At 70.5% G+C, this 57,323-nt stretch carries 47 protein-coding genes and 1 pseudogene (2 of these 48 running past the window's edge); 23 read left to right on the forward strand and 25 right to left on the reverse strand.

Annotated elements, in window-relative coordinates; translation table 11 throughout:
* Window positions 1-813, reverse strand: the 5' portion of a protein-coding gene (locus tag POL25_RS36440; RefSeq protein ID WP_272090967.1) for an alpha/beta fold hydrolase. 321 nt of this gene lie to the left of the window's left edge; the window shows 813 of its 1,134 coding nt (coding positions 1-813); the start codon lies at window positions 811-813; its stop codon lies off the left edge, out of view.
* A 75-nt stretch (window positions 814-888) separates the two neighbouring features.
* On the opposite strand from POL25_RS36440, the gene POL25_RS36445 reads away from it, so the two are divergent.
* A complete protein-coding gene (locus tag POL25_RS36445) occupies window positions 889-2,433 on the forward strand; it encodes a hypothetical protein (RefSeq protein WP_272090968.1) in 1,545 nt (514 codons plus the stop codon).
* 68 nt (window positions 2,434-2,501) lie between these two features.
* On the opposite strand, the gene POL25_RS36450 is transcribed toward POL25_RS36445, so the two are convergent.
* Both POL25_RS36450 and POL25_RS36455 read right to left on the reverse strand, forming a co-directional pair.
* Window positions 2,502-3,830: an ArsB/NhaD family transporter gene (locus POL25_RS36450; RefSeq protein WP_272090969.1), complete on the reverse strand. Its 1,329-nt coding sequence runs from the start codon at window positions 3,828-3,830 to the stop codon at window positions 2,502-2,504.
* 533 nt (window positions 3,831-4,363) lie between these two features.
* A complete protein-coding gene (locus POL25_RS36455) occupies window positions 4,364-4,903 on the reverse strand; it encodes a DUF1697 domain-containing protein (RefSeq protein ID WP_272090970.1) in 540 nt (179 codons plus the stop codon).
* A gap of 78 nt (window positions 4,904-4,981) precedes the next feature.
* On the opposite strand from POL25_RS36455, the gene POL25_RS36460 reads away from it, so the two are divergent.
* Together POL25_RS36460 and POL25_RS44695 are read left to right on the forward strand one after the other, a co-directional pair.
* Entirely contained in the window at window positions 4,982-5,536 is a 555-nt protein-coding gene (locus POL25_RS36460) for a hypothetical protein (protein ID WP_272090971.1), read from the forward strand.
* Between the two features lie 183 nt (window positions 5,537-5,719).
* Window positions 5,720-6,646: an AEC family transporter gene (locus tag POL25_RS44695; protein WP_373372140.1), complete on the forward strand. Its 927-nt coding sequence runs from the start codon at window positions 5,720-5,722 to the stop codon at window positions 6,644-6,646.
* Window positions 6,647-6,748: 102 nt separating this feature from the next.
* Here the strand turns inward: POL25_RS44695 and POL25_RS36470 are convergent, their stop codons facing one another.
* The gene (locus POL25_RS36470) at window positions 6,749-7,321 is read right to left on the reverse strand and encodes a hypothetical protein (RefSeq protein WP_272090973.1); all 573 of its coding nucleotides are present in this window, start codon (window positions 7,319-7,321) and stop codon (window positions 6,749-6,751) included.
* Window positions 7,322-7,364: 43 nt separating this feature from the next.
* Entirely contained in the window at window positions 7,365-7,910 is a 546-nt protein-coding gene (locus tag POL25_RS36475; protein ID WP_272090974.1) for an RNA polymerase sigma factor, read from the reverse strand.
* A 797-nt stretch (window positions 7,911-8,707) separates the two neighbouring features.
* Between POL25_RS36475 and POL25_RS36480 the strand changes: the two genes are divergently transcribed.
* On the forward strand, window positions 8,708-9,307 hold the full coding sequence (locus POL25_RS36480; RefSeq protein ID WP_272090975.1) for a hypothetical protein: 600 nt from the start codon (window positions 8,708-8,710) through the stop codon (window positions 9,305-9,307).
* A 60-nt stretch (window positions 9,308-9,367) separates the two neighbouring features.
* On the opposite strand, the gene POL25_RS36485 is transcribed toward POL25_RS36480, so the two are convergent.
* Window positions 9,368-10,471, reverse strand: coding sequence for a CE1 family esterase (locus POL25_RS36485; protein WP_272090976.1), 1,104 nt, complete (start codon window positions 10,469-10,471; stop codon window positions 9,368-9,370).
* Between the two features lie 94 nt (window positions 10,472-10,565).
* Between POL25_RS36485 and POL25_RS36490 the strand changes: the two genes are divergently transcribed.
* On the forward strand, window positions 10,566-11,396 hold the full coding sequence (locus tag POL25_RS36490) for a TIGR02452 family protein (RefSeq protein WP_272090977.1): 831 nt from the start codon (window positions 10,566-10,568) through the stop codon (window positions 11,394-11,396).
* Window positions 11,397-11,437: 41 nt separating this feature from the next.
* Here the strand turns inward: POL25_RS36490 and POL25_RS36495 are convergent, their stop codons facing one another.
* A complete protein-coding gene (locus POL25_RS36495; protein WP_272090978.1) occupies window positions 11,438-12,070 on the reverse strand; it encodes an NADAR family protein in 633 nt (210 codons plus the stop codon).
* Between the two features lie 55 nt (window positions 12,071-12,125).
* Here POL25_RS36495 and POL25_RS36500 point away from each other — a divergent pair, with 55 nt between their 5' ends.
* Window positions 12,126-13,406 carry a hypothetical protein gene (locus tag POL25_RS36500; RefSeq protein ID WP_272090979.1) on the forward strand — a complete coding sequence of 427 codons (1,281 nt, stop codon included), beginning with the start codon at window positions 12,126-12,128 and terminating at the stop codon, window positions 13,404-13,406.
* A 57-nt stretch (window positions 13,407-13,463) separates the two neighbouring features.
* On the opposite strand, the gene POL25_RS36505 is transcribed toward POL25_RS36500, so the two are convergent.
* The 6 genes from POL25_RS36505 to POL25_RS36530 form a co-directional block, all read right to left on the reverse strand.
* Window positions 13,464-13,964, reverse strand: coding sequence for a TspO/MBR family protein (locus tag POL25_RS36505; RefSeq protein ID WP_272090980.1), 501 nt, complete (start codon window positions 13,962-13,964; stop codon window positions 13,464-13,466).
* A 73-nt stretch (window positions 13,965-14,037) separates the two neighbouring features.
* Window positions 14,038-14,565, reverse strand: coding sequence for an SMI1/KNR4 family protein (locus tag POL25_RS36510; RefSeq protein ID WP_272090981.1), 528 nt, complete (start codon window positions 14,563-14,565; stop codon window positions 14,038-14,040).
* Window positions 14,565-14,960 (reverse strand): RebB family R body protein, encoded by a 396-nt coding sequence (locus POL25_RS44700; protein WP_272090982.1) that lies wholly within the window; start codon window positions 14,958-14,960, stop codon window positions 14,565-14,567. Before POL25_RS44700 ends, POL25_RS36510 begins: the two co-directional genes overlap by 1 nt.
* Window positions 14,957-15,238, reverse strand: coding sequence for a RebB family R body protein (locus POL25_RS36520; RefSeq protein WP_272090983.1), 282 nt, complete (start codon window positions 15,236-15,238; stop codon window positions 14,957-14,959). The genes POL25_RS44700 and POL25_RS36520 overlap by 4 nt, the downstream gene beginning before the upstream one ends.
* Window positions 15,239-15,257: 19 nt before the next feature.
* Window positions 15,258-16,082 carry a hypothetical protein gene (locus POL25_RS36525; protein ID WP_272090984.1) on the reverse strand — a complete coding sequence of 275 codons (825 nt, stop codon included), beginning with the start codon at window positions 16,080-16,082 and terminating at the stop codon, window positions 15,258-15,260.
* 139 nt (window positions 16,083-16,221) lie between these two features.
* Complete coding sequence (locus tag POL25_RS36530) at window positions 16,222-17,145, reverse strand: hypothetical protein (protein WP_272090985.1); 924 nt, start codon at window positions 17,143-17,145, stop codon at window positions 16,222-16,224.
* A 375-nt stretch (window positions 17,146-17,520) separates the two neighbouring features.
* Here POL25_RS36530 and POL25_RS36535 point away from each other — a divergent pair, with 375 nt between their 5' ends.
* Complete coding sequence (locus POL25_RS36535) at window positions 17,521-18,330, forward strand: class I SAM-dependent methyltransferase (RefSeq protein WP_272090986.1); 810 nt, start codon at window positions 17,521-17,523, stop codon at window positions 18,328-18,330.
* Between the two features lie 130 nt (window positions 18,331-18,460).
* On the opposite strand, the gene POL25_RS36540 is transcribed toward POL25_RS36535, so the two are convergent.
* A complete protein-coding gene (locus tag POL25_RS36540; protein WP_272090987.1) occupies window positions 18,461-19,705 on the reverse strand; it encodes a WD40/YVTN/BNR-like repeat-containing protein in 1,245 nt (414 codons plus the stop codon).
* 213 nt (window positions 19,706-19,918) lie between these two features.
* Between POL25_RS36540 and POL25_RS36545 the strand changes: the two genes are divergently transcribed.
* The 5 genes from POL25_RS36545 to POL25_RS36565 all read left to right on the forward strand — a co-directional run bounded on the left by POL25_RS36545 (window position 19,919) and on the right by POL25_RS36565 (window position 25,947).
* Entirely contained in the window at window positions 19,919-21,604 is a 1,686-nt protein-coding gene (locus tag POL25_RS36545) for a DUF1592 domain-containing protein (protein ID WP_272090988.1), read from the forward strand.
* Window positions 21,601-23,022, forward strand: a complete 1,422-nt coding sequence (locus POL25_RS36550) for a DUF1552 domain-containing protein (RefSeq protein WP_272090989.1) — start codon at window positions 21,601-21,603, stop codon at window positions 23,020-23,022. Before POL25_RS36545 ends, POL25_RS36550 begins: the two co-directional genes overlap by 4 nt.
* Before the next feature lie 257 nt (window positions 23,023-23,279).
* The gene (locus tag POL25_RS36555) at window positions 23,280-23,510 is read left to right on the forward strand and encodes a helix-turn-helix domain-containing protein (protein WP_272090990.1); all 231 of its coding nucleotides are present in this window, start codon (window positions 23,280-23,282) and stop codon (window positions 23,508-23,510) included.
* 470 nt (window positions 23,511-23,980) lie between these two features.
* Window positions 23,981-24,847 (forward strand): DUF4215 domain-containing protein, encoded by an 867-nt coding sequence (locus POL25_RS36560; protein WP_272090991.1) that lies wholly within the window; start codon window positions 23,981-23,983, stop codon window positions 24,845-24,847.
* A 77-nt stretch (window positions 24,848-24,924) separates the two neighbouring features.
* Window positions 24,925-25,947, forward strand: a complete 1,023-nt coding sequence (locus tag POL25_RS36565) for a hypothetical protein (RefSeq protein WP_272090992.1) — start codon at window positions 24,925-24,927, stop codon at window positions 25,945-25,947.
* Window positions 25,948-26,027: 80 nt separating this feature from the next.
* On the opposite strand, the gene POL25_RS36570 is transcribed toward POL25_RS36565, so the two are convergent.
* Complete coding sequence (locus tag POL25_RS36570) at window positions 26,028-26,375, reverse strand: helix-turn-helix domain-containing protein (protein WP_272090993.1); 348 nt, start codon at window positions 26,373-26,375, stop codon at window positions 26,028-26,030.
* 1,014 nt (window positions 26,376-27,389) lie between these two features.
* Here POL25_RS36570 and POL25_RS36575 point away from each other — a divergent pair.
* Complete coding sequence (locus POL25_RS36575) at window positions 27,390-30,743, forward strand: alkaline phosphatase D family protein (protein ID WP_272090994.1); 3,354 nt, start codon at window positions 27,390-27,392, stop codon at window positions 30,741-30,743.
* Between the two features lie 48 nt (window positions 30,744-30,791).
* On the opposite strand, the gene POL25_RS36580 is transcribed toward POL25_RS36575, so the two are convergent.
* A complete protein-coding gene (locus POL25_RS36580) occupies window positions 30,792-32,753 on the reverse strand; it encodes a hypothetical protein (RefSeq protein WP_272090995.1) in 1,962 nt (653 codons plus the stop codon).
* Between the two features lie 477 nt (window positions 32,754-33,230).
* Here POL25_RS36580 and POL25_RS36585 point away from each other — a divergent pair, with 477 nt between their 5' ends.
* From POL25_RS36585 to POL25_RS36600, 4 genes are all read left to right on the forward strand, one after another.
* Window positions 33,231-34,115: an alpha/beta hydrolase gene (locus tag POL25_RS36585; protein WP_272090996.1), complete on the forward strand. Its 885-nt coding sequence runs from the start codon at window positions 33,231-33,233 to the stop codon at window positions 34,113-34,115.
* Window positions 34,116-34,344: 229 nt separating this feature from the next.
* Window positions 34,345-36,801, forward strand: a complete 2,457-nt coding sequence (locus POL25_RS36590) for a hypothetical protein (RefSeq protein WP_272090997.1) — start codon at window positions 34,345-34,347, stop codon at window positions 36,799-36,801.
* Window positions 36,802-37,180: 379 nt separating this feature from the next.
* Complete coding sequence (locus POL25_RS36595) at window positions 37,181-37,606, forward strand: YccF domain-containing protein (protein ID WP_272090998.1); 426 nt, start codon at window positions 37,181-37,183, stop codon at window positions 37,604-37,606.
* 39 nt (window positions 37,607-37,645) lie between these two features.
* Window positions 37,646-38,293 carry a glutathione S-transferase family protein gene (locus tag POL25_RS36600; protein ID WP_272090999.1) on the forward strand — a complete coding sequence of 216 codons (648 nt, stop codon included), beginning with the start codon at window positions 37,646-37,648 and terminating at the stop codon, window positions 38,291-38,293.
* A 122-nt stretch (window positions 38,294-38,415) separates the two neighbouring features.
* Here POL25_RS36600 and POL25_RS36605 read toward each other — a convergent pair whose 3' ends face one another.
* Window positions 38,416-38,853 carry a YbaY family lipoprotein gene (locus POL25_RS36605; protein WP_272091000.1) on the reverse strand — a complete coding sequence of 146 codons (438 nt, stop codon included), beginning with the start codon at window positions 38,851-38,853 and terminating at the stop codon, window positions 38,416-38,418.
* 519 nt (window positions 38,854-39,372) lie between these two features.
* On the opposite strand from POL25_RS36605, the gene POL25_RS36610 reads away from it, so the two are divergent.
* Window positions 39,373-41,247, forward strand: coding sequence for an FG-GAP repeat domain-containing protein (locus POL25_RS36610; protein WP_272091001.1), 1,875 nt, complete (start codon window positions 39,373-39,375; stop codon window positions 41,245-41,247).
* A gap of 110 nt (window positions 41,248-41,357) precedes the next feature.
* Entirely contained in the window at window positions 41,358-42,611 is a 1,254-nt protein-coding gene (locus POL25_RS36615) for a site-specific integrase (protein WP_272091002.1), read from the forward strand.
* 217 nt (window positions 42,612-42,828) lie between these two features.
* On the opposite strand, the gene POL25_RS36620 is transcribed toward POL25_RS36615, so the two are convergent.
* The gene (locus POL25_RS36620; protein WP_272091003.1) at window positions 42,829-43,680 is read right to left on the reverse strand and encodes a helix-turn-helix domain-containing protein; all 852 of its coding nucleotides are present in this window, start codon (window positions 43,678-43,680) and stop codon (window positions 42,829-42,831) included.
* Between the two features lie 903 nt (window positions 43,681-44,583).
* Here POL25_RS36620 and POL25_RS36625 point away from each other — a divergent pair.
* The gene (locus POL25_RS36625; protein ID WP_272091004.1) at window positions 44,584-44,709 is read left to right on the forward strand and encodes a hypothetical protein; all 126 of its coding nucleotides are present in this window, start codon (window positions 44,584-44,586) and stop codon (window positions 44,707-44,709) included.
* Between the two features lie 229 nt (window positions 44,710-44,938).
* On the opposite strand, the gene POL25_RS36630 is transcribed toward POL25_RS36625, so the two are convergent.
* The 4 genes and pseudogenes from POL25_RS36630 to POL25_RS36645 all read right to left on the reverse strand — a co-directional run.
* The gene (locus POL25_RS36630; RefSeq protein WP_272091005.1) at window positions 44,939-45,481 is read right to left on the reverse strand and encodes a hypothetical protein; all 543 of its coding nucleotides are present in this window, start codon (window positions 45,479-45,481) and stop codon (window positions 44,939-44,941) included.
* A gap of 1,234 nt (window positions 45,482-46,715) precedes the next feature.
* Window positions 46,716-47,438 carry a hypothetical protein gene (locus POL25_RS36635; protein WP_272091006.1) on the reverse strand — a complete coding sequence of 241 codons (723 nt, stop codon included), beginning with the start codon at window positions 47,436-47,438 and terminating at the stop codon, window positions 46,716-46,718.
* A 53-nt stretch (window positions 47,439-47,491) separates the two neighbouring features.
* Window positions 47,492-47,641: a hypothetical protein gene (locus POL25_RS36640; RefSeq protein ID WP_272091007.1), complete on the reverse strand. Its 150-nt coding sequence runs from the start codon at window positions 47,639-47,641 to the stop codon at window positions 47,492-47,494.
* Between the two features lie 1,103 nt (window positions 47,642-48,744).
* Window positions 48,745-50,129, reverse strand: a pseudogene (locus POL25_RS36645) (IS3 family transposase); the annotation flags it as partial.
* A 609-nt stretch (window positions 50,130-50,738) separates the two neighbouring features.
* Here POL25_RS36645 and POL25_RS36650 point away from each other — a divergent pair.
* Complete coding sequence (locus POL25_RS36650) at window positions 50,739-50,948, forward strand: transposase (RefSeq protein ID WP_272091008.1); 210 nt, start codon at window positions 50,739-50,741, stop codon at window positions 50,946-50,948.
* 287 nt (window positions 50,949-51,235) lie between these two features.
* Here the strand turns inward: POL25_RS36650 and POL25_RS36655 are convergent, their stop codons facing one another.
* Complete coding sequence (locus POL25_RS36655; protein ID WP_272091009.1) at window positions 51,236-52,186, reverse strand: hypothetical protein; 951 nt, start codon at window positions 52,184-52,186, stop codon at window positions 51,236-51,238.
* A gap of 228 nt (window positions 52,187-52,414) precedes the next feature.
* Here POL25_RS36655 and POL25_RS36660 point away from each other — a divergent pair, with 228 nt between their 5' ends.
* Entirely contained in the window at window positions 52,415-54,160 is a 1,746-nt protein-coding gene (locus tag POL25_RS36660) for a serine/threonine-protein kinase (RefSeq protein WP_272091010.1), read from the forward strand.
* Between the two features lie 586 nt (window positions 54,161-54,746).
* Entirely contained in the window at window positions 54,747-55,073 is a 327-nt protein-coding gene (locus tag POL25_RS36665) for a hypothetical protein (protein ID WP_272091011.1), read from the forward strand.
* A gap of 207 nt (window positions 55,074-55,280) precedes the next feature.
* Here POL25_RS36665 and POL25_RS36670 read toward each other — a convergent pair whose 3' ends face one another.
* Together POL25_RS36670 and POL25_RS36675 are read right to left on the reverse strand one after the other, a co-directional pair.
* Window positions 55,281-56,786 (reverse strand): serine/threonine protein kinase, encoded by a 1,506-nt coding sequence (locus tag POL25_RS36670; protein WP_272091012.1) that lies wholly within the window; start codon window positions 56,784-56,786, stop codon window positions 55,281-55,283.
* A gap of 2 nt (window positions 56,787-56,788) precedes the next feature.
* On the reverse strand, window positions 56,789-57,323 hold the 3' portion of the coding sequence (locus POL25_RS36675) for a hypothetical protein (RefSeq protein ID WP_272091013.1). Its footprint extends 365 nt past the window's final position; 535 of the gene's 900 nt are visible here — the last part of the coding sequence; the start codon falls outside the window, past its right edge; the stop codon is at window positions 56,789-56,791.

Consider the following 57,323-nt stretch of genomic DNA (forward strand, 5'->3'; position numbering starts at 1 on the left):
CTCGAGCACGCAGGCCGCGAACACCCGCGGGCGATTGAGCGGCAGCAGCGCGTCACAGTCGTCCTCGCCGCGGAACCCGGCCGACGGGCAGCGCTCGACCCAGCGGTCGGCGATCCGGTACACCGGCCGCACGCTGGTCCCGCCGAGCAGGATGTGCACCTCCGGCCGCAGCTCCGCCAGCCGCTCCAGCAGCTCGTCCTCGGTGCCCGCGCGCAGCTCCTCGGCCAGCGGCCCGGGCGCATCGAGCAGCAGCTCGCGGATGTCCGATCGGACATGGTCGAAAGCGCAGACCAGCCCGCGGCTCCCGGCCTGCAGCGACCACGTCCCGCGCCGCGTCGTCGCCCGCCAGAACACCGCGCGGCTGCGGCGATGATCGCCCGCGGCCGCGGCCGTCAGCGCGCGCCGCAGGTGTCGCAGCCGGCGCGCCCGCGGCGGACCGGCGCCGATCGTCGGCTCGAACAGCACCAGCTGGCGCACCAGGTCCGGCCGGCGCAGGGCCGCGTGGATCGCCGCCGCGCAGCTCCCGGCCCACGCCACCACCTCCGCCGCCTCGCCCATGCTCTCGATCACCGCGATCAGATCGTCGCCGTGGCTCGCCCACCACCGCTGCGGCGCCGGCGTGCCGCGGCTGTCGCCCCAGCCGCGGCGGTCGTACGTCACCGCGCGCAGGTGCGGCGCCAGGTGATCGGCCGCGGCCGCCAGGCCTCGCCGCGTCATCCCGGTCGGGTGCACGAGCACCACCGGCTCGCCTTGCCCGCGCGATTCGCCGACCAGCACGACACCGTCGGGTCGCTTGAGGGACCACGAGCGCACGCACCATGGTCGCACGAGTCGGGCCCCCCGTCAGCCCCCGATCGGTGGCGCGAGTCCCACTGCTACCATCCACGCATGAACTCGCTCGCGCGTCCCTGCACCTCCGCCCTCGCGCTCGCGCTCGTGAGCGCGTGTCCCGGCGACCCCGCGACCACCAGCGACAGCGCGACCTCGTCGAGCTCGAGCGACGCGACCACCGACGCGACCACCGACGCGAACACCGTGACGGGCCCGGCCACGACCTCCGGCGACGCGACCGCCACCGAGCCCACCACCACCGAGCCCACCAGCGCGAGCACCACCTCGGACACCACCACCAGCGGCCCCGAGGAGGCCGCCCTGTGGCTCGTGCCGCTCGTCAGCCCCGGGGGCGCTGCCGCGCACAGCGTCGCCATCGCCGGTGACGGCGCCGTCATCGTCGGCGGCGTGTTCGCCGGCACGCTCGAGCTCGGCGATACGAGCCTCGTCAGCGCCGGTGGCCTCGACCTGTTCGTCGCTCGCTGGACCGCCGGCGGCCAGCTCGTGTGGGCCCGGCGCTTCGGCGGCCCCGACGACGAGCACGAGGCCTCGGTCAGCGTCGGCAGCGACGGCCGCGTCCTGCTGGTCGGCGAGTTCCGCAGCGCCCTCGAGCTGCCCGGCCTCGACCCCCTCGTCAGCCTCGGCCTCAGCGACATCCTCGTGCTGCAGCTCGCCGCCGACGGCGCCCCCGAGTGGTCGCGCGGTTTCGGCGGCCTCGGCGTCGAGCTCGAGCCGCGCGCCGTCTTCGACGACGCCGGCGACATCGTGCTCTCGGCCGCCTTCGAGTCGCTCATCGACCTCGGCGGCGGCCCGCTCGCCGCCGCCGACGCGCGAGACCTCCTGCTCGCCAAGTTCGACGCCACCGGCGCGCACCTGTGGTCGAAGAGCTTCGGCAACCTCGCCGACGCCAGCGCTCACGACCTCGCCGTCGGCCCCGCCGGCGACATCGCCGTCGCCGGCTGGTTCGCCAACTCGATCGACCTCGGCGGCGGCCCCTTCGCCGACGGCGGCGCCTACCTGGCCGTGTTCGCCGGCGACACCGGCGAGCACCGCTGGTCGCAGCAGCTCGCCAGCGGCAACTCGGCCGGCTGCGGCGTGCGCTTCGCCGGCGACGGCGGCGTCGCGCTGTCCGGGTGGTTTCAGGGCGCGATCGATTTCGGCAGCGGCCCCGCGCTCGCCACCGACGAGCACGCCGATCACTTCGCAGCGCGCTGGTCGGCCGACGGCGACCTCACCTGGGCCGGCACCCACGGCGGGCCCAACGTCGACACCGGCTGCGGCCTCGCGCCTGGCCCCGACGGCGGCTGGATCCTCGGCGGCACCTTCAACCAGCAGATCGAGTTCGGCGGCGAGCTCCTGACCAAAAAGACAGCCCCGTGCGCCTTCCTGGCCAGCCTCGACGACGGCGGCGATCACCGCTGGTCGCTGCCGCTGTGCGCCGCGGCCGGCGGCAGCGTCGACCGGCTCGCCACCTATCCCGAAGGCCATGTGGTGCTCCTGGGCAGCTTCGCCGGCCCCGTCGAGCTGTTCGGCCAGTCCGTGGACGCCCCCCACCCCTACGGCCTCGTCGCCCACGTCCCGGCCCACCTGCTCGGGCGCTGAGCGCTCGCGACCGCGGCCGCCCCGGAGCACCGGAGCGGCCGCGTCGCGCGTCCTCATTTTTTGAAGAATCAGTCGAGGAACCAGAAGTACAGGTACGCGTGGGCGACCGCGATGCTGCCGAGCATCAAGGGGAACGCCAGCTTGGCGTACGTCAGGAACTTGAACTGAACGCCCTCGCGCTCGGCCAGCCCGGCCACCGTCAGGTTGGCGCTCGCGCCGACCAGGGTGCCGTTGCCGCCGAGGCACGCGCCGAGCGACAGGGCCCACCACAGCGGCATCACGCCCTCGGTGCCGCCCATCGCCGGCGTCATGCTCTTGATCAGTGGGATCATCGTGGCGACGAACGGGATGTTGTCGATGATCGCCGACAGCACCGCCGACGCCCACAGGATCACCACCGCCGTGACGTTGCGGTCGCCGCCGGTGACGTCGACCAGGCCGTGGGCCATGTGGTCGAGCAGCCCGGCGTGCTCGACGCCGGCGACCACCATGAACAGGCCGACGAAGAAGAAGATCGTGACCCACTCGACCTCGCCGAAGATGTCCTGCACGCGGTGCGACTGGTCGGCGCCGGGGTGCTTGCGGACGTAGAGGAACATCAGCACCGCCGCGCCGAACATCGCCACCGTGCCCGGCTCGATGCCGGTCTGGCGCGACGTGATGAAGCCCGCCAGCACCGCCGAGAGCACGCCGAGCGAGCTGACCAGCAGGCCCGGGTCCGTGATCGCCTCGGCCGGCTGCAGCGCCATGATCTTGCGCTGCGCCTCCGGGTTGGCGCGCAGCTTCTTGCCCCAAATGGCGTGCAGCGCCAGCACCTGCAGCGCGATCAGCACCCCGACCACCGGCGCCAGGTTGCGCACGAAATCGTTGAACGACAGCGCCACCGCCGAGCCGATGAGGATGTTCGGCGGGTCGCCGATGAGCGTCGCCGTGCCGCCGATGTTCGACGCGAAGATCTCGGCGAACAGGAACGGGTAGGCCGGCACGTCGAGCTCGCGCGCCACCAGCAGCGTGACCGGCGTGATGAGCAGCACCGTCGTCACGTTGTCGAGCAGCGCCGACAGCACCGCCGTCACCAGCGTCAGCATGATGAGCAGCTTCCACGGCACCCCGCCGGCCTTGCGCGCCGACCAGAACGCGATGGACTGGAAGACGCCGCTCTTCCGCGTGATGTTGACGAGGAGCATCATCCCCGTCAAAAGCGCGATGGTGTTGAAGTCGACGCCGTGGATCGCCTGCTCTTGCGTGAGCACGCCGAGGCTGATCATCAGACCGGCGCCGAGCAGCGCCACCACGGCGCGATTGATCTTCTCCGACATGATCGCGGCATACGTGAGGACGAGCAGCGCGGTGGACAGCCAGAGGGGATCGAGGCCGAAAATCACGTGTTCGGGCATGACAAAGATGTCTCGTGGGTCATGATGCAAGAGCCAGCTCACGCCGAGCCCTGCCGTCGCCGCGGGGCTTAGCCCAAGCGAATCGCGCTTGCTATCGCCCGAATCGTGAGTCTACGCGGCGCGCCCTGCGAAGCGCATGCAATCAGTGCACAGCGAGCTCGACCGCGATCGCAAGGGCCAGGACTGCATCCACCCGCCAATGGGCCCCGCGCCGGCGACGAACCCCACGATCGATAGGCCGCGGCGGGTCCTATCAAGGCAGGGCACCCGGCTCGCTGTCCCTGCCCACGCGGCCCGGCGCCGGCCGCGGTCAGCAGTTCGCGCGCCAGGTCATCTGTCCGCGGGCCGGCGTCGTCGCGCCAATCACCGACGGCGCTGGCTCCGGCGCCCCGGCGATCGTCGAATCATCGGTGATGGCGAGATAAACTCGAATTCATCGGCCTTCGCGCAGGCGGGCTTGTGTGATCATCCGCGCGAGTGAGGGTATTTCAAAAAACCCCGGCGCCGACCGGCGACTGCACGCCCTCCGGGCCTCAGCCCTTCACCATCGCCGCCAGCTGCAGCACCGTCCGCCAGTTGCGGGCCGTCACCGGCGAGCCGACCAGTCGATCGATCACCGCCGGCGACAGCTTCGTGCGCCCGGCCCCCTGCGGATAGTGGAACCACAGCACGTCCCCCGCCGCCACCACCCGCTCACCCGCCGTCGCCCGCTCGAGCAGCTCCGCCGCCGCGTCCGGCCGCGGCGGTCGCTTCGGCACCCCCAGCAGCACCAGGTTCGCCTCCGCCTCCGCGGCCGCCCGCAGCGGGTTGCCGGCCGCGAGCTGCTCCCACTGGTCCGCCGTCCGCACCATCACGTCGATCTGCAGCCCGAACACCCGCGTGAGGCCCTGCTCGAGCGCCGCCTCGTGCTCCGCCGTCGACCCGTTCGCCGTGAACACCACGTTGCCGCTCTGGATGTACGTCTGCACCGCGGTCAGGCCGAGCTCGCCGCAGAGCGCGCGCAGGTCGGCCATCGGTACCTTGCGAGTGCCGCCGACGTTGATGCCGCGGAGGAGCGCGATGAAGCGGGTCATGCTGCGCAGGATGGTGCGCGCGCGCGCGGCCGCCTGACAAGCCCCGCCATGGGCGCGCCCGCGGTACCATCGCGTCCGATGTCCAGCGACACCTTTTACGTCGAGATCCACCCCGTCTCGGACGACACCGTGGAGCTCCGGTGCACCACCGGCACCGCCGGCGGCACCAACGACTACGCGCTGACGCGATCGTTCGTGCTGTCGGTCCTGGTCGACGGCATGCCGTACCCTGGCACCGACCCGACGCCGCTGCACCGGGCCATGCAGGCCGTCAGCGGCCCGGTCCCGCCGGTGTGGGAAAAGAGCTTCCACCGCGAGCACATCGACAAGTTCATCGTCTCGGCCGAGCTCGTCGAGCGCCGCGGCATCATCGCCGACGAGCACGCCTGGCAGGAGGGCCGCGACATGGGCGGCCCCGGGTCCGAGGCGCTGTTCCCCTCGCACAGTTTCGTCCTCCGCGCCCGCGTCACCGACCCCCGCTTCCTCGAGGGCATCCAGTACGGCGCGCCCTTCGGCACCACCGCCTTCGACGCCTGGTGGGACGACCCGACCCGCCCGAGCTACGCCGAGATGGCCGCCATCGAGGCCAGAGCCTCGCGCTGGCACCCGAAGCCTGACGGCGACCTCGCTTGAGTCACCCCGCTCCCCCGGCCGAGACAACCTGTCCCTTCAGACAGCTCGAACTCCGGCCTCCCCGACCTGTCCTCTTCGCCACCTCGTGAGTGAGCCCGGCGGCTGCCTGCAGACACCCGCCGCGATCGCGGGTAGAACTGCCCCGCCCTGCCCACCGGCGACATCCTCCCGCTCCTGATCACCCTGTTCGGGCTCGTCGTCGTCGGCCAGCTGTTGCGGCTCACGGGGGCCCTGCCGGCCGGCGCCCCGGACGTGCTCGCGCGCGTCATCCTGACCGTCACGATGCCGGCGCTGATCGTCGTCATCCTCGCCGACGCTCGCTTCGAGCCGGCTCTGGTGCCGGCGGTGTTCGCCTGCACCGTCGCCCTGTTCAGCGCCTGCGCTCTCGGCGTCCTGCTCCTGCGGTTTCGCGGCGCCTCGCGCCCCGCCCAGGGCGCCGCCGGCATCACCGCGGCCTTCGCCAACACCGCCTTCCTCGGCGTCCCCTTCGTCCTCGCCGTGTTCCCTGGCTCGCGCGGGGCCGCCACCGCCGCGGTGATCATCGACACCGTCGACACCACCATCCTCCTGCTCACCTTCGGCGTCGCCTTCGCCGGCGCCATGGCGCGCCCGCGCGGCCCGGTCACCACGCCGCTGCGGCCCCGGCTCCTGCGCGCCGGCGGCTCGCTGCTGCGCCAGCCGATGATCGTCGCCGTGCTCGTCGGCCTCGCGCTGGCTCTCGGCGGCCTCGCCATCCCGCCTGCCCTGGCCAAACCGCTCGCCCAGGTCGGCCAGACCACCGCAGTCCTCGCCTTCCTCACCATCGGCCTCGGCCTCGACCTCCGCTCCCTGCGCGGCCAGACCGTCCCGCTCGCCGGCATCGCGGTCATCAAGCTGCTCATCGCTCCGGCCCTCGCCTGCCTCGTCCTGCTCGCCCTCGACGTCCGCGGCGACGTCGCCCGCACCGCCGTCCTGCAGGCCGCCATGCCGACCGCCGTGGTCTCGGCGATCATCGCCACCAACGCCGGCTGCGACGGCCAGCTCGCCGCCGCCGCCGCCGTCGTCACCACCTTGCTGTCGCTCGCCACCCTCCCGCTCGTGCTCGCCGGCCTGCAGGCGATCGGTCTGTAGCGGCGCGGACGATCCACATGTCCCATGAGACATGCTCGTCACATGTCTCGAACGACATGTCTCATAAAGCATGTCCGATCGCGCATCATGCCGGACCGAAAGTCATCGCCCCGCCTCGGCCCGCTCCACGAGCCGCAGCTCGAGCGCCAGCATCTGTTCGCGCCCGCGCAGTTCGGCTTGCTCGATCGCGTGCAGCAGCACCACCACCGCCGCCGTCACCAGCAGCGCCAGCGACACCCCCAGCATCGTCAGCGCCTGCGGCCCCGGCGAGGCAGCAGCCAGCGCCCCCACCATCCCGACCGTGACCAGCGTGAAGCCGAAGGCCATGCGCGCCGCCGCCCCGCGATCGCGGCGGCGGTGCACCGCTCCGCGTCGCAGCACCCCAGCCGCCCACAGCGACCAGCTGGCCCCGAAGGCCGCGCACAGCATCAGCACCGCCCGGGTCAGCGGCGGCAGCGTGTCCGGCTCGCTCACCACCAGACTCGCGCACACCCCCGCGCCCACCAGCCCTGCCGTCGCCACCAGCGCGTGCAGCAGCCGCTGCGGCAGCGTCAACGGCCGCACCAGCAGCGCCTCCATCTGCCGGCGATGCTGCTCGCGCAGGGCCGCCGACGTGTGCGTCTGCTCGAGCGCGAGCAGCTCGTCCGAGAACCTCTTCGATTGATCTCCCATCATCGATCTCCTTCCATCTCCCCAAAGCAATGAAATTGTCCCGTTCTCATGATTCGCCTGTCAGCACCGCGCGCAGCGCTCGTCGGGCCTTGAACAGCCGGGATTTCACCGTGCCCGGCGGGATCGCCAGCACCTCGGCGATCTCCGCGATCGAGAGGTCATCCAAAAAGCACAGCGTCAGCACCTCGCGGTCGACCGGCGGCAGGCGGGCCAGCCCGGCGTAGACCTGCTCGGCGTCCGCCCAGCGCTCCAGCGGATCGTCCTCGTCGACCGGCTCCGGTGCGTCGGTCGCGGTGCGCTCGCGTTCGGCGTAGCGGCCGCGCAGGTGGCTCATCAGCGTATTGCGGGCGATCGCGTACAGCCACTGCGGCAGGCGCCCTGGCTCGCGCAGGCGATCGATCCGCGAGAGCACGGCCACCCACACCTCCTGCATCACCTGCCACGCCGCCTCCTCCTCGGCCAGCATGCGGCGGACGTAGAAGAACAGGCGCGGCTCCCACACGCGCACCAGCTCGGCCAGCGCAGCGGGCTCGCCTCGCCGGCAGCGGAGCGCCAGCAGTTCATGACGGATACGGTCGTTCTCGCGGCTCATCGGTGCTCGTCCCGGTACAGTCGCCGACCCCGGGCCCCCGGTTCACGCCCGGGTGAAAATTTCTCACAGGGCCTCGTTGCGGGCCCCTGGCGCCGGTATTTCCCGGGCAGGGGACCCCGCGCAGCACGCGTGCCCCCGGGCGACGTCCCCGGTTCGAGGGATGCGTCCGCCTCGACCTCGCTACCCGCGGCCGCGAGGGTCCGGTCGGCTCCGAGCTCGTCCCGACCTGGCCCTTCAGACATCTATACATTCACCCAGCGGCGCGCCGGTCGCCGCGCGGCGGGTGCGACGAATGTCCCACCGGCGGTCACTCGCGGCCCGCCCTCACCCCGTGTATGACCACTACCCTCAATGACCATACCGTCGAATCACGACAGCCCGGCGAACGCTCCTGCCCGTGCGCGGCGGGCTCCGGGGCCGCCGCGGGCGCGCCGCTTGTCCAATGAATCCAGCCAGTTCCCCCGCCACGCCGCGCGGCGGCCCGGACGCGGCCCGCGGCGCGGCGTCCGGTCCTCGCGGCGCGGCGGGCGATGCACGCCAATCACTATGTCTATTGTGTAGCGCGTTACATCCTGGCGGACCGCGGCGGGAATTCGCGGCTGCGCGGGCTCGTCCGGCGATCGGTCGGCACCCATGATTTCACCGGTCTATTCGCGTCTCGGCCGCGCGGCGACGGCCCCGCGCGGCCGCTTCCGGCCATACGTCGCCATTGCTCGCCTGCGCGACGCCATCATCCTTCGAATCGGAGCGGCCGCGGGGCTCCACCCGCCGTCCTCCGCAAGAAAGGATTTGCTACCATGTCTCGCAACATTCTCATGTTGGCCCCTGCGCTCGCGTTCGCTCTGCCGTTCGTCACCTCCCAGCCGACGATGGCGCGTCCCCTGGCCACCCCGGCCCCCGAGACGCTGTGGGGCGGCCACGACGACGATGATGACGACGACGACCACGGGGGCGACGACGTGATCGGCCTGCTGGTCTGCTTCGAGGCGCAGATCGTGCTCGGGGAGGAGAACCGCGCCCTCTCGTGCGACCTCGTCGAGGGCCCGCAGTGCCTCTCCAACTGCACCGCCGAGGCGGTCGCCCCGCTGTGCGCCTCGGAGATCGCCACCCGCGCCCGCGGCGGTGACTTCGCCTCCTGTCAGGAGGAGCGCCTGGCCGCCTGCCGCAGTCAATGCGAGACCGGCGGCGCCGCCTTCTGCCACGAGGGCGCGGCCCTCGAGGCCCGCGACGGCAAGCACGACGACGACGACGACGACAACGACGACAACAACCACAAGGACGACGACGACGATGACGACGACATCCAGTCGAACATCGACATCCACGAGGAGGACGGCCTGATCTTCATCGACATCGAGATCTGCCTCGACCTCATGATCGACCCCGACCGGCTCTGATCGGCGCAGCGCCCAGCGCCTGGCCGCGATCGGCGCTTCGCCGGTCGCGGCCCCTTCGCGTCACAGGCCCTGCACGAACTCCCAGATCCGCTGGCCGCCGAACAGCGGCCAGCCGTGGGTGGTGTCGTCGTAACCACCCTCGCTGTGCTCGCACCACACCACCGGCGCGCCGGGATCGCAGCCCTGGTACGCCGCGCAAGCGTGGCTCTCGGGCTCGGCCTCGACCGCGGCGTGGACCTCGGCGATCGTCGGCACCGTGTCCTCACCGCAGCCGTCGCGCTCGCGCCAGAAATCGCGCGCCTGCTCGCCGTTGTCGAACGGTACGTGCACGTCGGCGATCCCGTGGATCACCAGCGCCGCGACCTTGTCGACGCAGCCGTCCTTCTCGGGCAAGTAGCCAGCCACCGGCGCTATCGCCAGCAGCCGGTCGCCGAACCGACAGCCGAGGATGTTGACAAAATGCGCGCCCGAGCTGGTGCCGGCGGCGAACACCCGCGCCTCGTCGACACAATACTCGCCGACCATGCGATCGAGCACCGCCGTGAAGAACTCGGCGTTGATCTCGCGCTCGCCGTCGCCTTCCCAGCCGGTCCCGCCGAGCGACGTCATGTAGATCAGGATCGCGTGCTCCTGCATCGCCGCCTGAAACCCGGCGCAATCACCGTCCTGACAATTGGGCCCGGTGCGGTTGCGACCGTGGAAGGCGAAGCCGAGCGGATACGGCGTATTGGGATCGTAGTTGGGAGGCAGCGACACGATGTACTGCCCCGATTGACCCTGCACCGAGATCTTGTGCGCCCCGCTCGACGGATTCATCGCACCACAGCCCGCGCTGCCGACCGGCTCGATGGGGCCCGTCGTCGTGCTCGGATCGGTGGTCGTCGTGCTCGCTTCGGTCGTCGGCTCCCCGGTCGTCGGCTCCCCGGTCGTCGGCGCGCCGGTCGTGCCCGCGTCCGTGCTCGTCGAGGCCGCGGCGGTCGTCCCGCCGGTGGTCGTGCTGGCCTCGCCGGTGGGCCCGCCGGTGCTCGTCGACGCGTCCGTCGTGCCCGTCGTGGTCGCCACGCCCGTCGCGTCGGTGTCACCGCCGCCGCCGCCCGAGCAGCCGCCGATCGCCCCGACCGCCAGCCACCCCACCCACCACAGATCGCGCAATCCGAGGATCATGGGCCACGCTACCAAATCCGCGGCGGTCCGGCGAATCGACGCGGCGCGTTCTCGATCGGTCGACACCCTGCGGCGAATCGGCGACCCTCGGCGCATGCGCGATCCTCGAGAGGTCTCACGCTCGGACGCCGCGGCGATGGGGGCAGAGGCCCTGAAGGTCTGTCACGCCGGTCGATACACCGCGCCCTCGGGCCGGGTCGTCGCGCTGGATGATCCGATCGCCCGCGCGATCGCCGGGACCACCGACATCCCGCCCGACCTCGACCTCGACCTCGCGCCGGGCGGCGACCGGCCCGTGCGCTTCGAGGTCGTCAATGTCAGCACTCTGGTCGCCGCGCGCCGGCTCCACGACGCCGGCCGCGACGTCGTCGCCCTCAACTTCGCCTCCGCGCGCCGCCCGGGCGGCGGCTTCCTGTCGGGCGCGCGGGCCCAGGAGGAGTCGCTGTGCCGCGCCTCCGCGCTCTTCGTATGTCTCGAAGGCCAGGCGATGTACCGCCACCACGACGGCTGGCAGGACGCGATGCACGGCGACCGTATGGTCCATTCGCCGGCGGTCCCGGTGTTTCGCGGCGACCACGGCCCGCTGCTCGAGCAGCCGTGGCCCTGCGGCTTCATCACCGCCGCCGCGCCCAACCGCAACGCCCTGCGCCGCCACGCCCCCGAGCGCGAGCCGGAGCTGCCGCGAGTGTTCGCCGCCCGCATCGCCCGCGTGCTCGCGGTCGCCGCCCGCGCCGGCCACGACGCCGTGGTCCTCGGCGCCTGGGGCTGCGGCGCGTTCGGCTGCGACCCCGAGCTCGTCGCCGAGCAGTTCCACGCCGCCCTGTCCGGCCCGTTCCGCGGCACCTTCGCGCACGTCGTGTTCGCCGTCCTCGACACCAGCCCCGAGCGCCGCACCATCGCCCCGTTCGAGCGCCGGTTTACATGACCGATAGGACATGTCTACATGAACATGTCCTATCGTTCATCTCATGATCTTCTGGCCCCGATCCTGAATCGCAGCACCATCAGCGCCAGCGGCATGTAGCGCCCGAGCACCAGCGCGTTCGGCGGCCCCATGTAGAGCAGCGACATCCCGGTGGCCAGCAGCGCCTCGCGCACGGGCGGGTTGGCCTTCAGCTTGGCCTCGGTCGCGCGCGCGATCAGCACCCCGTGCTCGACCGAATTGACCGCGATCTCCTCGCCGCGCCAGCGGAACGTCCGGCGCCCGCCGGTGCCGAAGCGCCGCCTCTCCGCCGTGTCCGCCGCCACCGCCGCCCGGGCCGGCGAGTCCTCCTCCAGCTTCAAGCATTGATGAAAGCAGCTCACGCTGCAGCACGCGAGCCCGTCGAGCACGAACGGCGCCGGCCATTCGCTGGACAGCGGCGACATGGAGATCATGTGATTGACCGGCCGCCGCTGCGCGGCCCGCCACGCCTCGTACGCGCGCGCGTCCAGCTTCAGCGCGTGGGCCTCGTGCCGGGCCGCGTGCGCGTCCGCGACCGTCGCTCGCCGGCCCAGGTAGAGCAGCCCCTCGAGCTCCGGATCGTCGGGGTCGATCGCCCGACAGACATCCTCGACGCCGCGACCCCTCAGCAGCTCTCGCAGCGGTGGCGCGCCCATCGGTCGACTATACGCCGCGTCGTGGGGCCCCGTGATTTCCTGTTACCCTCGGTTCATGCGTGTCCGCGCCGCCTGTCGCCGCTCGTGCCTCACCGGCGCGCTCGTGCTCCTCGCGTGCAGCGCGAGCCCACCGCCCGCGAGCGACCCGCCGCCCGTGCGCGCCGGGGTCCCGGCCGCGCCCGAACCTGCGCCGCCCGAATCAGCCGAATCTCCGCCCGCGCCCGCGAACAACCCTGCGGCGATCGCCGGCCCGCTCGACTACGCCGTGATCGACGGCGGCGTGCTCGTCGTGTGGTCGCGCCACGACGGCGACGCCAGCGAGATCGTCGCCCAGCGCCTGGACCCGCGCGGCCAGCCGCTCGCGCCGCCCCGGCACGTCCTGCGCAGCGAGGGCGAGATCGTCGACCTCGAGCTCAGCCACGCCCGGGGTCACGCGTGGATCGCCTACGTCGCCGAGCTCGACGCCGAGACGGCGAGCGGGCTGCTCGGCGTCATCGGGCTCGCGGGCGACCTCACCGTCTCACGCACGCACGTCCTCGATCGCTTCACCGCCGTGGCCCTGTCCGCCTGGGGTGGTTCGCGCGTGCGGGTGCAGGCGCAGGGGCCCGAAGCCGCCGTGGTCGCCTCGATCGGCGACCCGGTCATCTGCCGCGATCGCGTGCTCCGGCGCGACCGTCCGTGCCCCGGCTATCACCTGTTCGGCGTGCGCGGCGACGGCTTCGATCGCGTCGCCAGCGTCGGCGTCGACGGCGGTCAGGCCGACATGGGCCGCCTCGTCGATGTCGGCGCCGGCGTCCTCCTCGACGTCTGGGCCTGGCACGGCGGCCCCACCCACGCCGACCTCTACCTGCCACGTGGCGCCACCGCGGCGCGTAAGCCGAAGTTCCGCCGCGTCGCCTGCCGTCCCCCGTTCCGCCGCGATTTCGACGGCGAGGCGCTGGTCTCGTGGTGCGCCAGCGATGACCTCGAAGCAGACTGCCAGGGCGACCCCCAGGGCTGCGCCCAGATCCACCTCGTCACCCTCGCCGACCGCGTCCTTACCCCGCGCACGGGCCAGCCCGGCGTCCCGATCACCGGCCAGGCGCTCCGCTGCAGCGGCGGTCGGCCCGTCCTCGACCTCACCTGGCAGGGCGGCTCGCGGCGGTTCGACCCGCAGGCCCCCGGCGCCGACCTCGACCTCCGGCTCGAGCTCGGCGTGTGGACCGGCGAGCTCGGCCTGCAGATCGCCGAGGACGGCCAGCTCACCCGCCTCCGCTGCGGCCCTGACGATCGCCTCGCGCGCGACCCCGAGCCCGCCGCTCCGCTCGACCTCGGCGCTGTCGCGACACCGCCGTGAATGTCTCTAAGGACATACCCCTTCGGACATGTCCTCGAAGCCAGCTCGTTCGCCGGCTCAGCGGTTGAGGTGCCAGATCGCCGCGTTCAGGGCGAACGCGAACGTCAGCCACAGCAGGTGCGGGACCTGCAGCATCCCCGCCGCCGGGCGGACCCTCCAGAACGCGCGGATCATCGACACCAGCGCGAACCACTGCACGCCGATGCACACCAGCGACAGGTCGGGCCGGTGGAGGCCGAAGAACAGCGGGGACCAGGCCGCATTGAGCATCAGGTTGAGCAGGAACAGCGCGATCGCCCACGGCACCAGCGGGTGCTTGTCCTTGCGCGCGACCAGGTAGATGCTGAGGCCCATCGAAGCGTACAGCGCCGTCCACACCGGGCCGAACACCGCGTCGGGCGGGGTCCAGTCGGGCTTCGTCAGGCGGTGGTACCAGCGGTCGGGCCCGAAGAAGATCCCGGTCGTCGCGGGCACGTAGGCCAAGCCGATCCAGAACAGCAGGCTCAGGGGTGAAAATCGGCGGTGCTGCATGGTCGCAAGATTGAGGGGGATCGGCATCTGCGGCAACTCGCGGCGGGCGCGATGCAGACGATCGCCGCGCCTCGCTCGAGCTCGCCGCCTCGCGGCGCCCTCAGCCGTCGTGCCACTCGGCCAGCGTGTTCAGCAGCGCCTCGGTGAAGCAGGCCGTGGGCGCGTCGCGCATGCGTATGAACGGGAACTCGCGCACGTTCGCGTGGCGGAGCGTCCCCGCCTCGTCGAGGAACAGCGCGCTGCCGAAGGGCAGCGGGTTACCGACCTCGACCACCGGGATCCACGCCTGCAGCGCCTCGCCGTTCGCGCGCGCCGTCGCGTCGACCTCCGGCAGCGAGCGCCAGGTCGTCTCGACGTACTCGGCGACCGCACGACGCGCCGCCTCGATCGTGCGGCGCTCACCGTCCTCGGCCGCCAGCGTCGTCACCGAGTTGGTGGCGATCCAGCCGTACTGCTGCAGGAACTCGGCCAGGCTCGGCGGCAGCGCGCATCCGAGCCGCTGCTGCAGCGCCGCGATCGCCCCCGGCAGCGCGCCGGCCGGCGCCCGTCGCAGTCGCACATGCTTCGAGAGCCACGCGAGCGCCGCCTCGACGCTGTCGCGCGGCATCGCCTCCTCGTCCTCGTCCATCACTCGCCGCGGCCCGCCAGCACCCGCGCCGCCGCCTGGGTCGCGACCGCCTGGCCGAGCAGGTTCAGGTGCTGCTGGGCCGTCACCGCGTTGAACAGCGCCAGCGCGATCGCCTGCGTCGCCACCTGGTAGAGCGCCGCGCGAGCCAGGCCCGTCGGGTCGTCCGCGGCGTCCTGTGAAGGTGAACTTTCGGACATGTCCGCAGGAGCAGGCATCGCGATCACCGACGGGGCGATCGCCGGCATGTCGACCCCGCCGGCCGCCGCGAGGGCGACGATGCCGTGGCGCTGAGCCGCCAGGACCGAGTCGAACTGCGCCAGCACCTGCGCCACCGTCGAGGTCACCGTCGCCGCCGCCCTGGCGAACGCCTCCGCCTCGTCGCGCGCGGCCGTCACTTCGTCGCCCCGGCGCTCGCGGTGTCGATCGAGTACAGCAGCGCCACGCCCTGGGTCGTGGCAGCCTGGGCGAGCGTGTTCAGCTGCTGCTGGGCCGCCACCGCGTTCTGGTACGCCAGCCCGGTCGCGTGGGCCATCGTCTGAAACAGCGTGCCCATCGCCAGCGCCGGCGAGTCGGCGAGGACCTTGGCGTTGGCCTGGCTGACGGAGTCGGTGATCTGCTCGTTGACGGCGGTGGAGTCGGTGATCTGCGCGTTGACGGCGGTCTCGGTGGCCATGGCTCTCCTGTCCTTCGGGTCAGAAGCAGAGGACGACGTTGCACAGGCCGAGGATGTTGCCCTTGACCCCCGCCGGGCAGCAATCCGACTGCGGGTTGGCCTCGTCGAAGATGCAGAACTCGCCCTGCCCGGCGCACGCCAGCGTCTCGCAGCCCGAGGTGTCGAGCGTGCACGAGCCGGTGCACCCCAGCGCGCCCTGGTCGTAGCCGAGCGTGATGCAGGTGTTGCCGCCGAGCTGGATCCCGTCGCACTGCTCCGCGCCCTCGCGGACCCCGTTGCCGCACGACGCCAGCGGCGTGCAGCCGGCCGTGTCGATGCTCTTGCAGTTCTGCGCGCACACCAGGCTGCCGCCGCCGTAGCCGAGGCCCTGGCAGGTCTTGCCGTTGAAGTTGCTGCCGTCGCAGGCCTCGGCCATGTGGACGATGTTGTCGCCGCACGTGTAGCAGCCGTCGGTGAACAGCTGGCAGTCAGGCCCGCACGCCAGCGTGCCGGCGCCGTAGCCCTCGGTCATGCACGTGCTGCCGACCAGCGACTCGCCGTCGCACTCCTCGCCGGCGTCGACGTTGCCGTCGCCGCACACGCCCGCGGGCTCGCTCGTGGCCTGCCCGGTGGAGATCGGGTCGCCCGAGCCCGGCGAGCTCGAAGTCGGCGCGTCGCTGGTCCCGCTCTCGCTGCCCGAACCGTCACCGCTGCTGCCGTCGCTGTCGCTGACGGTGCCCGGGTGGGCGGTCGTGATGTTGTGGGTGGTCGGCAGCGGGATCGACCCGGTGTCGCTGATGGTGCCCTCGGCGCAGGCCATCAGCAGGGCGATCGTCAGGCCCGACCACGCAAAATTCTTCGGCATCCCATCCGAGCCTAACAGCGCCGGCGCGGCCGTGAAGTCGCCCCGACGTCGCCCCCGCGCGCGCACGCGCCCGCGAACGCGAGAGGTTCCTCATTGCTCCGCGCCGACGCCTCCGCGTTCGCGCGCCTGCGCGATCGACTCACAGGGACGCACGCGTCGGGCACTCGCCCTCGCCCTGGAAGTCCCCGAGCGTGCGCGCCTGGGCGGCGAGGTAGTCATACGCAGTTGTCACGGGGATCGGTGCACCGGTGACGGAGTAGCCGAGTTCGGGGGTGAACAGGTCGGCGGCCTTGACCATGCGCAGCTCGTCGAGCGTGGTCTCGCCGTCGCGGTCGAGATCGCTGTCGGCGATCCACTGCGCGCGCCGCTCGGTGATCTCGGCGCCCTGCGTGATGTTGGTGAAGAACCAGTGGTCGCCGTGGATGGTCGGCTTGATCTGCGCCGTGCCGCCCGAGGGCACCGCGAAGCCAGCATCACCCTCCTCGGGCGCGCAGTCGTCGAACGAGGTGCCAGCCGCGAGGCCCCACGCGAACTTCACCGAGGTCGCCGGCTCGCAATCATCGGTGCCCGGCAGGCACGACTGACCGTCGGCCTTGCTGATCGCGCCCTCGACGTAGATCGAGAAGCCGTTCTCGACCATGAATTCATGGTCGGCGGCGGCGGTGCCCTCGGCCGCCTCGGCCGCGGCGGAGGCGTTGGGGATGTCGTAGCCGACGCGGTCCCAGCGGACCGCCGCGACGTCGTCGAACTCGGTCAGCACGAACCCGCCGACCGGCAGGTTGAGCAGGTCGACGACGTAGACCGCGGGCTCGACCAGCGAGTCCGAAGCGTCGGCGCTGCGGCTCGCGCGGAAGTTGCCGACGACCACCAGGAACTTGGTGTAGTCCGCGGCCCAGCCGTCGACGATGTTCTCCTCGCCCGTGCCCGGCTGCAGCCCCTCGGGGATGGTGTCCTCGGCCTCGACGAACACCTGCACCCGCCCGGTCGCGCCGCCTCCGCCATTGCAGCCGGCGACGAGGGTGATGGCAGTGACGACGACGAAGACCTGCTGCAAACGTGGCATGACGACTCTCCTTGCGCGATGTCGCGGGGTGGTTGCAAATTCTCGGACGAGCGCGCCGCGCCTGCCCCGGCCGTGCGGCCGCTCGCCGGACCCGTGACCGCCTCCGCGGGGCCCGCACGGCGGCGACGCGCTGCGAGCGGCGATCACGGGGCGACCGTACGCGGCGTGTTCTTGCAAGTCAAATTGCAAAAGACCTTCGCTTGCATCTGACGCCGCTCCGCCGCCCGGCTCGCCGCCGCAGGCGTCCGTCTGGCCCGGTGAGTTCGCCGGTTCGCACGCGCACACGACCTGCTCTTGCAATGCGTTTGCAAAAATTGACCTTGCGCACGCGCCCCGCCGCTTGTCCTGCGCCGGCCCGACTGTCACGGTTGAGGCATGAGCCAGCAGTCGCCCCTCGCCGATCCGGCCCCGTGGAACCTCGTCGACGCGTGGTACGCCGAGCGCGGCGTGCAATTCATGGTCCCCTTCACTCGCGACGCCATCGCCCTGGCCGCCCCGGCCGCCGACGCGCGCGTGCTCGACGTCGCCTGCGGTCCCGGCACCCTGGCGCTGCACATCGCCCCCGAGGTCGCCCACGTGGCCGCCCTCGACTTCGCCGCGGCGATGATCGATCGCCTGCGCGAGCGCGCCGACCGTGAAGGGCTCGCCGTCGACGCCCGCGTCGGTGACGGCCAGGACCTGCCGTGGCCCGACGCCGGCTTCGACGCCGCCTTCTCGATGTTCGGCCTGATCTTCTTCCCCGATCCGGACCGCGGGCTGCGCGAGCTGCATCGCGTGCTCAAGCCCGGCGGTCGCGTCGTGGTCGGCTCGTGGGCCCCGTTCGCCGAGGACCACCCGCTCATGCTCCTGTTCGCGGCCCTGCGCGCCGTCATGCCCGAGCTCCCGCTCGGCCGCGGCCCCGCGCCGCTCAACCATCCCGACGAGTTCACCGCGGCCCTCGCCGGCGCCGGCTTCACCGGCGTCCGCGTCGAGCCCGTCACCCACGAGTTCCGCTTCGCCGACGTCGACGCGCTGTGGACCTTCAACGTCCGCGGCAACGCCCCGATCGCGCTGCTCCATCAGCGCCTGTCGGCGGAGGCGTGGCAAGCCTTCGAGACGGACGTGCTGGCCCGCCTGCGCGAGCGCTTCGGCTCCGGCCCCGTCGCTTACCCGCAGACGGCCCTGCTGGGCCTCGGCGTGCGCTGACGGCGGGACGCTCCCTGCGCGACGACGACATGTCCCTCAGGACATGTTCGAGTCCCGCGCCGATCGGCGTGACCAGCAGGCGCCGGCGTGGAAGCTCGGACCCGGGACGCCGCCGGGTCTCGCGGGTCCGCTACTCCGCCGGGCAGCCCGCCCCGGGCGCCACCTGCCCGTGGGCCATGAAGTAGATCGGGTGGCTGCCGGCGAACGCCTCTGCGGGCAGCACCTCCCAGTTCACCCCGTCTTCGCTGCGGAAGAACCGCTGCTTCTCGTACCACACCATCCAGCCCGCGTTCGTGGCCACGAACGTGCCCTCGGGGCTGCGCGCGACCTGACCGATGGAGATGTCGCCGGGCGCGATCGGCTCGCTCTGCCAGCTCGCCCCGTCGGCGCTGCGGTGCAGCGTCGCGCCCTGGTACACAAAAAACTCCGAGCCGGTCCAGATCGGCGGCGACGACAGGTTGTCGGTCACGGGCACGTGCTCCCAGTCGTCGCCGCCGTCGGTGGTGCGGCAGACGTGGCCGTTGCCGCTGACCATGATCCCCACACCTGACCCATAGGCCATGCCGATCACGTAGCCCCCGCATTGCGGCGGCCGCGTCGTCGCCGGCGTCCACGTCACCCCGTCGGCGCTGCGGACGATCGCTCGCTGCTCGCCGCTCTCGCCGCTGACCACGAACCACCCGCCGTCGTGCGGGAAGAACTCAATCGCGCGGGTGTTGATGCCGATGTCGAGCGGCCCGCCCTCCTGCCAGGTCTTGCCGAGGTCGTCGGAGATCTGCGTGGGCGAGTTGTTGGCGACGAAGCGGCCGTTGCCGAAGGCGACGTCGGCGAACGTCGGCGTGTCCGCGAGCACGGTCTCGAACATCGCCGCGTCCTCGCTGCGCACCAGCGAGCCCGGCGCACCCCAGCCCCACGTCAGCACGAAGGTCTGTTCGCCGTGGGCGATCCCGCGGCCCGCGAACGCATTGTGATCGCAGTCGAGCCCGGCCTCGAAGCAGCGCACCGCGTCGTCCTGCGAGCTGTCCTGAATCCACGTGCGGCCGTCGTCGCAGGAGATCGTGGTCCGCCCGTAATGCCCCTGGGCGATGAACACCGGCACCGAAGTCACCGGCGGCGGACCGGTCGTCGTCGAGGTCGGCTCACTCGGCCCCTCGGTCGTCGACGTCGACGCCTCCGTCGTGCTCGCCTCCGTCGTCGTCTCGATCGACGTCGTCGCTGGCGTCGTCATCGGCAGCGAAGTCACCGCCTCCGAAGAACCGGACGACATCATCGAGGTCGTCGAGGCCGCCTCGCTCGCGCCGTCGCTGCTCGACGGATCTTTGCCCTCGCCCTGACACGCGACGACCAGCGCCGCCCCCATCCACATCTGCCGCACCACGCCACGGTAACGAGGTCGCGGTGGGCCTCGCAAGGTGTCGTGCGCCCCCATCATCACGACGAGCGCGCGCGGCCTCGCGTCGCGCGTGCGCGCGCGTTTGACAGCCCTGGCGGCCTCCTGTAGCTGTGATCGTCGCATCGTGCGGCGAGGGCGGGAGGACACGTGATGATGGGCAGACGAAAGGCACGAGCATGGATGCTCGGTGGCGCGGTGGTCCTGGGATGTAGCGGCGGGGGCGGCGGCAACGACGACGCGACCGCGGCCACCGAGGGCACCGGCGTCGCCACCGACGCTGCGACGACGGCCCCGACCACCAGCGAGGGCACCGGCGAGGACCCCACCGAGGGTGAGCCCGCCGACTGCGAGGGCCCGCTCGACCCCGGCCCCGCCCCGCTGCGGCGGCTCACGCACTCGCAGTACAACAACACCGTCCGCGACCTGTTCCCCGGCGTGACCCTGCCGCTGCAGACCATCGCCGTCGACCCGAAGGTCAACGGCTTCGAGAACAACGCCGACGTGCAGACCCCCTCGGCCCTGCTCATCGAGCAGTACCAGCGCGCCGCCCTCGAGGTCACCAAGGCCGCGTGGGCCAGCCCCGAGGCCTTCCTGCCGTGCGCGGCCGACGGCGGCGGCGAGCCGCAGCAGTGTGGCCACACCTTCCTGCTCGACCTCGGCGCGCGCGCGTTCCGGCGCCCGCTGACCGCCGACGAGGAGGCCGCCTTCCTCGGCTTCTTCGACCAGCAGCTCGCCGAGACCAACTTCACCGTCGCGCTCCAGCTCACCGTCCAGGCGGTGCTGCAGTCGCCGGCGTTCCTCTACTTCCTCGAGTTCGGCGGCGAGCCGATCGAGGGCGGCGAGGCTGTCGCGCTCACCGGCCACGAGCTGGCCGCGCGGCTCAGCTACTTCCTGTGGGACAGCATGCCCGACGCGCAGCTGCTCGCGGCCGCCACCGCCGGCGACCTCGACACCGTCGAGGGCCTCGCCGCCGAGGCCCTGCGCATGCTCGACGACGGCAAGGCTCGCGGCGCGCTCGTCAACTTCCACCGCCAGTGGTTCGACTTCGACGGCGTCGCGCTCATCAACCCCGACCCCGCGACCTACCCGACCTACACCCCCGAGCTGCGGACCGCCATGCGCGCCGAGCTCGATCGCTTCGTCGAGTCGACCCTGTTCGATGGGCCAGGCACCTTCGCCTCGCTGCTCACCAGCACCGCGACCGACGTCGAGGCCACCCTCGCCGCGCTCTACGGCGTCGACGCCCCGCCGCCCGGCGAGTGGGCGCCCGTCAGCCTCGACCCCGGCGAGCGCAGCGGGATCCTCACGCGCGCCGGCTTCCTCGCCCGCACCGCCCACGCCGTGCACCCCTCGCCGGTCAAGCGCGGCGTGTTCGTGCTCGCCCGCCTGCTGTGCGTCCCGCCCGCGCCGCCGCCCGCCAACGTCAACACCAACCCGCCCGACGAGGGCGAGCCCGGGCAGCCCAAGACCAACCGCGAGCGCTACGCCAAGCACACCGCGCAGGCCGACTGCGCCTCCTGTCACGTCACGATCGACGGCGTCGGCTTCGGCTTCGAGAACTACGACGCGCTCGGCCGCTGGCGCGACCTCGACAACGGCGAGCCGGTCGACGCCAGCGGCGCGCTGATCGGCACCGACGTCGACGGCAGCTTCGACGGCGCGATCGAGCTGTCGCAGAAGCTGGCCACCAGCACCCAGGCCCACGACTGCGTGGTCTCGCAGGTCTACCGCTACGCGCTCGGCCGCGGGACCACGGCGGCCGACCTGTGCAGCCTCGGTGACCTGCGGGCCCAGTTCGCCGAGGCCAGCGGCGACGTGCACGCCCTCCTCCTCGCCGTCGTCACCAGCGACGCCTTCCGCACCCGAAAGGGGGCCCCATGACCGCCTCGCACCCTCGTATGCCGCGCCTGCGCCGGCGCAGCTTCCTCGGCGGCCTCGGCCTCGGCATCGGCGCGCTGTGCCTGCCCTCGCTGCTGCCACGAGGCGCCCGCGCCGAGCCGCCGGGCCCGGTCAAGCGGCTGCTGATGCTGATGACGGAGCACGGCACCGTCTATCAGAACTGGCGCATGCGCCCGGGCAACCTGCCCGAAGATACAGATTGGGAGACGCCGCTCGGTGCGCTGGGCGAGTCCGACTTCAGCGAGATCTTGCGGCCGCTCCACGGCTACCGCGACCGCCTGCTGGTGCTCGACGGCGTCGGCATGGCGACCGGGCACATGACGGGCATCAACGAGCACGAGGAGGGCCACGCCACGTGCCTCACCGGCACGCTGGCGCAGCCGGTCGACGGCGGAGTGGCGCTCGCGGCCGGGCCCTCGATCGACCAGATCGTCGCCGGCGCGGTGGCCGAGCCCGGCCAGATCGCGTCGCTGCAGATCTCGCACGGCAGTTGGGCCTACAGCTACGACCCGAGCGGCAAGGCGCTGCCGTGGATCACCGAGCCGTGGCAGCTCTACCAAAAGCTGTTCCCCAACGGCCCGGTCGACCCGAACGCGCCGCCCGACGACCTCAAGACGATCCGCGATCGCCAGGGCAGCGTGGTCTCGCTGGTGCGCGAGCAGTACCACGCGCTCGCGCCGAAGCTGTCGGGCGAGGACAAGCTCAAGGTCGAGCAGCACCGCGACCTGCTGCACTCGCTCGGCCAGCAGCTCGAGAACCTGGCCAACATCGTCTGCGAGGCGCCGCCCGAGCCCGGCGGCGGGCCGCCGTGGGAGGACCCGCAGTTCTATTTCCACCGCGCGCAGGTGTTCACGACCCTGGCGACGCTGGCGCTGTCGTGCGACATGACCCGCGTGGCGATGCTCGCGTTCAGCGGCCTGCGCAACGAACACGTCAGCGCCCCGCCCGGCGACCTCCACAACGACTACGCGCACCAGGCCTCGACCGACCCGACGGCGATGCAGGTGATGACGAACTATCACAAGATCCACGCCGAGGATTTCAAGAACATCCTGGCGGCGCTGGACGCCGTGCCGAGCGAGAGCGGCACGCTGCTCGACGACACGCTGGTGGTGTGGGCCAACGAGCTGTGCACCGGTGAACACAGCATGAACCAGTGGCCGGTCGTGATGGCCGGCGGGACCCATCACTTCAAGACGGGCCGCTACGTCCGCTGGGCCCAGAACAACATCATCAAAGGGACGTGGGGCGACGAGCCGCAAGGGCCGCCGCACAACCGCCTGCTGGTGTCGATCGCCAGGGCCATGGGCGCGGACGTCGACCAGGTCGGCGAGACCAGCGTGACGCTCAAGGGCGACTCGCAGCTGCCCACCACCGGCGAACTCGACCGCCTCACCTGAGCCGCAGGTTCCTCGGCGACGGCCGCGGAACCAGGCGAAGGATGACCCGATCCGGGCGCGGCGGCGCAAACCGTCGCGCCCTTGTCATGAGCCGTTCGCAAGGCGCTCGAGAGCTCGCGGCCACGCGCTCGCGAGCGGCTCGCGTCCTGCGCTTTCGGTGGCACCCGGGTTGCGAACCGTGATTCCCCAACCGCGAGCGGCGCGACCTCCCGCGCTTGGTCTGCGCGAGAGCAAGGGCCGGCAGTACAAGGCCGCCCATGGCTTCTGCTCCCCGTGAAGACTTCGACCTCGACGCCGTCGAGCGCCGCCTCTGCGTCGAGGCGCTCGAGCTCGCCGGCAACATCGTCGACGCCGCCTGGCGCCTCGGCATCACCCGGCAGGCGATGAAGCGCCGGATCAAGAAGCACCGCATCGCCTGGCCCCGGCCGGCCGCCCGAACCCCACGCGTCGACGACGAGGTCGGCTCGGCCTTCTTGCTCGCCTCCTGACCCTTGGGTCATGTCGATTCGAGCCGGGCTGCCCTACGCTCTTGCGCCACTGAGCGTCCACGCGACCCGGGCCGCTGCCCTACGCACTTGCGCCGCTGAGCGTCCCCGCGACCGGGCCGGCTTACACTCTTGCGCCGCTGAGCGACCCCGCCATCCCGGCCCGCCCACACTCTTGCGTTACGCATTTCCGCACCGGCCGGCAGCCCTACGCACTTGCGTCGCGCCCTGCCCTCGCAAGCCGCGGGCACCCGCGCTCCGCGATGCCGAATCGCTACCGCCGTCTCTCCGCTGCAGGACTGGCCACGGGCTCGGTCTGCATGCCTTTTGCTTCGGGCGGCCTCGACGCCTTGCTGGCAATGGCGACGCACCGATGCGATCTCGGCGCGCGCATCCCGAAGTGCTCGCTGCGAGATCGCCCGGCGCGATCGTGGTGATTGACACCGCTCCGACGATCATGAGACCGTCGCGCGATGTCGCGCATCCGCCTGCTTCTGCCTTCCGCGCTGCTCCTGGCCGGCTGCGTGGCACCTGGCCTGAAGTACCTGCAGTCGCTGCCGATGACCACCTCCACCTCGACTGGCGACGTCAGCACGGGTGACGACGGCGCGTCGACGATCATGACCACCACCGAGGACGCGAGCGACAGCGAAGCCCCGGGCCCCGGCACCACCACGACCACCACGACCACCACCTCCGGCGGCCACGACACCACCACGAGCCACACCACCGGCGAGCCTGCCGAACCGATTTGTGGTGACGGCCTCGTCGAGGGCGACGAGGAGTGCGACGACGCCAACGACATCGCCGACGATCGCTGCCATCAGTGCACCAAGAACCGGTGGATCTTCGCCTCGGCCGCGCTCCACAACGACGGTGACCTCGGCGGCCTCGAGGGTGCCGACAGTCGCTGTCGCCAGTACGCCCTGCAGACCGGCCGCGCCGACGACACCTGGAAGACCTTCATCGCCTGGTTGTCCGACGCCGACCACGACGTCCGCGATCGTCTTTATCCCGGACGCGGCCGCTACGTCCGCACCGACGGCGTCGTCGTCGCCGAGACCGTCGAGCAGTTCTTCTCCGGCTCGCTCGAAGCGCCGATCAACGTCGACGAGGACGGCAACCAGGACATCGGCGGCGGCGTCCTCACCGGCACCCGGCCCGACGGCACCGCCGCGCCGGGCCCTCTCTGTGGCAACTGGACCACCAGCGGGCTCCTCGACCACTCCGCCGTTTTGGGCAGCGCCTCGGCGATCGACGAGGTCTGGACGATGTACCCCGGCGAGCCCGATCCCTGCACGGGGCTCAGCGCCCGGCTTTATTGCATCGAAGGGCAATAGCCATGCCCCGAGCCGGTCGCTTCGCAATCATATTCCTGTCCCTCGGGACAGCTTGCACCGACGATCCGCTCGTCTCCATGCCCGCCTCGGACGGCCAGAGCGCAAGCGGCGGGCCCACGTCCTTCGACCCGCCGGCCGCCTCCGACGCCGTCGAGCCGACGACCACCGAGGCGGGCTCCACGAGCGAGGCATCGACGAGCGCCACCGGTGCCACCGCACCGGACCAGCCGGTCTGCGGCGACGACGTCGCCGAGGGCCTCGAGGAGTGCGACCTCGGCAAGGCCAACGCCGACAATGGCGCCTGCACCCTCGAGTGCAAGCTCGCGACCTGCGGCGATGGCCTCGTGTGGGAAGGCGTCGAGCAATGCGACATGGGCGGGGGCAACAGCGACGAATACGGGGGTTGCCGGCCTGACACTTGCCATTGGGCGGCCCGCTGCGGCGACGGCATTCTCGACGCCGACCACGAGCTCTGCGACCGCGGCGAACTCAACGGCACGGGGATCACGGAGGACGAGTTTGCCCCGTGCGACCTCGCTTGTGGCTTCTTTGGCCGACCCTTCTTCATCACCAGCCAGATGTTCACCGGCGCTCTCGGCGGCGTGTCCGGAGCCGACCTCAAGTGTCGCACAGCCGCGGCGAAGGCCGGCCTGCCGAACGCCACCAGCTATCGGGCGTGGATCAGCGACGACTTTCAATCGCCCGCCACGCGGTTCGAGCAGTGGGATCTGGCTGTCCCGCTCATCTTGGTCGGCGGCGTCGTCGTCGCGGACGACCTGCTCGATCTGGTCGACAACGGCCCGCATACTGGCATCGCGCGAACGGAGACCGGGCAGGCCGTGGCTCAGGAATTCGTCTGGACCAACACCTCGGCGTTCGGCGAGATCTTCAACGTCACCGACCACTGCGACGGTTGGCTGTCCGCGAGCCCGGCCCAGGAGGCTCGCCAGGGCTTGAATTCGGTGGCCGTCGAGCAGGGTCCCGATTGGGACAGCTGGCGCGACGAACGATGGTGGACCAGCTCGATCACCCAAGAGTGCGATCGGCTCGCCCACCTCTACTGCATCGACGACGGCTTCGTGCTCGAGCAGGAGCGCTGAGCAGCACCGCTGCGCCGTCGTCGTCGTTCAGACGATCGCCTGGCGCTCGCGCCGGCGAACGCCCTCTCACGATTCGCGGCTCAGGCCTTCGGCCCGAACACCTTGAGGTATTCGTCGCGGTGTTTGCCGTCCAGCAGGGCCAGCGAGCTGTCGGCGTCGTCCTGGTGGTGGACCGCATAGCCCGCGTCCTTGAGCGCGCGCAGGTGGCGGCCGACCGCCTCGGTGTCGATGTGGAACACCTTGCCGATCTCCTCCACGTCGCAGATCACCCGCGGCGCTTTCGCCGGGCCCTTGCGGCTGCGGTACGTCGCGGCCAGGTTCGCGTCCACGAACGTCCAGAGGTAGGCGAGCACGACCTTGGCTCCCGGCGACAGCGGGTCACCCTCGGCGGAGGTCGCGGAGAACAGCTCTCGGGGCATCTCGGCCATGCAGTCTTTGCGGGCTAACGCGATCCGCGCTGGCCGTCAAGTTTGATGTCGAACGCTGTACAGCCCGCTTCTGGAGTTTAATCTCTCGGGATTGCGCGAGATCGCCCTCTCGCGAGCGGAGTTCGCGCACATCGGGCCGATTTTGCGACCCGCCGTGCTCCAATCATCGCACCTGCCGCCGGGTCGACCGCCCGCGCTGCCGTCGCCCTTGGCCTCGAGCTTTGCTCGCGGGCCTCTCGGATCGTCCTCGCTCGCCGTGGCTCACGCCGTGCCTCCGCCCTCGCCGCTCGCATGCATTCATCGCAGCGTCGCCGAATCACCTCACCCTACACCGCTGGCGATCGGCGCCACCCATTCACCCCTCACCCATCCGCCAGTTCGCCGCCTCGTCCATCGTTCGTGCCGCCATTCAGCGCTCCACCCCGACCGCCGGCTCGGGCCTTCATTCACCACACCACGCTCCCCGCCCTCGACTCGCTCCCCTCGCTCGCAAATCATCCCATCCTGGACTATCGCCATAGCGCTGTCCCGACATTGGCGATCCCCGCCCTCGCTCGTTTTCGCGCACGCCCTCCAGCGCCCTCTTTCGCTCCCCTGCGGCCGGCGGCGAGCCCTTCTGGCGGCCCGGGCAGCGCCTCGCCCGGGCGGCGGCCCCGGGAGCGGGGCCTCACCGGCGGGATCGGGCTTGACTGCGACCGCGGCCCAGGTAGCCTCCGTAGCACAAACATGCCCCTTAACTTCTGCTTGCTGACAATTCGTATGGCGACCTCGTGCGAGCGCTCGCTCGCCTGAGCGTCATGCGGCCCGCGGCGACACCGGCGCGGGCCCCGGGTCGAGATCTCTCGCCCACGAATCGACGTATTGCACTTCGCTTGACTTGAATTTGCCTGCGGATTTTCCCGCAGACTGGCCGATCCTCCCATGCTCTCCCTCGCCGAGACGACCTCGAAATACCGATTGTCGGCATCGCTGGCCACGGCTGTGGCGCTCATATGCCTCGTCGCCCCTGACGCCGTGAGCTCGCCCGTGCTCGGGCTGTTCCTGTTCGGCGGCGCCGCCTTCCTCGCGCTCGGCTTCCTCGCCGTCGACCTGCTCGGCGCCGTGCTGCCGGGCGGCGGCCTGACCGCCCGGCGCCTGCGGCGGGTCGCGGGGCTGATCTTGAGCGCCCCCCTGCTGCTGCTCACTGCGCGGATCCTCGGCATGCAGTCGCCCGCCGACCTGCCGTGGGTGCTGCCGGCGGGGCTCGTGTTCACCGCCGCCGTCGTGATCGCCGTCGAGCGCCTGGCCCCGCGCATGGGCGCCCCTGACGACCCGCGCTTCTGGCTCGGCACCGCCGTCGCGGCCTTCCAGCTCGTCGCCCTGTTTTTCTACGTACATGTCTCCGAGGACACCTTCGCGGTGATCCGTCCCGGCACCGAGCGGCTGCACGCCGCGCTCTATTTCGGCACCTGGGGCGCCTCGCTCGCGCTGCTGCTGCCGTGGGGCGGGCGCGTGGTCAGCCGCGCCGGCGCCGCCCCGCCGTCGCGCTGGTGGGCGGTCTGGAGCGGCCTCGCGGCGTTCATCGGCCTCGGCTTCATGGTCGCCGACCGCCGCTTCATGGTCGGCCTCTATCCTGCCATTCACCTGTGGCTGCAGCTCGTCGCCGTGCTCAGCATCGACGCCGCCCTCAGCCGCGGCCTCGCCGCGGTCCAGCTCGAGCGCTGGCGCGTCGCCCCGGCCACCGTTCGCAAGCTGCAGCGCACCGGCGGGGTCGCGCTCGCGCTCGTCGTCGTCGCCGCCGGCGGCTTCGCCGTGGTCGCCTTCGGCGGCCTCGCCAGCGACCGTGGCTTCCGCGCCCAGGTCGGCGAATCGACGGTCGGCACCTCGATGATGCGCTACCTCCGGCGCGGCGAGGGCCGCACGCGCGGCCACCTCGTCGAGCTCGACCACCCGCTCTACCACGACGTCCCGGCGCCCAAGAACGACTGGAACATCATCCTGATCAGCGTCGACGCCCTGCGCGCCGACGCCTTGCCCGACCCCGAGGACCCCGACAAGAGCGCCGCTCCGCGCCTGTCCGCGCTCGCGGCCGGGTGCGCCGATTTCCGCCGCGCCTACGCCCCCGGCTCGCGCACCGCGATCGGCATGGGTGCGCTGATGCTCGGCCGCTACAGTGCCCACATTCAATGGGACCTGTGGATGTGGGACGGCAAGTTGATCAACCCCAACAAGGCCACGGCGGCGGACATCCGCGGCCTGACCAATGGCGTGCAATACACGACGATCCCGCAGATCCCGCCGGAGGGCAACCTGGCCCAGCGCCTGAAGGGCGCCGGCCTGCGCACCCTGGCGACCCCGTGGGACGGCTACAGCCGGTTCTTCCGCAAGGACGCCGGCTTCGACCCCGGCTTCGACGAATACACCGACTTCAACCCGATGAGCTTCCGCGAGCCGGCCAGCCCCAAGGTCCTGCCGCTCGCGCTCGACCAGCTCGACAAGGCCAAGGGCAAGCGCTTCTTTCAGTGGGTGCATTTGTTCGACCCGCACGAGGCGTACAACGACCGCGAGCGCTACGCCGAATTGGTGCAGGCGATGGACGGGGCGCTCGGCGAGTTCCTCGACGGCCTCGAGCAACGCGGCCTGCGCGACAAGACGGCCATCTTCTTGGTCGCCGACCACGGTGAGGCGCTCGGCGACCACCGCAACGCCACCCACGGCACCTCGCTGTACGAGGAGCAGGTGCGCGTGCCGATGCTGATGTGTTTGCCGGGTCGCGGCGGCCAGGTGTTCCGCCAGCCGGTCTCGACCCTCGACGCCACCGCCACCATGCTGGCGATTGCCGGCGCCGACCTCACCGGCATCGACGGCGTCAACCTGCTGCCGCTCATCGACGACGGCACCTACCCCGCCGAGCGGCCGGTGTTCACCGAGCTGCACCGCTACATGTCGAACCAGGCCCAGCGCACCACCGACCTGCAGGCCGTCATCCACGGCCGCTGGAAGCTGATCCGCGACCTCAAGAACGACACCGCCCAGCTGTTCGACCTCGAGAACGACCCAAAGGAGGAGGCCAGCGCGCTGGCCAGCCGGCCCGACATGGCCGACGACCTCGAGGACCTGCTCGACGCCCTCAACGCCGAGCGCGCCAAGCCCAAGCCGCCGCGGCCGCTGTTCGCCGCCAAGCCGGCCGCCTTCGACGTCGCCCAGGACTCGGTCCTGCTGTGGGCTCGCTCGACCCTGCCGGCGCAGATCCACTTCGAGCTGGCCAAGAACGCCCGCTTCAACGACGCCCTCGAGACCTCCGCCCGCGAGGTCAGCCCCGACAGCGACCAGGTCCGCATCGTCGACGTCACCGGCCTCGAGCCGGGCACGCGCTACTGGTACCGCGCCGTGCTCACCTTCGAGGGCGAGCGCACCCTCAGCGACGCCGCCAGCTTCACCACCTCGCACGCCGAGGCGCGCACGATCAAGCTGGCGTGGAGCGCCGACCTGCTGGCCGACAACGCCCCGTTCCAGATCTTCGCCCCGCTCAAGCGCGAGAAGCCCGACGTGTTCCTGATGCTCGGCGACACCACCTACGCCGACATCCCCAAGAAGAACAAGGGCAAGGACCTCAAGACCTACCGCGCTCGCCACAAGCTGGTCCGCCGCGACGAGGCGCTGCAGTCGTTCCTCGCCACTACCGCGACCTTCGCCACCTGGGACGACCACGAGATCAGCAACAACGCCCACCGCGAGACCGAGAACCTCGGCGTCGCCCGCCAGGTGTTCCGCGAGCAGTGGCCGCTGCGCAGCGCCGACCCCGACGACGTCGGCCTCTACCGCTCGTTCCGCCCGGCCCCGCAGGTCGAGGTGTTCATGCTCGACGTGCGGAGCTTCCGCGACCCGCCCAAGGGCGGCACCACCATGCTCGGCGAGGCCCAGAAGGAGTGGCTCATCACCTCGCTGAAGTCGTCGACCGCGCGCACCAAGATCGTCGCCAGCAGCGTGCCGATGTTCGTCCCGTTCGGCAAGGACAGCTGGCACGCCTACCCCGACGAGCGCGACGAGCTGCGCACCGTGTTCGCCAGCGAGCCGCCCGGCTCCGTCATCGTCCTGTCCGGCGACTACCACCTCGCGTGGCACCTCGTCGAGCAAGAGACCGGCATCCACGAGCTCGTCGCCGGCCCGCTCGACGCCTGGTCGTTCGAGGACATGCTTCCGGGCCACGTCACCGACGTCGCCAAGCGCGGCGGCTTCACCATCACCGACGGCCCCAACTACGGGGTGCTCGAGATCAAGGCCGACGGCTCGGTCGTCGCCCGCTACCACGACGTCAGGGGCAAGCAGAAGTACCGGACCGTGCTGAGCGGGCCGGACGAGGTGCCAGCCCCGAGCCCGGCCAAGTGAGCCCCGGGGCGCGCGCGGCGGTTGGCCGCTCGCGCCCCGCAGCCGCGCTCAGCGCGACTTCTTCAGCTTGGGCAGGCACTGGCCCGCGACGCTGACGAGGCCCTCGGCGCAGCGCGAGGCCTTGGCCGCGAACCCCGACTTCGAGGTCATCACCTTGCGCAGGGCGTTGCTGCGCTGCATCGATGGCTTGATGGCGGGCTTCAGCTTCTTCACGTCGATCTGCTTGGGCGCGACCCACTTGTCGGCGACGACGTCCTGGCGGTTGACGAGGTCGAGCGGGACCGAGCGCAGGTCGATCGACTGGCAGCCGATCATCGACGTGTCGTTGCTGGCGTTCGAGTCCACCGTGCACTTCATCGAGGTCAGCACGCCGCGCGAGTTCTTGTTGAACGTCTCGGTGCGCGGGTCCTCGCCGGTCTTGCCGCTCAGCATGCCGTGGTACTTGAGGTTCTGCATCCCCTCCACGCAGTCCTCGTAGGCCTTCTTGTTGATGAGCTTCAGCCCGGCGCAGACCGCGGGGTCGGGGCTGACGGTCTCGGCCTTCACGCCGGTGCCCTTGTACGAGCACTGGGCCAGGGTCTCGCCCGGGGTCGGCCCCGCGAGGTCGAACACCGGCGTCTTCAGCGTGGTCTCGAACGTGGTGTGGTCGGCCTTCGACTCCTCCATCCGGATCTTCAGCGTCGAGAGCAGCTTGCGGGTGTCGAGCGGGTCGCCGCCGGTGTGGTCGGACTTGAACGTCAGGTTGGCGCTGAAGTTGACCGGCCCGCCGCCCATCTCGCGGTCGCCCTTGGTGTTGCTGAACTGCCCGTTGGTGGTCGCCAGCGCGGTCCGCAGCTTGGTCTGGATGTTGTCGCCGACGTCGCGCGAGGCGTAGCACTCCGACACGTAGCGCATCGGGAATTGGTCGTACTCGCCGACCACGAAGTCCTCGAAGTCCTTCCACGTGTTGTAGAGCGACTCGCAGGCCGGCTTTCCCGCCCAGTCGACGTCGCAGTCGCGGGCCCGGTTGCGCATGTCGGCCAGCTGCGTCTGGTAGTAGGTGCGCCGCGCCTTGATGAACGCCACGCGAGCGTCGCGCTTGGCCGGCGTGGTCCCGAGCGCGAACAGCTTCGCGTTCTGGATCATGAAGTCGGAGTCGTCGATGAGCGCCGTCAGGCCCCAGGCCGCCTCGGCCAGCTTGGTGAGCTTCTGCTCCGAGGTGATCGGCGCCAGCGGGTTGCCGACCGGCCAGTTGGCGACGATGTCCTCGTAGGGCACCGCCATCAGCTTGAACGTCTGCTTGGGCCCGTTCTGCCCGGGGAACGACTGCACCTGCTGCAGGAACTGGTCGACCGACAGGCTGGCGCTGTTGCTGCCGCTCGAGGTCACGTGGATCTCGAGGTCCTGGGTGCTGCTGGCCTGCTTGAGCTTGTTGATCGTGCTGACGCCGACCTCGGCGTTCATGGTCGCGTACTCGACCCCGATCACCCCGCTGGCGGCCAGCTTGCTCTCGGTCGCGGTGTCGCGGACCGACAGCTGGACCGTGCCGAAGAACCACCGCCCCTTCTGCTCGCCGATCAGGACGTAATCACCGCACTGCTGGCGGAACGCCGGCGTGCCGATCATCGCCAGGTACTCGGGCTTGAGGTTGATGTCGCCTGCCGTGAACTTCATCGGCTCGACGTTGTGGTACTTGGCGAGGATCGTGTGCGTATTGAAGTTGGTCTTGGTCGACTGGAAGAAATCGACCTTCGAGCTGGCGTTGGCGCTCACGAGCCCCATCGACGCCGAGAACTTGGTGTTGACCGCCAGGTTCATCTCGTCGGCCAGCTGCGAGTTGGAGACGACCGAGCTGAATTTGAACTCGTCGCCGCTCGCCCCCGACCCGTCGACCACGGCGGCGCCGACCTGCACGCACTGCCGCAGCACGAATTCGCGGCTGACGCTGTTGTAGCCGTACCCGCGGCCGGTCAGCGTCTTGGGCGGCTCGAGCTCGAGGTACTGATCGGCCGCGAAGGCCGTCGGCACCATGCTCAAGCTCAAGAGACCGCAAGTCACACCCGCCAGCCGCTGCCTGGTTCCACTTCGCATCGTCGACTCCTTCGTGCGCTACCGGCAAGCGACCGCGCTCGAGGGCCGATGCCCCCGACGTTCGCACTCGGCTTGGGAACGCGTCGACACAAAGTGAAAGTCGAACGGAAAACAATTGCGAAGAAATGCAGCGAGCGCGGCCGCTCGATCGCCGCGCTCGATCGGCGTCGAATTGAATCGCTAGCTCGCACCACCGCGGCTCGCTCCGCTGACGGGCGACCGACATCCGACTCGCCGACATGACTCCTCGCGAGAACGGCGGACCCGGGCCCTGGCGGTCCCTCGCTCGGCTCCCGGTCAGCGACCTCGACCTCTGCGACGACCTCTGCCGGGCCGCGCGGCGACGCGCCGGCAGCGGCGCGCCGCGGTCACGATGCGCGCCGGCCAAACCTCGTGCGCGCGTGGTAGCGTCGCGCCATGGTCGAGACCCTTCGCATCCGCTTCGAGTCCCACGGCGCGCCGATCGTCGGCAACCTGTTCGTCCCCGCGCGCGAGGGTCGCCTGGCCGCGGTGGTCGTCGACGGTCCGCTCACCTCGGTGAAGGAGCAGGCCCAGGGCAACCACGCGCGCGCGCTCGCCGAGCGGGGCTTCATCGCCCTCGCGTTCGACCATCGCTTCTTCGGCGAGAGCGGGGGCCAGCCGCGCCAGTACGAGTCGCCGCCGCAGAAGATCGAGGACCTGCGCGCCGCGGTCGATTTCCTGGCCAGCCACGAGCGCGTCGACGGCGGGCGGATCGGCGCCGTGGGCGTGTGCGCGGGCGCGGGCTACGTGGCGGGGGCGGTCGCCGACGATCCGCGGCTCCGCGCATTCGCAGCCGTGGCCGGGTTCTTCCACGACGCGGCGATGCAGCTCAAGTGGATGGGCCCCGACGGCTACGCGGCCACGCTCGCCAGCGGCCAGGCGGCCCGTGAGCGCTACGAGGCCACCGGCCAGCTCGACACGATCCCCGCCGTCGGCGACGGCGAGGTCGCCATGCCGCTCGCCGAGGCCTTCTCCTACTACGGCACCCCGCGCGGCGCCGTCGCCAACTACGTCAACGCCTACGCCGTGATGTCGCGCGAGCACACCATCCCCTACGACGCCCAGTCGGCGGCCCCGCGGATCCGCGTGCCCACGGCGATCGTGCACTCCGAAAAAGCCCTCGCGCCCGCGCTCGCCCGCAGCTTCCACGCGGCGCTCGGCGGGCCCAAGGCGATCCACTGGCTCACGTCGCAGGGCCAGGTCGATTTCTACGACGACCCCAAGCTGATCGCCGCCGCCGCCGACCTCGTCGCCGTCCACCTGCGCGCCGCCCTCGGCTGACCGCTCGGACATGTCCTGAGGGACATTATTTTTCCTGGCGCGCCGATCGGCAACTCGGGTTCGGCGCCGCCCGCCTGCGGCCGCGGACCACCGCAGCCCGAGGTCCGCGCCCCGTCGAGCCATGTCCGAAACAACATGTCTCTTCGGACATCCTTGACGCATCGCAAGGCTCGCGTGACGGCGCGCTCGTCCGCGCTCGCCCGGGCGCGGCAGTGGTAGCCTGCGGCGCGTGCCCGGCCTCTCGACCGCCCTCGCGCTGCTGACCGTGTTCGCGGTCGCGGCGCTCCTGCGCGATCGACTCGGCGCCGCCGCGGCGCTCGGCGTCGCCCTCGCCGGCACCTTCCTGATCGTCAGCGCCGTCGGCCTGATCTTGCTCGACCTCGGGCGATTGCAGCCGTGGCCGCTGCGCCTCGCGCTGCTCGCCGCCTTCAGCGCATTCGTCCTGCTCGCCGGCGTCGCGCGTCGGCGACTGCCTCGCGCCACGCCCACCCCTGTCCTCCACGCGCGTCCGCTCGCGCTCGGCCTCGGCGTCTTGCTCGTCACCGGCGTCGGCCTGCGCCTCGCGCCCTCCCCCTATTTGCAGGGCGGTCAGGACCAGGGCATCTACGTCAACGTCGGGCATCACATCGCCCGCACCGGCCGCTTGCGACCCGTCGATCGCCTGCTGCGCGGGGCGGTGCGCGGCGTCCCGCAGGCCGACGTCCTGGCCGCCTATCGCGTCAAACCGCTGGCCGCCGATTCACCGCTCGTCGGCGTCCGCGAGGGCCGCTGGGCCGCCGGTCTGCACATCGAGGACGCGCGCGCCGGTCGCCTGGTCCCCGCCTTCTTTCCGCTGATGCCGGTGTGGTTCGCGATCGCCGAGCTCGACGGCGGCTTCGCGCGCTCGACCTGGCCGCTCGTGCTGTTCTGGGCCCTCTCGGCGCTGGCCCTGTTCGCCCTCGCCCGGCGCCTCGCGCAGGACAGCGACGATCCGCTGGTGCGCCGTCGCGCCGGCACGCTCGGCCTCGTCGCGCTCGCCGGCCTCGCCCTGCACCCGCTCGACCTGTGGATCTCGAGCTTCACCGTCACCGAGAACCTCGCGCGCGCCTGCCTGCTCGCGGCCGCCTGGCTGGCCCTCGAGGCAGGTGCCGCCGAGCGCGACGGTCGACCTGGCGCGCGCCTGCTCGCGCTGCTCGGCGGCCTCTGCTTCGCCGCCGGCGCCTTCACCCGCGGCAGCCTGGTCGCCCACGCGATCGTGCTCGCCGGCGCCCTCCTGCTCGGGCGGGGCGACGCGCCGCGCACCCGCCGGGCGCTGCTCGGCGCGCTCGTCGTCGGCACCACCCTCGCGGTCGTGCAGGCCGTGCTTCACTCGTGGCCTTACTTCTTCTCCGCCGCCGCCAATCACTTTCACGTCCCGCGGCTCACCCCGCGTCCGGCCGTCGCCGTCGCCTGGACCCTCGCCGCCGGCCTCGCGCTGCTGCTCGTCGAGCTCGGCCTGCGCCGGCTCCCCGCGCGCCTCTGCGGCCTCGCGCGTCGCTCGCTGCGCCTCGCCGCCGGCCTCGCCCTCGCCCTCGCCGCGGTCGGATTCGTGCGCCAGGGCCTCGTCACCACCGGCGCCGACCAGCAAGTGCTCGCCGTCCTGGTGCGCCACGGCGGCCCGCTGCCGCTGCTGCTCGGCCTCGTCGGCCTGGGCCTCGCCGTGCGACGGGCCGACGCGCGCCTGCTGCCGTGGCTGGTCCTCGCCGCCGCGATCGTCCTGGAGGCCGCGCTCAAGTCGGGCGTGCGCTACGAGTTCTACTACGCCCGCTACTTCATCGCCGACCTCGTGCCGGCGCTGACCATCGCCGCCGCATGTCTCTCGGGACATATCATCACTCGCCTCGAGCGCCGCCGCGGCCCGCGCCTGGCCGCCCTCGCCTGCGGCGCGCTGCTGCTGGCGTGGCTGGTGCCGCCGCTGCGGCTGCTCCCCCGCGAGGTCTACTGGACCCGCGACCTCGCGGACGACCCCGAGCAGCTCACCAGTCTCTTCGGACATGTCCCCGAGGACGCATTGCTGCTGTTCGACGATCGCGCCCCCGGTCGCTGGCGCGGCCTGCTGGCCGTGCCCGCGCTGCTCTCGTTCGGCCGCAACGCCCTCGCCGTCCCGCCTGGCGGGCACATCGTCGAGGGCGCGCTCAAGGCCGGCACCCCCGTGCTCCTGCTGTCCGGCGGCTGGGAGCCCGACGATCGCCAGCGCTGGCCCTCGGCCGACAGCGGCCCCTGGCGCACCCGCGTGATCGCTCGCGGCATCTATCAGGCCCCGCGCGCCGAGACCGTCGAGGGCGGCGTCCCGGCGCGGCTCCACGACGGCGGCGGCCCGTGGGAGCTGCAGCAGCTCGACCGATCGATCTGGCGCAGCTCCGGCGCCTTCAGCCTCTACCCCGACAGCATGTTCGTCACGGCCACCGCCACCGGCTTTAATATAGAGCCGCTGCCGCTGCCGGCCGGCGCGCGCGTCGAACTGTGGCTGCCCACCGGCCTCTCCTGCGACGTCACCGCGAAGCTCGACACCGATCCGCTGCCGCTCACGCCGCTGCCGCGCCAACCCGACGGCCCGCTGCTGTGGTCTCTGCCGCCGACGCCGCCGCAGACCGCAGCCCTGACGATCGCCGCGACCTGCGACGGCGCGTTCGCCTGGCGCTGGCTCAGCGTGCGCGCCGAGCCTTGACCTGCCCCGCACGACCGACGACGCGCGAGTCGGAGTTACGCAATGCACCCGGCACGGACATGTCTCATGAGACATGTTTATTTCGGGGCACCGACGGCGCGCGCCACACGATCACCCTCTCCTGAAGCACCCTCGCGAGAGCCGGCGCGACGGATACCGTCATGTCACCCGACATCGAGCCAGCGAGAATTCCATCACGCGAGCGCGGCATGTCGCCGCTCCCGCGAGCCAGACGAATCCGCGGATCGCCCCTGCAGACCCGAGGATGTCGCGGGTGCCCGCCGTCCGCCGCGCAACACCGATCGCATCGGCGCCCCGACTGGCGGCCACCCCGGGCGCGGCGCCTAGCACCCTCGCGCGCCCGTGCTAGGCTGCTCGCGTGCGCCTGATCCTCAACGTGCTGTGGTTCCTCGTCGCCGGGCTGCCGCTGTTCCTCGGCTACTTCGCCGCCGGTGTGGTCCTGTGCCTGACGATCATCGGTTTGCCGTTCGGCGTCCAGGCCTTCAAGCTCGCGCTGTTCGCCGCCTGGCCTTTCGGTCGCGTCGTCGTCAGCATCCCGGGCGACGGCGGCGCCACCTCGGCCGTCGCCAACATCCTCTGGCTCGTCATCGCCGGCTTCTGGCTCGCCGTCGGCCACCTGCTCGCCGGCCTCATCCTCTGCCTGACGATCATCGGCATCCCGTTCGGCATCGCTTGCATGAAGCTCGCCGGGCTCGCGCTGACGCCGTTCGGCAAGTCCGTCCTCACTGTCGAGGAAGAGCGCCGGCTGCACCGGCCGCACCGGGTCATCGTTCCGGCCCTTTGACGCTTGACGGCTTCGGCGAGCCCGGCGAGGCTCGCCGCCATGTCGAACAGTCCCCGCACGTTCTATTACGGGTCCGGCTCGCCTTACGCGTGGAAGGTCTGGCTGGCGCTCGAGTTCAAGCAACTGCCCTACGAGTTCAAGCTGCTGTCGTTCGACAAGGGCGACACGCGGTCCCCCGAGTTCCTGGCCCTCAACCCGCGCGGCAAGGTCCCCGTGCTGGTCGACGAGGGCCACGCCTTCTCCGAGTCGGGGGCGATCGTCGAATACCTCGAGGACAGGTACCCCGAGCGGCCCTTGCTCGCGCGCGACCCGGTCACCCGCGCCCGGGCGCGACGGATCTCCCTCGAGGTCGACAACTACTTCAACGCCGCCACCCGGCCGCTCGCCCTGATGGTCTTCGGCCGCGAGCAGGCCACCCCCGAGTCGCTGGCCGCCGCGCGTGATGGCGTCGTCGCCGAGCTGCGACGCTTCTCCGACACCCTCGGCGACCGCGACTACTTCGCCGGCGACCTCGGCCTCGCCGACTTCGCTTTCTACCCGCACTACCGGCTGGTGCAGCGCTTCGACACCCGCCTGCCCGACCTTCGCCTCGGCGACCTGCTGCCGGCCAACCTGCGCGCCTGGCAGGAGCGCCTGGTCGCCCTGCCCTACCACGATCGCACGATCCCGCCGCACTGGAAGGCGTGACAGCGACGCTCCTGGGCTCGATACGTTTCGATGGGCCGCGACGGAATCATCCGTCGCGCGCTTGCGACGAGGGCTCGCTCCCCGGTCGCTCGTCCGACGCGACGAGCGCCGTTCGTCGCGCGCTACTCGATCTTCTCGCCGTGCGCCCGCACCAGCCGGATCTCCAGCGGCGCCGGCGCTTTCAAGTCGATCGGCACCGGCTGCTCCGTCTTGAATTGCAGCCGGTCATCGACGTCGCGCAAGCTGGCGCGCACCCCGTATTGAACGTTCGGCTCGATCTTCGCGCCCTCGATCGTCAGCCGGAAAGGGATCGGCACCCGCGACGCCGTGAACTTGTCGCCCGCGATCGCCCCCAGCCGCGCCTCTGCGTGACGCATGTCGACCACCTCGACGTGCAGCATCGACCCCGGCGTCACCGCGATGCGCTCGAGGTAGGACGCCTGCCCCTCCAGCGTCACCGAAGATGCCGGCGAGCTCGTACTGCCGGTCTTGTCGGCGCTCTGGCAAGCGGCCAGCGGCAGGGTCAGGGCGGCGCACACGGACAGGCACATTCGGCGCATCGAGCTCTCCTCGCACACGTTGAATCGAATCGCGCGACATCATGGCCGACCTGCGGAGCCGGCCGGCCTGCTCCGCGTATATGCGCGGCTGTGTGCGACCCGATCGGCCAATCATCACACCCGCGCTCGCGCCGCGATGACGCGCCCCGCCAATGCGCAGGGACCGCGCGAATCGAGCGGACGAGCGACGAACTCGTCGCCGCGCCGCGCTCGCCATCCTCGTCCTCATGATCAGCGTCGGCGTGATCGGACCGTCGCCCACCGGCGCCGTGGCCGCTCGCTTGCCCACACTCGACCACGCGGGCACCCCCGACTGCCCCCGCGCGTGACTGCTCGCGCTCCGGCCCACGCCCCGGTCCGCACACGTCGACGCGAACCATGCGACGCGGCCCGATCGCCATCCCTCCGCGCTGACCGGCGCGGGCGATCTCGATCGGCGTCGTCTGCTTCACCATCACGGCACCGCCTCGTCGCCTGCCGTTCGACCCTCGCGCACCGGCGATCCGTTACGCTCGAGCGATGCACCGCTCCTTGAACGTATTCGGCGACGCGCGCCTCGTCGTCGCCCTCGCCTCGCTCGGCCTGGCCGCCTGCGGCGACGACGGCACCGCCACTGATAGCGCCACCAACGCCACGACCTCCGGTCTCACCGCCACCGACGGCACCGCCACCACCACGCCGGACACGCCCACTGGCACCGCCTCGACCACGCAGGACGGTTCCGGCTCAATGAGCGACACCGTCAGCCCGACCGAGCCGACCACCACCGATCCGACCGCGACCGGCGTCAGCGAGACCACCGACACCAGCGGCCCCGTCAGCGCCACCGACACCACCGCGACCACCGGCGAGACCTGTCAGAGCGCCGAGTGTTGCGACATGGGCGAGGTCTTCTGCGGCGAGGTCTGCTGCAGCGTCGGCGAGGTCTGCAACTTCACCAAGTGTGAGCTGCCCGGCGCCGAATGCAAGGAGACTGCCGATTGTGCGGACGACCAGTACTGTGATTACTCGCTCGGCGAGCCTGACGTGAAGCCCCCCGATCCGCTGTGCATGGGCGGCGTCGCCGAGCCGACCGGCAAGTGCCTCACCCAGCCGCCCCTGTGCGGCCCCAACGATCCGCCGCAAGATCCCAACGACCCCGAGTGCCTGCAGAGCTGCGAATATACGATCGGCGGCGGCGAGTTCAACACCACCCTCAAGTTCGCCTGGGGCGGCGTCGTCGACCCGCCCTACGACAGCGACATCATGATGACCCCGATCGTCGTCCAGCTCGACGACGACGACTGCGACGGCAAGATCAGCGAGCGCGACATCCCCGAGATCGTGTTCTCCACCTTCGTCAGCGGCCAGTACCCCACCAACGGCTCGCTGCACGCCATCTCGATCGAGGAGGGCGTCGTCGTCGAAAAGTGGAACGTGCTCGCCGGCGCCATCAACCCGACCAAGCAGCTCGCCGGCGGCAACTTCGACGGTCAGCCCGGCAACGAGGTCGTCGCCTGCGGCAGGAACGGCGAGGTGTTCGCCGTCAAGGGCGAGGACGGCACGCCGCTGTGGACCGTCAATCAGACCTGCTTCATGCCGGCGATCGCCGACCTCGAGGGTGACGGCAGCGTCGAGGTCATCGTCGAGGGCGCGATCCTCGACGGCGCCACCGGGGCGGTCAAGGCCACCTTCGACCCGCCGCTCAACAGCTCCTTCATCGTCAGCGACCTCGACGACGACGGCATCCTCGACATCATCACCTCGAGCCGCGGTTACCACGCCGACGGCAGCATGTTCGTCGACACCCAGCTGGCCGCGACCGGCCAGTTTTATGCCACCCAGGACTGGAAGAGCCCGTGGCCGGCCATCGCCGACTTCGACGCTGACGGCGTGCCCGAGGTCGTCGTCATCGACAACCTCGCCCACGCCCTCTCGGTCTGGCGCCACGACCCGAACGCCCCCGCCGGGTTCGTCGTCGTGCGCGGCCCCGTCGACATCAACGGCAGCCTCAACCCCACCCTGTGCCCGCAGGGCTCGTGGGGCCGCACCCACGGCGGCGGCCCGCCGACCGTCGCCGACTTCGACGGCGACGGCGTCCCCGACGTCGGCACCGCCGGCGGCATCGGCTACGCCGTGTTCAGCGGCGCCGCGCTCGTCGACCCCGCCGTGGCCGGCCCGGACACCCTGCTGTGGATCAAGCAGACCGCCGATTGTTCGTCGGCCTCGACCGGCAGCTCGGTGTTCGACTTCGACGGCGACGGCAAGGCCGAGGTCGTCTACTCCGACCAGAACCGCCTGCGGATCTACGAGGGCCCGACCGGCGACGTCCTGCTCGAGCGCTGCAACACCACCGCGACCCTGATCGAGTACCCCGTGATCGCCGACGTCGACAATGACGGCTACATGGTCTAAAATAGCTATTAGTGCTCGAATTCGAGATATTGTGTACTTTCGGACATGCTCCAGCGCGACCTTGATCTGGGTCGTTTTTGGTTCGATATCGGTGGGGGACGGAAATCGAGATGCTCACGAATGCTCAGACACGAGAGGCGAAGTCGCGCGCGATCCGATATGAGATCACCTGTGATGCACTGCCAGGATTCATCCTGCGGGTGCTCCCCACTGGCAAGAAGGTGTTTTTCGCCAGGTACCGTGATGCTGGCGGAAAGGACAGGCGGGTAAGGCTTGGACTGATGCGGCCGGGGTTCGGTGCTGAGGAAGCGCGCCGAGAAGCGATGATCATCCTCGCGCGACGTGACGCGCCGGAGAGCGTCGACGCGCCCGCTACGCCAAGCACCCCGATCGAAGACGCGCCCTCGCTCGGATCGAAGTCGCCCACGCTCGCCGAGTTCGCCTTGCGCTTTGAACAGGAACATATCGACATGCGCTTAAAGCCAGAAACGGCCTGGCACTACAAGTCGTCGCTCAAGAAATACATCCTCCCCAAGCTCGGCCACCGACGGCTGGACGACATCACCACCGGTGACGTGAACAAGCTCCATACCAGCATGAAGCCGACACCGTGCGCGGCGAACTACATGCGCTGCGTGCTGAACGCGTTGTTCAACAAGGCGGCCAAGTGGGGAGTGACCAAACAGCGCAATCCGGTCGCAGATGTCGAGCGCTTCGACGAGCGGTCCGTCGAGCGCTTCCTGTTGCCCGAGGAGCGCGAGGCGCTCGAGCGCGTGCTGGCGACGGCCGAGCGCACGCCGCCCGGCAGACACGGACACATCGGACGCGAGGCGATCGCCGCGGTGCGGCTACTCGCGCTCACCGGCATGCGTCGCGATGAGGTCCGGGACCTCCGGTGGGAGCAGGTGGACTGGCGTCAGAAGATGCTCCGGCTCCCGGACTCGAAGACCGGCAAGCGCGACGTGGTGGTGTCGGACGAGGTCATGGAGCTGCTTGGGCGGATCGCCCAGGCCAAGGGCAACCCGCGGCGCGGGCTCGTCATTTGCTCACGCAACGGCAAGAAGCTCAAGAGCCTCCAGTCGACGTGGCTCAAGGTCCGCAAGCTGGCCGGTCTCGAGGATGTGCGCCTGCACGACCTCCGGCACTCGTTCGCCAGCGACGCGATCATGGACGGCACGCCGCTCGAGGTCGTCGGTAAGATGCTCGGCCACCGCAACTACCGCACGACGCAGCGCTACGCCCACATCGCCGACAAGGCGCTGCGCGAGGCGGTGAACCGGACGAGCAAGACGATCGCCCGCGCGGCGAGGGGCAAGGCGAAGGCCACCAAGCGGCCCGGCCCGGCCTCCCAGAAGCGGCGATAGTGCCCGGCCGGTGCGGTGGGGCGGGTCTCCGTGTGCTGCGCGCGGCCAAGGGAACGCGCCTGACCAACTCGTCCGTAGCCCATACGGGTCCGCCAGGTATTTGAGTAGGCATCCAAGCGCATCGTCGACCCAGGGGCCCGTCGTCTTGGCGCTGCCGGCACGGGCCGCGCGGGCCGGAGCGCCTTCGATGCGTGGGGTCCGTGGCGGTGATCGGCAGTTACGATCGGTCGCGCGCTTGCACGACGAGGGCGGCAGCGCCAGCACCCGCAGCAAAGCACGAGATACCGAACAGGATTTTGCGGCCGAGGCTCCAGTCCTTCCGGGCGGTGAGCTCGGCAAGCTCGGCCCGATCGCGCATGTGAAGCTGCACGAGCTCCTGGTTCTCTTGTGCTAGCCGGTCCAGCTCGGACTGATCTTCCGCGCGGAGGCGCTCGAGCGACGTGTTCGAGCCACGGAGCCTGGCGAGCTCAGCGGCGTCGTCCGCGATCCGCTTCTCCAACGCGACATTATGTTCGTGGAGCTCTGTGATACGCGCGGTCAACTCCGCCACCGCGGCCTTGACCTCTACGTTCGCCGCGCGCTCCGCGTCGGCCGCCGACTTCGCGGACGACGGGTTCGGGACGGCTCGAAGGTGCCGCACCTTCGCCTCCTGCTTCATGGCCTCCACGTCCTCAAGCCCGACTGCGATGGCCTCTTCAACGTCCTCGTCCATGAATTTGACGAACAAAAATTCTTGCTCGGCGCCCAGCGCGACCACGAGGCGGTCGAAGGTGGCGAGCGTGGGGTTCGGCTCGGGATCGTTGAGCAGGCTGCTGAGCTGAGAGCGGTTAATCCCGGAGACCTTGGCGAGCGCTGACACCGTCTGGATCTGCTCGCGCTCGATGATCTCCTTGAGCCGCCCGATGATCGCCGTCGGCTCGTTGAGCTCGAGGCCGTGGAAGCGGGCGCCGGCTTTTTGGACGAGCTCAAGGTAGAGCGCCAACTTCGGGTTTGGTTCAGGTTGGTCGAACAACGCGAGCACGTGCGCGGAGCTGTGCTCTGAGCGCTCCGCGAGCTCTTGTTTCGTCATGCCTGACCGCCGTAGCCATGCCTCCAATTCCCCGAACCAGCGACGCGTACCCATGGTAACCCATCGTAGGGTAGGCAGTGTGGCGGTCAAGGGTCATGTTGCTCCGCGCGATCCAACACCATTGCCCCAGCCTGCGCGCGGAATATTGCTCGCGGCGAGTCGTTGTCGCTCGGCGCGATCGTGGGGCCGTGGGTGTTGCTCCCGGCGAGGCGGTGTCGCTCCGCGCTGCCGGTGTTGCTCCGCCGCGAGCCCGCGGCCGTTGGTGTTGCTGCTGGCGAGACGTTGTCGCTCAGCGCGATCGCGGCCCCGGGACGATCAACGGCTCCGCCGCCGACCGCCTCGCGCTCGCGGCGAGCAACAGGTCGAGCGTCGACCAACTGCTCCGCGTTGTTGACCGCCGCGCTCGCGGGCGAGCAACAGGTCGAGCGTCGACCAACTGCTCCGCGTTGTTGACCGCCGCGCTCGCGGGCGAGCAACAGGTCGAGCGTCGACCAACTGCTCCGCGTTGTTGACCGCCGCGCTCGCGGGCGAGCAACAGGTCGAGCGTCGACCAACTGCTCCGCGTTGTTGACCGCCGCGCTCGCGGGCGAGCAACAGGTCGAGCGTCGACCAACTGCTCCGCGTTGTTGACCGCCGCGCTCGCGGGCGAGCAACAGGTCGAGCGTCGACCAACTGCTCCGCGTTGTTGACCGCCGCGCTCGCGGGCGAGCAACAGGCCGCGCGTCGACCAACAGCTCTCCGCCGCCGATCGCCCTGCACTCGCGGGGAGCAACAAATCGCGCGTCGCGCCCCAGCTCCGCGCCGCCGACCGCCGGCCGCACCAACCTCGCCCTCGGCGGCTTCATCCTCGGCGGCTTCTCGCTCGGCATCACCGCCTTCGGCGCCCTGCTCGCCCCGCTCATCATGTTGGCCGGCATCACGCTCGGCGTCGTCGGGGCCGCCACCCTCTTCCTCGCCGCCGCCCGCCTCGGCCAGGGCCGCAAGCGGGCCCGCACCGTCGCGGCGAACAACAGGCCGCGCGTCGACTAACCGCTCCGCCGCCGACCGCTGCGCCGCCGACCGCCCCGCGCTCGCGGCGAAGCAACAGGCCGCGCGTCGCTGCGGCAGGCCACCGCGGCCCGCGAGGCCCTGTCCCGCGGGACATTGCCGCGAGTTCGCGCCGATTGCGACGAAGGACATGTGCCTCATGTCCTTCGCGCAATTCATGGGAGCGACCGCGGGGCGGACCGGCGGCGGTCCGCCCGCGGAGGCGCGCGGCTCAGGGCAGCGCGCCGTCGGCGATCCACTGCTCGAGCAGCTCGATCGTCGCGCCGTCGAGCGGGGACCCGCCCAACGGCATCTGCGCCGGGTTGCCGTTGAAGGGCGCCTCGCCGGAGGTCCCGTTGACCTTGGCCAGGAAGTACGAGGCGTTGGGGTCGCCCGCGGTGACGCGATCGAAGCCGGCGGCCTGGGTCGAGGCGACGCCGATGATGTTGGCGTAGGAGTCCTGTGCGTTGGTGAACGTCAGCCCGCCGGAGCCCTGCTGGTGGCAGCCGCAATTGCCCTCGACGACCTGCGGGTACACGTCGGTCTCCCAGCTCAGCCCCGCCCCGGTGGTGGTCGTGGTGGTGTCGGGCTCGGTGGTCGTGTCCGGATCGGTGGTCGTGTCCGGCTCGGTGGTCGTGTCCGGCCCGGTCGTCGTCGTCGTGCCCGGCGTCGTGTCGTCGGTCGTCGACACGGTGGTGGTCGGCGTGACGGTCGTCGTGTCGTCGGTCGTCGTGTCGGTGCCATCGGTCGCCGTCGTGTCGACGGTAGTGGGCATCTCGGGCCCCGAAGTCGTCTCGGTTGCGTTCGCTGTTCCGTCATCAAAGTCCGGAGGATTGAAAAAACATCCCGCGACGACCCAGGACATCACAGTCAGCGTTATCGGACGCATTGCTAATTACCATTCCCCAGCAGACGGTTCATGAGACCAGCGCCATCAAACCGAGGACTCTCGCAACGAGGCAGGCGAGGTTTATGACGATCAATACTCGTTTCAGCTCCGCCGTCCACTGAGCTCCGGTCGCAAATCGAGGGTTGTGTCGTGCGGCGGAGGCAGAGCCGAGACAGGCGAACTGGCGGGCACGAAGGCGGCCGAACGCAAGACCGCGTTGCGGTCCTCCTGCGGCGACTTCGGTGAGCGTGGCCCGGAGCGAGATGCGAACGTATCGGTCACCGGTAGCCGCACGAGAATACACGCGGACAAGGGCCTATGTCCATCGATTATGCCCGCGAATGCGCGGACCCGAGCGCCTTCCGGCAACACAAGGGCGGCAAGATGTCCCCGGCCTCCGGACTGTGGCGGACCTTGCGCGGTGCGAGCGCGCGTCCCGCGAGGCGCGCGAGCCTGCTCCAACAGAACCCGGGCCGGCGGTGAGCGCGAGGGTGTTGCTCCCAGCGAGCCGCCGCGAGCGCGCGACCGTCGGTGTTCCTCCCGGCGAGGCGTTGTCGCTCGGCACCGCCGAGTCGCTGAGCTGCGAGCGCGCGGTCGTCGCTGTTGCTCTTGGCAGGACATTGTCGCTCGGCGCGATGTAGTGCCGTCGGTGTTGCTCCCGGCGAGCCGCTGCACTCATCATCGTTCTCGTCGTTCTTGTCCTGTGGAGCTTGCTCCGCCGGGCTCCGACCCAGAGCGCCACTCGCGCTCACGCCTGGCCGCCATCGCCGAAGCCCGCGCACAGCCATCTGGTCGTGCGCGGGCTTGAAGTTGTGCTGCTTAATCATGATGAGCGACAGCGCCAGGAGCAACACCGACGGCCGCGCGATCATGCCGAGCGTTGGGAGAGGCACCGGCGGCCGCGGTCGTGCTGAGCGACAGCGATTCGCCGGGAGAACACCGCGGCGGCGAGGATCACGGTGAGCGACAACGGCTGACCGGAGCGACGGCCGCGCGCTCGCGGCGGAGCGACAGCGGCTCGCCGCAAGCAACACCGATGGCACCGCCTCGTGCAAGACGACACACCACGCTCGCGGAGCGGCGGCCGCGCGGGCAGGCCCCATCTCGAATCAGCGCCGAACTAAAATGCGACGCGCAGGGTGACGCCGCCGCCGCCACGCAGCGGCGTGAAGCCAGGGACGACGCGACTCTGGTTCCCCAAAGACTGCTGATACAGCCACTTATAGTACTCGAGGCGACGCTTCTTGCCCTTGACCATGAGCGGCGCGCCCACGGCGATCGTGACGCCGCCGCTGATCAAGAGGCCGATGCTGGTCGCGCGGAACACGTCGTCCTGGGACAGCGCGGCGACGATTCCGAAACCCACGCCGAGCACCGCCTGAGTGAGGCCAAGTGACAGGACGATGGACCCGGCCGTGTGCATCTTCTTGCCCTTGGGTTTCGTGTAGGCGGCGCCGAACTCCGTCTCGAGCGCCGCCACGCGCGCGGCGTCTTTGGCCTCGAGCGTCAGAGGTGCGGGTGGCGGTGGTGCCGGCGGGGCCTCGACCTGCCGAAGCTTGACAGCGTCGGCGATGGCGAGGGCGCGCACCTGGCCGGACCTCTCGACGATTGTGGCTCTCGAGTCGTCTGAGCCGGCGAGTCGCCCTCGAACTGCCCCGCCATCACGCAGCGTTACTTCGACCCAAGCGTCCTTCAACGCGCGCCACGAGTTCGGCGGAATCGCAGGCACCGGTGCCGGGCTCTCCTCGCGCGATACAGTCGGCTTGGCCTTGGGCGGGCGCTTCGCCGCAGCGGGAGCTGCGACGAGCGAGAGACTGAGCAGGGCGAGAACAGCCGGACGCACGCCCGGATTGTATGGGCGCGGTTTTGCTCAGGCAAGATGCTTTCGCAACCAGGTCAACGCAGGCTGCCGCGAAGCCGCACCGTGTAGCGGCCGGTCACGGTCATCGACATTTTTGCCCCGTCCTGGACCAGGTCACCCGCGACCTTGACCGCGCCGTCGGCCGAACCATCCAGGTCGACGCCGCGGTCGAGGGAACGGCGCATTTTCCCCTGGAGCCCAAGAGTCATCTTCAGCTCGTTGTTCTCTTCGTCGACCCGGCTCTCGAGTTGCCGTTGCTATCGCGCAACTCGGCGAGCCGCTGTTGCTCGGCGCCGTCGGTGTTGCTCCTGGCGATCCCGCTGTTGCGGCTGTGATTGCGCGGCCACCGGTGCCGCTCCCGGCGAGCTGCTGTTGCTCGGCACCGTCCGTGTTGCTTCCGGTGAGCACGCTGGCGCGCGCTAAGATCACGGCGAGGTGACGGCGCGCGGCGAAGGTGATTGCGCGGCCGCGGTATTGCTCCGGCGAGCTGTTGTCGCCGTTGGGATAGCGCTATCGCGCGCTGCGACCGTGCGCGCCGCTGTTGCTCGGCGCCAGCTTCCGGCGAGCCTCCGATGCGCGCTGTGACGAGGCGGTGGTGGTGGCCGGCGCGGGCGGCCGGCGCGTGGGCGCCGTCGACGAGGCGGGGGGTGTTGTGCTGCGCGGAGCGTCAGCGAGGCGGGGGTGTTTTGGCCGGCGCCTGGAGCGTTGGCCGGCGCGGGGGCTGTTGCTCCGAGCGATGGCGGGGACTGTTGTCTCGGGCGGGGCGTCGGCGAGGCGGAATTGTTGGCCGTCGCGCGGGCCGGCGCGGGGGGCTATCGTGCCAGGCGCTGGCGACCGCGCCCCCGGACGACGTTGTCGTGGGGGCGCGGTCGCATGGACGCGCAGGCGGCTACATCCGTCGGTGTTGCGCCCGGTGTGCCGCTGTCGCTCCGCGCGCGGCCGTTGGTGTTGCTCCCCGGCGAGCCGCTGTCGCTCGCCGGGATCGTGCGGCCGTCGGTGTTGCTCCCGGCGAGCCGCCGTCGCTCGCCACCGCCGCCGTTACGCCGCTGCGAGCGCGCGCCGTCGGTGTTGCTCCCGGCGAGCTGCTGTCGCTGGCCCGATGGTGTTGCTCGGCGCGGGCAACTGGCGTTGCTCGGCGCGGAGCCTGTCAATGACTTTGAGACACGGTGTTGGTCGGGTTTAGTGATTGTGAGATTTCGCCGGAGTGGTGATGAAAGGATGGATCGGTCGTGCTGCACCCGTCCGAAAGGACATGGACGTCGTACTCGCGAAGGCCGCGTTCGAGGCGGCGCGGTGGGTTGATGTAGACCGCGGCGGGAGGCCGGCGCGGCGTGGACAGTCCGCGGACGAAGCGCTCGGGATGGGCTTCGTAGGCGGCGTGGAGGGCGGCAGCCCTGATGGACAGGATGGCCTCGGTGCGGCCGTAATGCACGTCGGCGGGCGCCAGGAAGGCGATGCCGGAGTGGCGGTGGTGATGGTTGTAGCCGTCGACGAAGCGGCCGCAGAAGGCGTGGGCGTGGTCGTAGGAGGCGAAGCGGTCGGGGTAGTCGTGGGTATACTTGAGGGTCTTGAAGTGGGCCTCCGAGTACGGATTGTCGTCGCTGACGTGGGGCCGGCTGTGCGAGCGGCGGGCGCCGAGGACGTCGTAAAGGTCGGCGAGCTCGCGGGAGGTCGGGACGGCGCCGCGATCGGCGTGGATGGTCAATTGGTCAGGTTGAATGTTCTGCTTGTCGCAGGCGGCGCGGATCAGGCGCGCAGCGATGTCGGCGCTCTCGCGGCGCGCCAGGGTCCAGCCGACGACGCAGCGGCTGTAGATGTCGAGCAGGACGTACAGGTAATAGTATTGGCCCTTCGTCGGTCCCCGCAGCCAGGTGACGTCCCACGACCACACCTGGTTCGGCGCGGTCGCCAGCAGCTCGGGGCGCTTGTACTCGGGGTGCCGCCGCTGTCGCCGGCGCTCGCGGAGCTCGCCCTCGGCGGCGAGCAGGCGATACATGGTGCGCGCGCTGCATAGCCAGCGCTGCTCGTCGAGCAGCATCGGCACGATGACCTCGGGCGCCTTGTCGACGAAGCGCTCGCTGTGCAGCAGTTCCAGCACCTCCTGGCGCTCCACCGCGCTCAGCGCCCGTGGCGACGGCCGCGGCTTCGCCGAGCTCGGCGACGGCGCAGGGCGGCGCCGACGGTACACGGTCGCCCGCGAGACCCCCAGCGCCTCGCACGCCCGCGACAGACCTGTCCTCGCGGACAGATCGTCCGCTTGCGCGATCAGGGCTTCTCGGACGGATCGATCGTCGCGAGCGGGATCCCGAGCAATTGCGAGACTTTTTTTTGGACATCGATGATCAGCTCCGCCGTCTCGAGCTTGTGCTCGAGCTGCGCCACACGGCGGCGCAGGCGCTCCAGCTCCTTCTGCTCGGGGTCCTGCTTCGGCTTCGGTCCGCGTTTCTTCGGCTTCAACGCGCCCAGCGTACCCTCGTCTCGCTGCCGCCTCCAGGTCGACAACAGCGAGCTGTACAGGCCCTCCTTGCGCAGGATGGCGCCGATCTGCCCATCGCTCGCGTGGTCGGTCTGCGCGAGGATCTTCCGCTTGTACGCCGGCGTGAAGCTGCGACGCGTCGCCTTCTCGGCGGTCTCGGGGTCGGGCTCTCGTGCTTGAGTCGCCATCAGATCCATGCCTCCTTCCTCGCCCGATTCGAGCCCGAACTCCACCCGCGAGTGCGCCTCGGCATCGCCGCAAGCGCAGCAAGAATTTCGACGGGACTACGCCCTTGCTGACTCGCCGCATCGGTACCCGGCGACCTCGACGCGCTCTCGCCTCGCCGACTCGATTGCTCCTTGTCTCTGCTCCGCAGCAGGGCGCTCCTGGCGATCGGGCCCGCTGTAGGTGAAGCAAGAACTTCGACGGGACTATACGATTGCTGACTCGCCGTATCGGCGCCCAACGGCCTTGCCGTGCTCTCGTCCGATCTACTCGATTGCTCTCCGTTACCGCTCTTCTCGATGGTTTGGTGACTCATGTTCTCGATTCACGGTCTCGCCCTGCTCTCTGAATTCCGAAGGAGCCGTGTCTCACGCGATATTGGCAGGTAGGGGCGCGCGAGGTGTTGTTCGGTGCGCGAGCGCGCGGATCGGGGGGTGTTGCTCGACGCGAATGCGGGGATGCGGGATGTGGCTTGACGCGAGCGCGCGGGCCCGGGGTGTTGCTCGGCGCGGTGCTGTTTTGGCTCAGCTGGAATGGGACACGCCCCGGCCTGGTAGAAGGAGCCGGGGCAAGGACCGCCCATGAGCAAGAAGACACGCCGTCACCACACCCCTGACCAGAAAATCAACCTGCTGCGCCGGCACCACCTCGAGAAGGTCCCCGTGTCGGAAGTCTGCGAGGGCGCCGAGCTCCAGCCGAGCGTCTTCTACGGCTGGCAGTACCACCTGTTCGAGCACGGTGCCGCGGCCTTCGGGGAATCTCGCAAGCGCGTCGAGACCATCGCGCCTTGACTGACGCAATCAAGGACGTCACGCGAGCATGTCGGCGTGGCCGACGCAGGAGGCCGCGCCGCGCGAGCCTCGTTCATCGACCCGGCATGGGCCTCGTGTTCACGGTGTTTGATGGTATCGGAGTCAATGTTGATGCCGATACCGCTGTGTGAGGACCAGGCGCCTCGCAGATTGCGGCGGCGAGCACTGCGGGCCGCCGTGCCGGTCGAGGGTGGGCGCTCGATGCCTCTACACACGCTCGCATCGCTTGAACCTGGAGTTGCCGGGCGTGGGTGAGGCATGCCCCTTCAGAACTCCCGCTGCCAGATCGCGCCGAAACTCCCGCCGCTGAGCATCGGCGCGACCTGGTTTGATGATTTGCGGCGGAGCGCCAGCCCGATCATCGTCGCGCTGGCGACCAGCAGCGCCGGCCCTGCGATGAGTCCGGTCCGCGCAACGGCTTCTGTCCGGTGGCCGCGGTCGAAGATGTCCTGGCAATCGCCGACTAGCTGCTTCCGCGTGCACATGCCGGCGACGAATTGCCGCTCGAGCGACTGAGTGCGCACGTAGGCCCCAATGAACATGCCGAACATCGCCAGGCTGGCGGCAGCGACCACGCCGCCGCCGATCGCCAGCCCTCTCCATGGCTTGGGCGGCGGCGCCGGGGCGGGCGTCGGCTGGGACGGGGGTGGCTCGGGCCCCTCGGCGCTCGGCTTTTGCTCGGGCGCTTGCGCGAGTTCGGCCAGGCGCTCCTGTAGCTTCGCGTGCGCGCTCTTTCCCTTGGTCCCGAGCGACGCCCCGGGGTGCAGTTGGCCGAACGCCCTCACGTAATTGTCGAGGACCTTGACCGCCTCCTCGACCACCGCTCGCTCGTCGCCCTTGCTCGCTGCTCTCCCATAGGCCTCGGCGATGTAATCGTATAATCCACCGCGGTTCTCCTGGTCCGTCGTCGGCAGCTGTTTGGCGGCCTCGGCCCAGCTTCGCGCCGCCCCGAGGTACTCCTCGCGTGAATACTGCTCGTCTCCTTGGACGAACAGCTCGTCGAACGTCGACGCGTTTTCTGCCGGGGACACAGCGAACATCGCGGGCAACGTCGCAGGCTGCAGGCAGGTGAGACCTACGAATATCGCCACGGATCGCCGCCAAAACCGGAAATCACCCCTGCCCTGAGCTGCCGCGTGCATCCCGCGGACGATATCACGGGCCGAGTCAGCGACGATCCCCGCGATGGGGTCCGACTCCTGGGCCGCCGACAGCACAAATTCGCGCGTCGCCCAGATTGTTCGGTTCAACGCGCCAGTGCGCGATGGGCAGCGCGCACTGGCGCGCTGAAGCGTTAGGGGTCAACCTTCACAGATTTCGCGGCAAGAGTTACGGGCCGGCGGGCCGGCCCAGCGCGCGCAAGGATCTGGGGCCTCGCGCCCGATGCCACCGCTCGTGGCCGAGTTGCCGGGCGCGGGCGTGCCGTTGTAGGCTGCGACCCCGTCGTGAAGCTGGAGGCTCACCGCGACCCGCTGCCTGGGTCGATCCTCGAAGGACGTTACAGGCTCGTGCGCCTCCTCGGCCGCGGCGGCATGGGCAGCGTATATGTGGCCGAGGAGACGCGGCTGGGGCGGTCCTACGCACTGAAGCTGCTCAAACCCGAGCTCACGGAGGACCGCGCGCAGATCGAGCGATTTCTCCGCGAGGCGCAGACGATCGCGCGGCTGGAGCACCCAAACATCGTCGACATTCATTCATTCGGCGAGGACCCCTCGGGCTTCGTGTTCTTCACTATGGAGCTGCTGACCGGCGAGGACCTCGAGTCGCGGATCGCCGCGCGATCGGGCCGGCCCTACAGCGTGCGTGAGGCGTGCGCCTGGGCGATCCAGATCGCGCGCGCGGTCGGATACGTCCACCAAAACGGGCTGATCCACCGCGACCTCAAGACACAAAACGTCTTCCTCGCGCGCACGCGTGACGGCGGCGAGATCATCAAGCTGCTCGACTTCGGCATCGCGCGCCCGGAGAGCGGCTCGGAACTCACTCGCACGGGGAACATCCTCGGCACGCCGAGCTACATGTCACCCGAGCAGATCCGCGACGAGCGGCTGGACCGCCGCTCCGACATCTACTCGTTCGGCGTGCTGCTATTCAAGCTGCTCATCGGGCGCGCCCCATTCGTCGGCGAGGCGATCCAGGTGGCGATGCACCACCTCACCTCGCAGGTCCCGCCGCCGTCGTCGCTCGCGCCCGGCGCCGGGATCCCGCCGGCCCTCGACGAACTGGTCCTCAAGGCCCTGTCTAAACAGCCGGGCGACCGCTACGCCTCGATGGAGGAGGTCGAGCGCGCCCTCGTCGCGGTGTATGCGACCCCGCTGCTCGCCCCGCCGGTCAAGCTCGCGCCGCCCGCGGCATCCTCCCGGCCCCCCTCGTTACAACCCGAGGTCGACCACGCCGACGAGGGGGCGCTCTCGCTCGCGACCACGGCGTCTCTGCTGCGCCCACCACGCTGCTCCGAGTCTCCCGCGGCGACTGTCCCCGCGAGCAGCGCGGCGCTCTCGGTCGACGAAGCGGCGCTCGACGAGGTTACGGCGCGGAGCCTCGTCGAGCGAGTGGCGACCGACCCGGCTCTGATTCCGGTCGCCGCCCCCCCGGCGCCGGCCAGTCCCTCGCCGGCGCGCACGAGCCAGCTCTGGCGTCTCCTCGCGCTCGGAGCGAGCCTTGCGTGCCTTCTCGCCCTCGCAACGTGGCTGGTCGCTCGCCTAGGGCTCAACATGCCGGCGGTCGTTTCCCCGGCCACCGCCCCGCCGGCCCCATCGATCGTCGCGTCGCCCTCTCCACCCATGCCGGATACGGCAAAGAGCGCTCCCATCATTCTGCCGGACCCGGCTCCGCCCGCGGCCGAGCCGCCTGCTCCCTCCGCGCCGGAGCCCGACGATGCCCCGAGCTCGAACGACCCGGAGGACCCGCGACCGACGAAGGTCGATCGCCCGAAGTCAGAACCCGTGAAGCCGAAGGTCAGCCCACCGGACCCGATCGCCCGGATCAAGGAGCGAGCCCGCGCCTGCCGCCGGAAGCACAACGCCGTCGACCAGCCTGCGCTCACCGTCGAATTCGCGGTTGGGAGCGACGGCGCCGTCCTGCGCGCCACGCCCGCGAGCGACACCCCGCTCGCCATCTGCCTCGCCGATGCCGTGAAGCAGGCCCGCTTCGAGCCCAAGATCCGGCTCCGGCAGGAGATCTCTCTGTGACGCACAGATCCATCATGAACGAGAAGCAGGCCCGCTTCGAGCCAAGACCCGATTCTGAGGAAAGCAGCGCAACGAGATGGCGTCGCTTCTCGTCGGCGCCGCCTACAACCTACTTCGGATGGCAAAGCTGCTGCTGCCCATCGCATGAGGCCCGTCGGGCTGGGGTCTCCCCTGGCCCGAAGAGGCCCCGGAGGAAAGTTCTGGAGGGATTTCTTTCTACTCACATGATCTCGCTCAACACCGGCGGCCGCGCGATCACACCCCGCGTCGGCGGCTCGCTGGAAGCAACACCGACGGCGCCGAGCAACAGCGGCGCGCACGGTCGCACCGCGCGATAGCACTGTCCCGACGGCGACAGCAGTTCGCCGAAGCAAATGCCGCGGCCACACCATCCCTGCGCGCGCCGGCGCCGAGCCGCACTCATAGAGCGCGCCAGCGGGCTCGCCGGAAGCAACACCGACGGCGCCGAGCAACAGCATCTCGCCGGAAGCAGCTCCGGCGGTCGCGCATAGTTACGACAGCAGAATCGGGCCGGCTGAATTCGCCCGTGTTGCGCCGGGTAGCCGCTGCGGGGACAATCCCCGCCATGGACATTTCACCTGGGGATCACCGGCTCCGGCGGCTGCATCGCATCGACACTGGGGTGCTCGAAGAGAAGAGGCAACTGCTTGCGCAGGGCAAGGGCGTCGACCCGGTCTCGATCGTGCGGTTCAGGCAGCCCACCGGGTTCGAAGTCTACATCGTGGCCGACGGCACGCATCGTGTGCAGGCGGCGCTAGAGATGGGGCTTGAGGCGATCGAGTTCGAGTGGGGAGACCTCAAGAGCGTCGAGCGCGAGGCGAGGCGGCGCGGGCGCGACTTCGCCGACCTGGCTCATCGTGCGCGCAAGTTCGCCAGCGACGATCACGAGTGAGAACCATCGGTTCGCGGCGGGATTGCTCGCGACGCGAGGTCCGGCAGCATGGCCAGATGCGGCGCGGGTTCGGCCAAGTATTCTCAGTGATGCTCGTGATAGCTCGCGGTGCGCTGCCCCGAAGGCGGCATCGACGGCGCCACGAGTGGACCACGTCATCCTCGGCGCGCAGGCCCCAAGCCCCGATTTCGCCGAGGCGACCGGCGCCTACAACCGGAAGCGCAGCGTCTCGCCCGACCGAAGTCCCAGGCCCTCGGCGAGCCTCGCAACGCAGTCCCCGAGATCGCCGAACGCGGCGCGGCCGTTGAATTTCACCTCGGGCGTCCCGCCGGACCGCGCCTCGATCGTGACCTGGGACTTGACCTGCTTCCCTTCACGGTCGCAGGCGAGGATCCCTCGACGGGCACGGCGCTCGGTCGCGGTCTTGACGACGACCGGCTTTGACGTGCCGGCCAGCACAGTCCCCTGTCTGACCGTCTCCGACCGCTCCACGCGCGCCGCTGTGGCACCGCCAGACTTGTACGGGGCATGCGCGGGTTCGGAGCCGTCCGAAGGGGCCATCTTGATCGGAGAGAGCAACGCGGGCTGGCCATTGCGGCTTCTCTGCGACACGGTGAGCTCGGGTACTTGCGGCCGCTCGTAGGCCGCCAGAGCGCCGGCATCCTGCGCCAACTCCACGCCGCCGGAAGTCGACAGCGCAGCCACCGCGGACCCACCGATCATCGCACCGAGCATCACGCCCATGAGCATCACACGCGGCATCCTGCCGGGCTCCGGGTGTGCGATGACGGGGACCATGGCAGGCAGCTCAGCGAGTGCGTCGTGGAGCGCCAGCGCCATCTCCTTCGCGTCCGAGAAGCGGTGCTCGACGTCGCTGAGCGCACGCATGACGATCTGGTCCACGCTCTCGGGGATCTCGAGGCCGGGGGCGATCATCGCCAGCGTGGGTACGGCGATCTGGCCCGGCTCCGCCACCATGAAGTCCGGGATCGTCTGCGCGGTGAGCATCTCCCACATGAGCACGCCGAGCGCGTAGAGATCGGAGCGCGGATCTGGCGGGCAACCGGCGCAGCGCTCCGGCGCGACGTATCGGCGCAGTCCGTACACCGTGTCATCAGGGACAGGCGCGTTGGTGATTTTCTTGCTCGGGAGCACGGTGGCGAAGCCGAAGTCGATCACCACTGCGAAGTCAGCGTCCGCGATGTCGTGGCGGAGCATCACGTTGGAAGCGTGCAGGTCGTTGTGGATGATGCCAGCGCCGTGCAGCTCGTGGAGCCCGGACAGCACGTGCAGCGCGATCCGGCACATGCGTCGCCATGGTATGGGTCCGCGCCGCGCCAGCGTCTGCAGCGACATGCCTTCGACGAACTTGAACACGGTGAAGGCGCAGCCCTCGTCGCAGCCGAAGTCGAACGCCTGGATCACGTACGGGCTCGAGTGACGGCTGGCTACACGGCCCTCCTGGCCGAAGTAGCCGAGCAGGCGCTCGTGCAGGCTCGAGTGCAGGATCTTGACCGCGACCTTGCCGCCGGTGCGCGTGTCCTCCGCGCAGTAGACCGTCGAAGTCCCGCCGGGTCCGATCGGCTCGTTGAGCTTGTAACGCCCGCCGACGAGCTCGTCGGAGTAGTTCTCCCGCGGATCGTCGTCCTCGACGTAGTGAAAGTTTAGGTCCGGGTCGCGAGCTTGCTTGGGGGGGTGCCAGATCGCGGGCATGGTCAAAACTCCAGAGCGACGCGGAGGCCGAGATTCGGCCATGCCGAGGGGCGCACAGCCACCCGGCGCGTCCGTCGATGCCGGCTGGCATCGACCGCCAGGAGCGTGATCCCCGAGATCACTGAGGCCGCCGCGAACGCGCCGACCGAAGCGCCGATGGCGTTGGCTCGCCGGCCCTCTGCCAGGAGCCTGTCGCTCGCGCGCTGGGCCTCCTCGGGGACATGCCCCGGCGTGAACTCTTGGTGCAGCAGCTCGTCGCGGCGTCGCTGAAGGAGTTCACCGTAGGTGAGCATCGCCACGGTCGCCATGCTCGCCGCGAGACCTACGCCGAGCGTCACGCCACCCGCGAGCCGCAGCGAGCGGCGAACGCCAGACCTCGGCGGCGCCGCGGGCGGCGTGTCGAGTGGGCGAGAGGTCGGAGGCGGCCGCTTCAACACCGGGGCGATCGGCAGCAACCCGTCCTCGCCCACCGCTTTCGGGTCGGCCGCTGGCGCCTGCTCGACGCATATATGCTCGCCGAGCTGGGCCTCCACGGCA

This window comes from Nannocystis bainbridge (assembly GCF_028368995.1).
Classification (GTDB): Bacteria; Myxococcota_A; Polyangia; order Nannocystales; family Nannocystaceae; genus Nannocystis; species Nannocystis bainbridge.

Excerpts from the sequence above, each read along its gene's own strand:
- POL25_RS36455 (WP_272090970.1), bottom strand. The coding sequence starts at position 4,903 with ATGACCCGCTTCATCGCGCTCCTCCGCGGCATCAACGTCGGCGGCACT.
- POL25_RS36620 (WP_272091003.1), bottom strand. The coding sequence starts at position 43,680 with ATGACGAAACAAGAGCTCGCGGAGCGCTCAGAGCACAGCTCCGCGCAC.
- POL25_RS36490 (WP_272090977.1), top strand. The coding sequence starts at position 10,566 with ATGCGCGATCCTCGAGAGGTCTCACGCTCGGACGCCGCGGCGATGGGG.
- POL25_RS36500 (WP_272090979.1), top strand. The coding sequence starts at position 12,126 with ATGCGTGTCCGCGCCGCCTGTCGCCGCTCGTGCCTCACCGGCGCGCTC.
- POL25_RS36650 (WP_272091008.1), top strand. The coding sequence starts at position 50,739 with ATGAGCAAGAAGACACGCCGTCACCACACCCCTGACCAGAAAATCAAC.
- POL25_RS36550 (WP_272090989.1), top strand. The coding sequence starts at position 21,601 with ATGACCGCCTCGCACCCTCGTATGCCGCGCCTGCGCCGGCGCAGCTTC.
- POL25_RS36485 (WP_272090976.1), bottom strand. The coding sequence starts at position 10,471 with ATGATCCTCGGATTGCGCGATCTGTGGTGGGTGGGGTGGCTGGCGGTC.
- POL25_RS36565 (WP_272090992.1), top strand. The coding sequence starts at position 24,925 with ATGCCCGCCTCGGACGGCCAGAGCGCAAGCGGCGGGCCCACGTCCTTC.
- POL25_RS36585 (WP_272090996.1), top strand. The coding sequence starts at position 33,231 with ATGGTCGAGACCCTTCGCATCCGCTTCGAGTCCCACGGCGCGCCGATC.
- POL25_RS36470 (WP_272090973.1), bottom strand. The coding sequence starts at position 7,321 with ATGATGGGAGATCAATCGAAGAGGTTCTCGGACGAGCTGCTCGCGCTC.
- POL25_RS36520 (WP_272090983.1), bottom strand. The coding sequence starts at position 15,238 with ATGGCCACCGAGACCGCCGTCAACGCGCAGATCACCGACTCCACCGCC.
- POL25_RS36510 (WP_272090981.1), bottom strand. The coding sequence starts at position 14,565 with ATGGACGAGGACGAGGAGGCGATGCCGCGCGACAGCGTCGAGGCGGCG.
- POL25_RS36610 (WP_272091001.1), top strand. The coding sequence starts at position 39,373 with ATGCACCGCTCCTTGAACGTATTCGGCGACGCGCGCCTCGTCGTCGCC.
- POL25_RS36600 (WP_272090999.1), top strand. The coding sequence starts at position 37,646 with ATGTCGAACAGTCCCCGCACGTTCTATTACGGGTCCGGCTCGCCTTAC.
- POL25_RS36525 (WP_272090984.1), bottom strand. The coding sequence starts at position 16,082 with ATGCCGAAGAATTTTGCGTGGTCGGGCCTGACGATCGCCCTGCTGATG.
- POL25_RS36630 (WP_272091005.1), bottom strand. The coding sequence starts at position 45,481 with ATGCCCACTACCGTCGACACGACGGCGACCGATGGCACCGACACGACG.
- POL25_RS36535 (WP_272090986.1), top strand. The coding sequence starts at position 17,521 with ATGAGCCAGCAGTCGCCCCTCGCCGATCCGGCCCCGTGGAACCTCGTC.
- POL25_RS36530 (WP_272090985.1), bottom strand. The coding sequence starts at position 17,145 with ATGCCACGTTTGCAGCAGGTCTTCGTCGTCGTCACTGCCATCACCCTC.
- POL25_RS36445 (WP_272090968.1), top strand. The coding sequence starts at position 889 with ATGAACTCGCTCGCGCGTCCCTGCACCTCCGCCCTCGCGCTCGCGCTC.
- POL25_RS36450 (WP_272090969.1), bottom strand. The coding sequence starts at position 3,830 with ATGCCCGAACACGTGATTTTCGGCCTCGATCCCCTCTGGCTGTCCACC.
- POL25_RS36580 (WP_272090995.1), bottom strand. The coding sequence starts at position 32,753 with ATGGTGCCGACGGCCTTCGCGGCCGATCAGTACCTCGAGCTCGAGCCG.
- POL25_RS36460 (WP_272090971.1), top strand. The coding sequence starts at position 4,982 with ATGTCCAGCGACACCTTTTACGTCGAGATCCACCCCGTCTCGGACGAC.
- POL25_RS36570 (WP_272090993.1), bottom strand. The coding sequence starts at position 26,375 with ATGGCCGAGATGCCCCGAGAGCTGTTCTCCGCGACCTCCGCCGAGGGT.
- POL25_RS36560 (WP_272090991.1), top strand. The coding sequence starts at position 23,981 with ATGTCGCGCATCCGCCTGCTTCTGCCTTCCGCGCTGCTCCTGGCCGGC.
- POL25_RS36625 (WP_272091004.1), top strand. The coding sequence starts at position 44,584 with ATGTTGGCCGGCATCACGCTCGGCGTCGTCGGGGCCGCCACCCTCTTC.
- POL25_RS36640 (WP_272091007.1), bottom strand. The coding sequence starts at position 47,641 with ATGCGCCGTTCCCTCGACCGCGGCGTCGACCTGGATGGTTCGGCCGAC.
- POL25_RS36615 (WP_272091002.1), top strand. The coding sequence starts at position 41,358 with ATGCTCACGAATGCTCAGACACGAGAGGCGAAGTCGCGCGCGATCCGA.
- POL25_RS36505 (WP_272090980.1), bottom strand. The coding sequence starts at position 13,964 with ATGCCGATCCCCCTCAATCTTGCGACCATGCAGCACCGCCGATTTTCA.
- POL25_RS36555 (WP_272090990.1), top strand. The coding sequence starts at position 23,280 with ATGGCTTCTGCTCCCCGTGAAGACTTCGACCTCGACGCCGTCGAGCGC.
- POL25_RS36475 (WP_272090974.1), bottom strand. The coding sequence starts at position 7,910 with ATGAGCCGCGAGAACGACCGTATCCGTCATGAACTGCTGGCGCTCCGC.
- POL25_RS36605 (WP_272091000.1), bottom strand. The coding sequence starts at position 38,853 with ATGCGCCGAATGTGCCTGTCCGTGTGCGCCGCCCTGACCCTGCCGCTG.
- POL25_RS36495 (WP_272090978.1), bottom strand. The coding sequence starts at position 12,070 with ATGGGCGCGCCACCGCTGCGAGAGCTGCTGAGGGGTCGCGGCGTCGAG.
- POL25_RS36480 (WP_272090975.1), top strand. The coding sequence starts at position 8,708 with ATGTCTCGCAACATTCTCATGTTGGCCCCTGCGCTCGCGTTCGCTCTG.
- POL25_RS36670 (WP_272091012.1), bottom strand. The coding sequence starts at position 56,786 with ATGCCCGCGATCTGGCACCCCCCCAAGCAAGCTCGCGACCCGGACCTA.
- POL25_RS36665 (WP_272091011.1), top strand. The coding sequence starts at position 54,747 with ATGGACATTTCACCTGGGGATCACCGGCTCCGGCGGCTGCATCGCATC.